This window comes from Methylobacterium endophyticum (assembly GCF_050591105.1).
Taxonomy (GTDB): Bacteria; Pseudomonadota; Alphaproteobacteria; order Rhizobiales; family Beijerinckiaceae; genus Methylobacterium.
The window spans coordinates 110240-153338 of record NZ_JBNHES010000012.1; the positions used below are offsets into that span (position 1 = coordinate 110240).

The following is a 43099-nucleotide window of genomic DNA, read 5'->3' on the forward strand; positions in this document are numbered from 1 at the left end:
CCTTGCCACCGTCCTGCCCGGCCGCCGTCTCGAAGCGCTTGCGCCAGGCGCCGACGCGGGAGCCGTCGAACAGGCTCTCGTCGGTGAGCGTGCTCACCGCGTCCTTCGGCTCGGACGAGGTGCGCCCGGTCTGCGAGCCGATCTTCACCGGGCGTCCGGCGGCGAGGTCGTCCATCAGCTTGCCGAGGCTCTCGGGCGTCAGGTCCTCGTAATAATCCTGGTTGATCTGCGCCATCGGCGCGTTGCAGCAGGCGCCGAGGCACTCGACCTCGAGCCAGGAGAAGTTGCCATCCGCCGAGACGTGGCCGGGCGGGCCGAGGCGCTCCTGGAGGTAGCCCTTCAACTCGCGCGCGCCGCAGGAATCGCAGGGCACCGTGCCGCAGAGCTGGATCCAGAACCGGCCCACCGGCTCCAGCGCGAACATCGTGTAGAAGGTCGCGACCTCGAGGACCCTGATATGCGGCATGCCGAGTTCGTCGGCGACCGCTTCGATCGCCTTCTGCGGCAGCCAGCCGCCGTTCTGCTCCTGCGCCTTCCACAGGAGCGGGATCACGGCGGAGGCCTGCCGGCCTTCCGGGTACTTTTCGATCTGCCCCTTGGCCCAGGCCGCGTTCTCCTCGCTGAACGCGAAGCTCGCGGGCTGCTCGGCGGCCGGGGCCAGTCTGCGGTTAGCCATCGGTGGTCAGCCTAAATCAACGGTCGACTTCGCCGAACACGATGTCGAGCGTGCCGAGCACGCAGGACACGTCGGCGAGCATGTGGCCACGGCACATCCAGTCCATGGCCTGGAGATGGGCGAAGCCCGGAGCGCGGATCTTGCAGCGATACGGCTTGTTGGTGCCGTCCGAGACCAGATAGACGCCGAACTCGCCCTTGGGCGCCTCGACCGCCGCGTAGACCTCGCCGGCCGGAACGTGGAAGCCCTCGGTGTAGAGCTTGAAGTGGTGGATGAGCGCCTCCATCGAGCGCTTCATCTCGCGGCGCGGCGGCGGCGCGACCTTGCCGTCGAGGGTCGCGATGGGCCCCTGGCCGGCAGGCTCGCGCAGCTTCACGCAGCACTGCTTCATGATACGCGCCGATTCGCGCATCTCCTCCATGCGGATGACCTGGCGATCGTAGGTGTCGCCGTTCTTCCCCACGGGGACGTCGAACTCCATCTCCTCGTAGCATTCGTAGGGCTGCGACTTGCGCAGGTCCCACGGGATGCCCGAGCCGCGCACCATCACGCCGGAAAAACCCCAGGCCATCGCCTCGTCCACGCTGACGATGCCGATATCGACGTTGCGCTGCTTGAAGATGCGGTTCGACATCACGAGGTCGTCGAGATCGTCGACCACCTGGAGGAAGGGATCGATGAAAGCCTCGATGTCGTCGATGAGCGCCGGCGGCAGGTCCTGGTGGACGCCGCCGGGGCGGAAGTAGTTGGCGTGGAGCCGGGCGCCGGACGCGCGCTCGTAGAAGATCATCAGCTTCTCGCGCTCCTCGAAGCCCCACAGGGGCGGCGTCAGCGCGCCGACATCCATCGCCTGCGTGGTGACGTTGAGGAGGTGGGAGAGGATGCGACCGATCTCGCAGAACAGCACCCGGATGAGCTGGGCCCGGCGCGGCACCGCGATGCCCATCAGCTTCTCGATGCCGAGGCAGAAGGCGTGCTCCTGGTTCATCGGCGAGACGTAGTCGAGCCGGTCGAAATAGGGCGTCGCCTGAACGTAGGTCTTGTGCTCGATCAGCTTCTCGGTGCCGCGATGGAGCAGGCCGATATGCGGATCGACCCGCTCGACGATCTCGCCGTCGAGTTCCAGCACGAGGCGCAGCACGCCGTGCGCCGCCGGATGCTGGGGGCCGAAATTGATCGCGAAATTGCGGATGTTGTGCTCGGTCATGGTGAGCCCTCCGCCTCAGGCCGACTTCTTCTCATCCCCCGGCAGCACGTAATCCGTGCCTTCCCAGGGGGAGAGGAAATCGAAGTTCCGGAACTCCTGCTGGAGCTTCACCGGCTCGTAGACCACGCGCGCCTCGTCCTGATCGTAGCGGACCTCGACGAAGCCGGTGAGCGGGAAATCCTTGCGCAGCGGATGCCCCTCGAATCCGTAATCGGTCAGCAGCCGCCGCAGGTCGGGATGGCCCGAGAACAGGATGCCGTAGAGGTCGTAGGTCTCGCGCTCGAACCAGTTGGCGGACGGAAACACCTCGATCACGGAAGGGACCGGCGTCGCCTCGTCGGTGCGCACCTTCACCCGGATGCGAGCGTTATGGCGCAGCGAGAGCAGGTGGTAGACCACGTCGAAGCGCTTCTCGCGCTGCGGGTAGTCGGCGCCGCAGATGTCGATGAAGCAGCGGAAGGCGCAGGCCGGATCGTCGCGCAGATAGGTCAGCGCGTAGACGATGTCCGAGCCCTGCACCACGACGGTCAGCTCGCCGAAGGCGACCGTGCGCTCGACCACCGCCGGCCCCAGGGCGCCGGCGATTTTGTCGGAGAGAGCCCGCAAGGCATCGTCGCCGGAGGCGGGCTGCGTGTGGGGAAGGATGCTGATGCCGTTGCTCATGCCGGGACCTCAGCGCTCGATGGTGCCGAGGCGGCGGATCTTCTTCTGAAGAAGAAGCACGCCGTAGAGCAGCGCCTCGGCAGTCGGCGGGCAGCCCGGCACGTAGATGTCGACGGGCACCACCCGGTCGCAGCCGCGCACCACCGAATACGAATAGTGGTAATAGCCGCCGCCGTTGGCGCAGGAGCCCATGGAGATCACGTAGCGCGGCTCCGGCATCTGGTCGTAGACCTTGCGCAGCGCCGGGGCCATCTTGTTGGTGAGCGTGCCGGCGACGATCATCACGTCCGACTGGCGCGGCGAGCCGCGCGGGGCGAAGCCGAAGCGCTCGCAATCGTAGCGCGGCATCGACATCTGCATCATCTCGACGGCGCAGCAGGCGAGCCCGAAGGTCATCCACATCAGCGAGCCGGTGCGGGCCCAGTTGATGAGCTCGTCGGCCGACGTGACGAGGAAGCCGCGATCGGCCAGTTCGCTGTTGATGGACAGGAAGGTCGGATCGTCCGCGCCGATTGGCCGGCCCGTGTTCGGGTCGATGATTCCCTTGGGCTGCGGCGCCACGGCCGGTGCGCGGGAGGGGATGTCGGTGAAGGCCGAGTTGGTGGCCATGGCTGCCTCGATGTCGCGGACGGGCGATTTACGGGTGTCGAATCGGGCTCAGTCCCATTCGAGGGCGCCCTTGCGCCACTCGTAGACGAAGCCCACGGTCAACACGCCGAGGAAGACCATCATCGACCAGAAGCCGAACCAGCCGAGGTCCCCGAAGGTGATCGCCCAGGGAAACAGGAAGGCGACCTCCAGATCGAAGATGATGAACAGGATCGCCACCAGGTAGAAACGCACGTCGAACTTCATGCGCGCGTCGTCGAAGGCGTTGAAGCCGCACTCGTAGGCCGACAGCTTCTCGGGATCGGGGGCGCTGTAGGCCACCAGGAACGGCGCCACCAGCAGGGCCACCGCGATGAACAGCGACACGCCGATGAAGACGATGAGGGGCAGGTAGTCCGCCAGCAGGCCGGTCATCCGATACCTCGCGCCTTCGAACCTCAGGGACCGTCGCGCACGTCCCGCGTCGGGGAGGCACTGGAATTCCTCCAATGCCAGTGTGCGCTCGGGCGGAGGCTTAGACGAGCGCCCCGAGTGGCACAAGGGCGTTGCGCGACGCACAAATCGCCCGTCGCGACAGAGATGGGCCACCGTTGCATGAAGTCGACCAGGACACGTCGGCGCGGATGGCCGCGGACCTCAGGCGAGCAGCGCCGCGACGCCCCCCGGATCGTCCGCCAGCACGGCGATCTTGGAGTCCGGGAAGCCCTCCGCCGAAAGCCGCTCTCCCTCGGCCCGCGTCGGCGCGAGCACGGCGTCGATGGCATGCTCGAAGGCGAGCACGATCCGATGGCCGGGCTGGCCGGGCGCCAGGGGCACGAGGGTCCGCGTCCCCTGCGCGCGCAAGCCCGCCAGCAGCGGGAACAGCCGGGGCGCGGCGCAGACGAGGAGATCGTGGCCCGCCAACGCCCCGCGAACCCCGCTCCATGCCTCGTCCTCGGCGGAGGGCAGCTCGAAGCCCTGTCCGAAATAGCGGAAGGGCGACGGCTGCGGCTCGGGAATGTCCACGAGATCGATGCCGGCTGCCGCGCGGAACGGCTCCAGGGCGTCCGGTCCGGCCTCCCCTCCGACGAGCGCGAGGTGGAAGGGCAGGCCGCGCCCGGCGCAGAACGCGGCGAACGGCGCCGCCTGCGCCAAGGCGGCGGCGTCGGCCGCCAGGCAGAGCGAGCGCCCTCCCGCCGGCCGCGCGACATTGGACAGAGGACCGCCCCGGACCTCCCGGCGCAGGTAGGCGACGAGACCGGCGGCGTCCGGCAGCGTCACCGTCTGCCAGTGCCAGCGCTCCGGCCGCTCCCAGTCGCGGGTCTCCTCGCGGCAGAGATCGAGCGCTTCGGAGAGCGCGAGCCCGGCGCTCCCCGTCGGCGGCGGCAGCGCCGTCCAGGCAGAAGGAACGGTGAGGCCGATCCGGGACGGTTCGGAGAGGAAGGCGTCGGCGGGCTGCGGAGCGGCGACGGCCTCGGCGAAAGCCTGGGTGGAGACCAGGACGAGCCCGGCCTCCCCCTCCCCCGCAGCACCGGCCGAGAGGACGGCGCCGCCGGCCAGGACGAGGCCGGCACGGCCCCCGTGAGCATCGCAGGCCGCCTCCAGGCGCCGGAGCGCGCCCTGCGCCAGCCCGGCGGAGCGCAAGGCCGCGAAGGCGGCCGGGTCGGCGAAGAGCAGGTAGGGCGGCAGCAGGGTCCGCTCGGGCTCGCAGAGCGTCCGCCAGAGGAGGCCGGCGAAATCGTCGCGGGGCAGCGTGGAGGCGGGCCCGGCGGGATCGGTGAAACACGTGATCCGGCGCGCCTCCGGCATGGCGTAGCGGGGGTGGTGCGCCTGCTCGACGGCGCGCAGCGCGGGCGCCGCGTAGAGCGAGCGATGGCGGCGGCGCAGGGCGTCGAGCAGGAGCGGGCGCTGGCGAGCGGACCCGCGCACCATGCTCTCCGGCCGGTAGCGGTAGTCGAGCCCCATGGCCGGCACGCAGACACCGCGGAACCCGGCGGCCGCGACCTGGATCCAGAACTCCCAGTCCTCGTAGCCGTCGCGCATGGTCTCGTCGTAGCGCAGGCCGGCCTCGAAGACGCGCCGGTGGATCAGCGAGCTCGCCTCGATGAAGTTGCCCTGGGCCAGGACGTGCAGGTCCGAGACGGGCACGTCGACATGGCCCGACCAGGTGATGCCGAACTTGCTGAGCTGCGGATAGGCGAAGCTCAGGGCCGGATCGGCCGCCAGCGCCGCGAGGCCGGCGGCCAGGGTGTGCGGGGTCATCCGGTTGTCGGCGTCGAGCATGTAGAGCGCGCCGCAGGCGGGCCATTCGGCGAGCACATGCGCGATGCCGAGGTTGCGCGCCCCGCTGAGCCCCCGGTTGGCGGTGCGCAGATAGCGGATGCGCGGATCGGCCAGCGCGAAGGACAGGCCGAGCTCGCCCGTCTCGGGCGACGGGCAGCCGTCGTCGACGATGACGAGGCGCCAGTCGATCCCCTCCGGCTGGTCCAGCACGGAGGCCACCGATTCGCTCAGGAAATGCGGCTGGCCGTGCGCCGGGATCACCACCGCCACCGCCGGCCCGGCGGGGACGGCGGGGACGGCGGGCGCGGGCCCGGCCTTCGCCCCGCGCTGGGTCCGGGCCTTGGGCGGGGCGGGGGCGCTCACGTATAGATCCGCAGGTCCCGGAAGACGACCCAGGCGCCTTCTGCGGCGCCGTCGACCGCCTCGGCGGAGAGGAGGATGTCGCGGGCCTCCCGCAGGGGCTCGGGGAACAGCAGCGACACCTCCTCGACACCGCCGCTGCTCACCGGAACGCGCTGGAGCGCGGGCTCGGCCGCTCCCGCGTCGACGCCGAGGACGCCCACCGCCGCGCTCGGCGTGTCCGCATGGACGCCGACGCTCGCCATCAGGCCGCGCGCCCCGGCGGGACAGGCCGCCCGGATGCGCCCGCCCGCTCCGGGCCGGCACAGGATCGCGGCGACGTCGGCCACGAACAGCAGGTTCGGGCCGCCGGTCCCCGGATCCGTTTCGGCCACCCGCGCGAGGTCCTCCGCCGGCAGAGCCTGGAGCGCGTAAGGCACGGGCTTCGCCTTCCGCGCCGCGACGGGCATCAGCGTGTCGGCGGAATGGGGGGGCGTCGTTCCCGGCACGGCCGCGTAGAGGCGGAAGGCCAGCGAATGGGGCGCGATGGGCAGGCCGGTGCGCGCATCCCCGAGCTGCGCGGCCGGCAGCGGCTGATGGGCGCCGAGGGCGAGATTGGCGCAAGGGGACTTCTCGGAGGCCGGCTCGACCACGAGGCAGAGGGTACGCAGCAGGCCGGCATGGGCGACGGGCAGCCCGAGCCGGACCCAGCCGTCCTGAGCCGGCGTCGGCACGCGCCATTCCGCCAGCACCTCGCCGTCCTCCAGCAGTGTCAGCCGGGCGACGAAGGAGCCGCGCCGCTTGCCGCCCGTGCAGGCGAGGTCGATGGCCGCGAAGCCCGTGCCGGCCACCGGCAGCACCTGCCGCAGGGGCGCGCCGTGCACGAGCTCGATCTGCGTCTCGAAATCCGGCGTCGCGGTGGAGAAGACGCGTTTGAGCTGGGCGAGTCCGGTCTCGCCGACGAAGCGGTCGAGGCCGGCCCGGACGGCACCGAGCATCTCGACCTCGGCGCGCAGCCGCGCCACCCGCCGCGCCTGCCGCAGCGCCGATCCGGCAAGCGCGGCGTTGGCCGCGGCGAGATTCTCGAGGAGCGTGCGCTCCACGAAGGCGGGGGGCGACTTCCTGTCGAGGAGGACGACGTCCGGCACCGGCGCGGCGGCCTGCGCGGCGATCCAGGCGCGCGCCTCGCGCATCAGCGGCAGGGTCTTGGGCGTGGCGAAGAGCGCGAGGCAGGGCAGCGGTGCGAGGCCGGTCGCGCGCGGCTCGCCGTCCCCCTCGCGCAGCAGGTGCAGGCCGGCGGCGTCGAGCGCGACCACCTCGGACACGCGGAACGCCTGCGGAACGGATTGCCGGGCGGTCGGCTCGACTCCCGCGACGAGAACGTGGAAGCCCTGCATGATCCCCGACTTGACGCCCCCGCCGCCGATCGGCCGGCCGGACCGGAACCCTGCCCGGTCGCCGGAGCCTAATCAACGCGGCCGTGCCTGCAATTCACAGTCGCCGGGAAAACCGAGAGCAGGAACGAGCGCAGGAGGACCGAGCCGCGTCCGTCACGCCGGACCGGGCGGCGGCGGTGTCTCCTGGAGCACGTCCATGATCCGGCGCCAGAGCGCGAGGCATTCCTTGTTGGTCGCTCCGCCCCAGTCGGACTCGCTCGGCACCCGCCCGTCGGCGAGGTCGTAGCTGATCGCCCGGCGGTCGGTGATCTGGCCCTCCCAGAGCACGTCGTCGAAATCGGCGAGGTCGTGGCGCAGACGGCGCAGGTCGGACGCCTCGATGCCGAGGCGCCTGGCCGGCACCTCCGTGGGGACGATGAGGAACGGCTTGCCCGTGACCTCCACCGCTTCGACCGTGGTGCCCACCGCCCAGCGGTCGGCCACGTCGCATTTCGTCGGGATGACGACGATGTCCGCCGCGAGGACGGCCGCGTCGGTGACGGGCGCCGCGCCCGCCGGCGTGTCGATGATGCAGAAATCCGCCTGCTCGGCCCGCGCCCGCGCGACGGCGCGTTCGAGCTCGGCGGCGTCCTCGACGGCGACGACCTGCGGCGGCGCGCCGTTGCGCTGAGAGGCCCAGACATGGGCGGTGTACTGGCCGACATCGCAGTCGATCAGCACGGCGCGCAGGTTCGCATGCGCGAACATCGCGGAGAGCAGGATGCTGAGCGTGCTCTTGCCGGCCCCTCCCTTCCGGGAGGCCATGGTCACGACATACATGCCGGCCGGCTCCCGACAGGAGGAGCCCCGCGAGAGGGCCGGCGAAGGGTCGCGGACATGATCGCGCCGTTCCCTAGCGCGGCTGCGCCGAGGCGCGGCGGGCCTCGATACGGTGATCGAGGGAGCGCATCGCGTTGTCGGCGATGGCGACGTCGACGGAACTCAAGCCTTCGCAGGCGGTGGCCGCCCTGGCGCGGTCATCGGCGCGGTCTCCGCCGCTCCTGACGACGATCCGCCACCAGGCGCAGGAGATGATCTGCGACTGCGGCAGCGGCGGGCAGCCATCCGCGTAGCAGGCCGCGAGCTTCCGCTGGCTCGTGATCTCGCCGGAGATGGCGTTCGCGGTGAGCGCGGAGGCGTCGTCCTCCTCCTGCCGGGCCTGGAGGGCGTGGTGCACGATGTAGACGAAGCCCGCGAGCGAGAGCAGCGCCGCCAAGACGGCCAGAGTATTGATGAGGACGTCCGTGATCTTCCGTCCGGCTGTCATGTCTCGGGCACCGTCGCTCCACTGACTTCGGCCGTCGTCGCCGCCGCGCCTGCCCGCGACGGCAAGCACGGCCCTTCGAGGCTGTCAACGGCACCGGCCTCCCGCGCCGGGGAACGGACCTGTCCGGCAAGGCCGCCATCGCCTCCCGGACCCCGCATCGCGGCCGGCCGGAGCGCGCGATCCGGTAACATCCGATTCAGCGAAAACGACCGGTAAATGCAACGATCGGCTAACTTAACAAAACCACAAGCTAATTTCGAGGATTAACAAAGCATATCCTCAGAAATACTTAGAGTTAATTGCCTCGTAAATTTTGCTTTTGTTGTCCATTGCCAGGGTTGCTGTTCTTTAACTACACAAATCAACTCAAACAATAGGGTCTGGATCCATTCTGCTCCTACGAATTCTGGAGCAGACCGATGGCCGCCGACTGGAACACCATCTCCACCCTGATCGCCGCTCGCAGCAGCAGCGTCGCCACCGCCAGCCTGTGGAACCTCCAGCACGGCACCGCCGCGGCCCCCGGCCTCAACGTCACCAGCGCCTGGCAGGAAGCCACCGGCCAGGGCGTCAACGTGGCGGTGTTCGACGACGGCGACATGCACGCCACCGCCGTGTCCGGCATCATCGCCGCGCGCCCCTCGTCGCAGGCGCCGATCGGCGTCGCCTACAACGCGAACCTCTCCGCCTACACGGTCGTCGGCCAGACCATGGCCCAGATCACCGCGACCATGGCCCAGGCCGTGAACTACGACGTGACCAACAACTCCTGGGGCTGGAACTACGCGTTCTACGCCAACCGGCTGTCCTCGACCTTCTCGGGCTTCTTCAACGACATCGTCTACGCCGCCGACCACGGTCGCGGCGGCCTCGGCACCGTGCAGGTGGTCGCCGGCGGCAACTCCCGCGTCTCGGGCGGCGACACCAACCTGTCGAACCTCTCGAACGACCGCCCCGTCATCGCCGTCGGCGCCGTGACCTCCGAGGGCGGGGTCTCGTACTACTCGAACCCCGGCGCCTCGCTGCTGGTCTCGGCTCCCTCGAACGGCGGCACGCTCGGCATCACCACCACCGACCTGCCCGGCACGGCCGGCTACTCGGCGACGAACGTCACCAACACCTTCGGCGGCACCTCGGCGGCGGCCCCCCAGGTCTCCGGCGTCGTCGCCCTGATGCTCGAGGCGAACCCCCATCTCGGCTGGCGCGACGTGCGCACCATCCTGGCGATGACGGCCGAGCAGCCGAGCGGCATCACCACCACGACCAACGGCGCCGAGAACTGGAACGGCGGCGGCATGCGCTTCTCCAACGACACCGGCTTCGGCGTCGTCGACGCCCATGCGGCGGTGCGCCTCGCCGAGACCTGGACGGCCCAGAGCACCTCGGCCAACGAGCTCAACCTGAGCGTCACCGCCACGCAGACCCAGGTCCTGCGCGCCAACACCGCAATCACCTACCGCTTCAACGTGACCAGCGCGATCGACCTCGAGAACGCCGAGATCACCCTCGCCGGCAATCACGGCCGCACCAGCGACCTCGTGGTGCAGCTGATCTCGCCCGAGGGCACCGTGAGCACGCTGCTCAACCATGTCGGCGGCAGCGTCGCCTTCACCACCTTCACCCTGGAATCGAACGCCTTCCTCGGCGAATCCGGCGCCGGCACCTGGACCCTGCGGGTCAGCGAAGGCACGGGCGCCGTCGCCGGCACCTTCACCGGCGCGACCCTGTCGCTGCACGGCTCCGATCCGGCCGCCAACGACGAGACCTACGTTTATACCGACGCCTTCGGCAGCCTCGGCGACGGCAGCCGCGGCGTCCTCCAGAGCACCTCGGGCCACGGCGTCATCAACGCCTCGGCGACGACGGGCGACGCGCTCATCGACCTGCATGCCGGGGCCACCTCGGTGATCGCCGGGCGCGGCCTCTACCTTTCCAGCGACTCGAACGTGAACACCGCCATCGCCGGCGACGGCAACGTCAAGCTCGTCGCCAACGACCACGGCAACGTGCTCATCGGCGGCCATGGCAACGACATCTTCGTCGGCGGCGCCGGCAACGACACCTTCTTCAGCGGCACCGGCCACCACAACGTCATGGACGGCGGCGCCGGCACCGACACCGTGGTCGAGAGCGGCCTCCTCAGCGCCTGGAGCGTGGCCCGCGAGTCGAGCGGCGCCTGGCTCCTGACCAACACCGCCACCGGCCAGACGGACGAGATGATCAACGTCGAGCGCGTGCACTTCGCCGACCAGACCATCCTGCTCAATCTCGACGGCAACACGGGCGATGCCTTCCGCCTCTACGGCGCGGCCTTCGACCGGGCGCCCGACGCCACCGGCCTCGACTTCTGGGTGGCCCATCTCGGCCAGGGCTATTCGCTTCACGACGTGGCGACCGACTTCATCAACTCGCCGGAATTCGCCGCCCGCTACGGCACCAACGTCGACAACCACGCCTTCGTGGAGAGCCTGTACAACAACGCCCTGCATCGCGGCTCCGACGCCGTGGGCCTGGCCTGCTGGACCAGCCTCCTCGACCAGCACCTGCTCGACCGCGCCGAAGTGCTGCTCCAGTTCAGCGAGAGCCCCGAGAACCTCTCGAACCACATGTCCGCCACGCAGCACGGCGCGCTGCTCGCCTGAGACGACACGACACCGCCCGCCGCGCGCGGGCGAGCCGGGCCGCTTCCGTTGACACGGGAGCGGCCCGCGGCGTTTGCTGACGACCGCCGAAAGATCCACGACGGACCCGCCGTGCCCCCTGCCGCGACACCGCCGCGCGCTCATCCGGTCGCCGCGTGACCGTCCTCGTCGTCGGGGCGGGCGTGGTCGGCCTCGCCACGGCGCGGGCCCTCGCGCTCGGGGGACGCGAGGTCGTCGTCGCGGAGGCCGCAGAGGCCGTCGGGACCGGCGTGTCCTCGCGCAATTCCGAGGTGATCCATGCCGGGCTCTACTATCCGGCGGGCTCCCTGCGGGCCCGGCACTGCGTGGCCGGCCGGCGGCTCCTCTACGCCTATTGCGAGGCCCACGGCGTGCCCCATGCCCGCCCCGGCAAGCTCGTGGTGGCGACCTCGGCGGACGAGCTCGCCACCATCGAGGCGCTGCACGCGCGCGGGACCGACAACGGCGTCGAGGGCCTGGAACTCGTCGGCGCGGGTGCCGCCATGGCGATGGAGCCCGCCCTCGCCTGCGCCGGGGCGCTCCTCTCCCGCGAGACCGGCATCGTCGACAGTCACGCCCTGATGCAGGCGCTCCTCGGCGACCTCGAAGCGGCCGGCGGCGCCGTCGCCCTCGGCACGCCGGTCGAGGGGGTGACGCGGGACGGGACCGGCTGGACCGCGCATTTCGGCGGGCGCGAGCCGGGCGCCCTGCCCTGCGAGGCCCTGGTCAATTGCGCCGGGCTCGGCGCGCAGGCGCTCGCGGCGCGGATCGAGGGCTATCCGGCGGACCGGGTGCCGCGCCGCGTCCTCGCCAAGGGCAGCTATTTCGGCTTCGCCGGCAGGCCGGCCTTCACCCGGCTGATCTATCCGGCCCCCGTCGAGGGAGGGCTCGGCACCCATCTCACCCTCGATCTCGCCGGTCGGATGCGGTTCGGCCCCGATGTCGAGTGGATCGAGGACGAGGATTACACGGTCAATCCCGCCCGCGCCCGGCGCTTCGAGGAGGCGGTCCGGCGCTACTGGCCCGGCCTGCCGCAAGGGTCGCTGGTGCCGGACTATGCCGGCATCCGGCCCAAGCTCAGCGGACCGGGCGAGCCGGCCGCCGACTTCCTCATCGACGGCCCGGCCGAGCACGGCCTGCCGGGGCTGGTGCAGCTCTTCGGCATCGAGAGTCCGGGCCTGACGTCGAGCCTGTCGCTGGCCGAGGACGTGGCCCGGCGCCTCGAAGGTTGACGGCCGGACACGCCGGAGGTTTTTCCGAGATTGTGACCGGGGCCGCTCTGGCGCGCGGCCCGGCGGATGCTAAGCCCTCTCCCGGGCATCGAATTCCCCCGCCGCCGCGCCCCGGCGCGCCGTTTTCAGAGACCGGGCGGAGAACCACCTCGGATGGAGTCCCGTTACAGCTCCGCGCTCGGGCAGGCCCCGCCGTCGCGCCGGGTCCGGCGCGGTCTCGACGGCCTGCCGAGGACGGCGGCGGCGGCGCTTGTCACCTCGATCGTGCTCGTCACCGACCTGATGGCCTATGTCCAGCTCGTCTTCGCCGGGCCCCTGGCCGGGGCGATCGCAGACGGGCTCTCGGCCATGCTGATGGCCTATGTGGCGGGCAGCCTCCTCCTGTCGGCGATCCGCCGGGGCGTGCCGATCACCCTGTCCTTCATCGGCGCGGCCGCCATCGTGCAGGCCGCCATCGCGGCCTCGGTCGCCGCGCATCTGGCCGCGACCGGCGTCACCGACGCGCGCGCCATCGGGCATGCGGCGATCCTCGTCTGCGGCATCGCGACCGGCGTCACCGGCATCGCGTTCCTCGCGCTCGGCTTCTGCCGGATGTCGCTGCTGGCGCAGCTCCTGCCCTATCCGGTGCTGACGGGCTATCTCGGCGGCATCGGCCTGCTGTTCATCTCCGGCGGCCTCCATGTCGGCGCCGGTCTCGACGGCGCCGTCCGCTCCCTCGGCGAGGGGGTGAGGCCCGCGAGCGTCGAGCAGGCGCTGGCGACAGTGACCATCGGCGTCGGCGCCTTCTATCTGCCGCGCCGGATCCGGCACTGGAGCGTCTACCCGGCGCTGATCCTCGGCAGCGCGCTCGCCGTGCATGCGGCGCGGCTGGCGCTGGGCATCGACATCCCCACGGCCCAGGCCGAGGGCTGGCTCATCGGCCCGCTGCCGCACGGGTCGCTGCTGCGCATGCCGCAGATCCTCGACGGGACCGGGCTCGACGCGGGGAGCCTGCTCCCCCTGGCGCCGAAGCTCGCGACTCTCGTGCTCGTCGCGGTGATCGTGCAGGTCCTCTACGTGCTCAGCATCGAGCTCGACCTGAAGCGCGACCTGCATGTCGACCGCATCTTCGTCGCGACGGGCGCGGCCAACCTGCTCGGGGGGCTCGCCGGCGGCCTGACCCTGGGCGTCGGACGCACCTCGACCCTGACGCTCCATTCCAACGGCGGCGGCAACCGGCTCGGCTACGCCCTGGTGGTGGCCGGGCAGGCGGCGCTCCTCCTCGGCGGCGCCGGACTGCTCGAGCTGATGCCGCGCCCCATCGGCGGCGGCACCCTGGTCGCCATCGGCCTCGGGCTGGTCGGCCGGCTCGTCGGCGAATGCCGCACGCTGCCGCGCTGGGAGGCCGGGACCGCCCTCGTCGTCTGCTTCGGCGCCGCCATCCTCGGGACGGTGGACGGGTTCCTGATCGGCCTCGCCCTGGCGATCCTGATCTTCGCGCTCCAGTACGGGCGCATCCCGGCGGTGCGGGTGGTGCTCGACGGGGCCGAGCGCCCGAGCAGCGTGATCCGCTCGCCCGAGGCCGCGCGGCTGCTGATGGCGGCCGGTCGCCGGACGCTGGTTTTCAAGCTCCAGGGCTACCTGTTCTTCCTCAACGCCCAGACCGTCCGGCGGCGGATCAAGGCGGCGGCCACCGCCGCCCCGGACCTGCGCACGGTGGTCCTCGATTTCGAGGAATGCGTCGCCCTCGACAGCTCGGCCCTCGTCGCCTTCCGCGCCATCGCCCAGATCGCCGACGAGCACCGCTTCGACCTGCTCCTCGTGCATGTGCCGGCGAGCGTGCGTGGGCAGATCGCGGCGACGGCGCCGAGGGCCCGCGCCGTCGACACCCTCGACCACGCGCTCCAGCGGGCGGAGGCCGCCCTCCTCGCGGAAGCGGGCGGGCATGCCGGGGAGAGCGAGGAGACCCTCGCCCGCCAGATCGGCCGCGCCCTCGGCTGCACGATCCCCGAGAGCGAGCTCGGCCCCTACCTCACGCCGATGAGCCTCGACCCCGGCGCGCGCCTGATCCGCCAGGGCGACGAGGCGGAGGCGATGTATTTCGTCGAGGCCGGCACGGTCTCCATCGAGCTCGAACGGCCGGGCCGGCCGAACCTGCGCCTGCGCACCACCACCGCCGGCACGCTGATCGGCGAGATCGCCCTGGTGCGCGGGGGCGCCCGCACCGCCTCGGCGCTCGCCGAGAGCCCCTGCCGCGTGGTGGCCCTCGACCGGGCGGCGCTCGCACGGATGGAGCACGAGCGGCCCGACCTCGCCTCGCGGGTGCAGCGCTTCCTGATCCTCCAGCTCGCCGGCAAGCTCGCCGACACCAACCGGCTGCTCGACGCGGTGATGCGGTAGGGGCCGTGCAGGAGAGACGGATCCCGGTTCCGGCGCCCTTCTCTCCCTCTCTCCTTTGCGGGAGAGGGTGGCCCGCGAAGCGGGTCGGGAGAGGGGAGCGACGGTGCCGGAGAGCGCGCTCCCCTCTCCCGACCCTCGCTCACGCGAGGCCCACCCTCCCCCGCAGAGCGGGGGAGGGAGACGCGCGCGGCCGAACGCATCGACCGAAAACCAGAAGCGGCTACTTCGTCAGCGCGACATAGACCCCCGTCCAGTCCTCCGGCGGCGGCTCGGCCTCGAAGGCGGCGATGCGGGCGGCGTAGAGGTCGTAGAGGCCCGACAGCCCCGCCGCCGCCTCGCAGGCCCGGCAGGCCGCGATCCCCGCGCGCGCGCCGGCCCAGTCGCGGCCGCGATAGGCCGCGAGCATGGCGGCATGCCCGGCGGCCAGGGCCGCGAAGGCGTCGGAGGCGCGCAGGTCCGCGTCGCCCAGCAGCGTCGAGACGGTCTCGGCCTGGGTCTTCCCCTTCACCTGGATCAGGTCGATCTCGAGGACGGCGAAACGATCGGCCACGGCGCGGGCCGTCGCCGCGCCGAGGATGATCTTCACGCCGTAGAATTTCGACTGGCCTTCGAGGCGCGAGGCGAGGTTCACGGTGTCGCCGAGCACGGAATAGTCGAAGCGCAGGTCCGAGCCCATGTTGCCGACGACGCAGCGCCCGGTGTTGACGCCGATGCCGATATCGATGGGCAGCACCGGGAAGCCGCCCGATTCCGCCTCCGTCTTGCGCAGGGCGTTGAGCGCGCTCATGCGCGCGATCATCTCGAGCGCCGCCGCGCAGGCATTGGCCTCCTGGTCGGGGTCGTCCAGCGGCGCGTTCCAGAACGCCATGATGGCGTCGCCCATGTACTTGTCGATGGTGCCGCGCTTTCCGATGATCGCGTTGGTGAGCGGCGTCAGGAAGCGGTTCATCAGGGCGGTGAGCCCGGCGGGATCGGTCTTGTAGAACTCCGAGATCGCCGTGAAGCCGCGCACGTCGCTGAACATGATGGTCAGCCAGCGCTCCTCGCCGCCGAGGCGCAGCTTCTCCGGGTGCGAGGCGAGCTGCTCGACCAGCGCCGGCGACAGGTACTGCCCGAAGGCGGAGCGGATGCGTTGCCGCCCCATCTGCTCGCGCGTGTAGTTCGTGAAGACCAGCACCGTGTAGACGCTGAAGCTCGCCATCAGCGGAAAGGTCGGGTCGATCAGGATGCCGAGCTGGGTGAAGCGCGACCAGGCGATGGCCGCGATGAAGCTCGCCACCACGGCGCCGAGCACCATGAGCCAGGCCGCCCCGAGCACGGGCGCGAACACGACGATGCCCAGCGCGACGCCGACGGTGAGCAGCAGCTCCACCACGGTCGAATAGCTCGGGTAGGAGAGCGTCGCCTTGGTGAGCACGCTCTCCAGCACCTGCGCATGCACCTCCACGCCGGGGATGGTGCGGTCGACGGGCGTGGTCTTGTTGTCGAGAAGCCCGATGGCCGAGGTGCCGACGAGGACGATGCGCTGGGCCACCTTCGCCGGATCGAGGCTGCCGTCGAGCACGGACTTGGCCGAGACGAAGCGGGCCGGATCGTGGTGGTTGAAGTGCAGCCAGACGGAGGCGGCGGCGTCGGTGGGGATCTCGAAGCCCGGCAGCGCCACGGCGCCGACGCCGGCCGCGTCGGCGCGCACCAGCACCGCGCCGCCCCCCGTGAGCACGCGCAGGACCTCGAGGCTCAGCGCCGGGACCATGCGGTCTTCCGCCATCATCACCAGCGGCACCCGGCGCACGATGCCGTCGCGCTCGGGCACGATGGTGAAGAGCCCTCGGCCCGCCGCCGCCCGCTCCAGCTCGGGCACGTTGCGCAGCAGGCCGGGAAAGCGGGAGAGGAAGGCCGAGGGGTCGGGGCCGAGCGTGGCGAACCCCGTCTGCGGCAGGGCGGATTCGTTGTCCGTCGCCTGCTCCAGGGCGGTCTGGCCGAGCACGACGCGGGAGGCGGCGACGGCCTGGGCGAAGGCCGCGTCGTTGCTCGGGAGCTTTCCCAGCGCCTCCCGCGTCGCCGGGTCGAGATCGGGGAGCGAGGCGGCCACCAGCCCCGGAGAGAGCCGGTCCGGCTCGGGGAAGACCGCGTCGAAGGCGATGGCCGCCGCCCCCGCCTCCGTCAGCCGGCGCACCAGATCGGCGACGCGGGTGCGCGCCCAGGGCCACTGCCCGAAGGCGCGGATGCTGTCCTCGTCGATGTCGACGATGGTCACGGGCCGCAGGGTCGTCGGGCGGGGATGGAGCGACTGGAAGGCGTCGAAGGTGCGCAGCCGCAGGGTCTCCACCGGCGCCGGATCCCACAGGCGGACCGGAACCAGGGCGGCGAGGAGCGCGAGCGCCAGCCAGCGGTCGAGGCCGATGCGGGGCCGCCGCCATCCCCGGCCGGGGTGGGGTGGGCCGTCCTGCGGAGCGCGCACCCGGAAGAACCTGAGCCACCGCGCGGGCCCGCCCGTAGCGGCGGCGGCGGCCTCGTCGCCGTCGCGGCGCTGGAGAACGGCCGGCGGCATGGCGCGCCCGCTCAGACGACGTGGATGTCGCGCAGGTGCAGGTCGCTCACCTGGACGTTGCGCAGGGTCAGCACGGTATGCTCGTTCTCCGAGTCCCAGGCGATCTGCACGTCCGCGCCCGCCTGGACCGCATGGCCGAGCGCCGCCTCGGCCGTGGCGAAGAGGGTATGGTCGAACTGGAGCACGTCGGCGCCCGGCGTGAAGTCGGTGATCGTCGGCGCGTTGGTCGCGGCGTGGGTCAGGCCGTCGTTCCCGTGCGGGATGAAGACGAAGGTGTCGCTGCCGGTGCCCCCGGTCAGGATGTCGTCGCCGCCGAGCCCGATGACGATGTCGTCGCCACCCTTCCCGTCGATGACGTCGGCGCCGGCGGTGCCGATGATGAGGTCGTTGGCGCCCGAGCGGTTGTTCAGGGTGGTGTAGAAGGTGCGCGTCACGCTCTGGCCGGGGGCGAGGTCGCCGAAATCCATGTCCATGGCGATGCCGATATCGGAATGGGTCCCGTTCGGGTCCGCCGGACTGTCGTAGACGCCGGGCAGGTAGGCGTCGTGGTTGAAGAACTGGTCGCTCGACGCGCGCGCCCCGCCGTCGAAGGAGACGAGGTTCACCGAGGTGCCGGAATGCGTGCCGAGCGCCTGCACGATGGCCGCCCCGCCCCCGCCGGTGGGGTTGGCCAGCACGTCGTTGTCGGTGGCGTAGTCGCCGTAGAAGACCGCGTCCTGGTCGGGGTCGAAGCTGCGCATGTAGCGCGCGTCGTGCAGGGTATCCGTGGCCGAGGTGTTGGTGAGCGTCACCGTGGTGGAGAAGTAGCTCGCGTTGGGGTCGAGATCGATGACCTGGGTCATCTGCAACCCGTTCACCGCGGTGAGCCCGACGGTCGTGGCCTGGAGATGCGAGCCCGACGAGGTGTCGAGGGTCTTGGCGGCGAACTGGGTGAGGCCGGTCCGCTCCGAATTGGCGAAGCTCTGGCCGTCATGGCCGAGGACGATCGCGTCCTCGGGGGTGCCGGGCAGCGTCACGTCGTTCGAGGTCGGCGTGGTGCCCGAGCCCCAGCCGTTGGTGTCGATCACGAAGGAGATCTGCGACGAGCCCTGCGGGTGGAAGCCGCTCGGCGCATCGGCGGCGGAGCCGAGCGAGCCGCTGCCGGATACGCCGATCTCCATATAGGCGCCCTGGAGGAAGACGTCGGTTCCCACCGCCTTGTGGGCCGAATAGCCGACCACGATGTCCACAGTCGCCTGCGCGGTCAGCCCGGACGGGTCGGTGGCGAGATAGGTGAAGCGGTCCGGCCCGGCGAAGCCCTCGACCGGCGTATAGGTGATCGTGCCGTCGTCGTTGAGGGTGACGCTGCCATGCTCGGCCGTCCCGACCGAGGCGACGGACACCGCGTCGCCGTCGGGATCGGTGTCGTTGGCGAGCACCGCCAGCGTCACGGAGGAGCCGGCCGAGACGAAGGCGTTGTCGTCATGCGGGGTCGGCGCGTCGTTGACCGGCACCACGGCGACCTCGCGCGAGACGATCCCGCTCTGCGCCCCGGCATCGTCCGTCACCGAGAAGGCGAGCGTGCGCGTGTCGCCGGAGGGCGCCTCGCTGGTGTTGGCGTAGGTCACGGAGGTCAGCGCCGCGATATAGGCGGCGAGCGTCGCGGCCCCCGTCAGCGTCAGGACGCCGGTCTGCGCGTCGTAGCTCCCGGAGATGCCGCTCGCGTTGGCGAGGGAGACCGCGAGCACGTCCTGCCCGGCGTGGAAGCCGGCGGCGATGCGCACGCTCGCGCCGGAGAGCAGGGTGCTGTCGATGTCCCGGACGCTCAGGTCCGTCGCCACCGCGAGCGCGGGGTCGTCCTCGGTATAGGTCTGCCCGCCGGAGCCCAGCGTCACCACCGGCGCGTCGTTCACGGGAGCGAGGGTGAACCCCGCGGACCGGGCGACGCTGCCGCCATGGCCGTCCGAGACGGAGTAGCCGAGCGTCACGGGACCGTTGGCGTTCGGAGACGGGTCGTAGCGGTAGTTCCCCCCGCCGAGATCGGTGAGCGTCCCGCCGCCGCTCGTCACATGCAGCCCCGTGACCGACAGGGCGTCCCCGTCCACATCGCTCGCGCCCGAGAGAAGCTGTGCCGCCGTGATCGTGAGCGGCGTGTCCTCCGTCCCGTCCGGCAGCGCCGCCGGACCGGTGACGGTGGGTGGGTGGTTTCCCGGCGCCTGCGTGAAGCGCGCGGTCTGGTCGACGCTGCCGCCGTGGCCGTCCGAGACGGCATAGCCCAGCACGACCGGGCCGGCGGCGTCCCTGGCGGACAGGTAGCGGTAGGTTCCGTCCCCGTTGTCGGTGAGCGTGCCGCCGCCGCTGACGACATGCAGGCCCGTCACGGCCAGCGCGTCCCCGTCGACATCCGCGGCCCCGGCGAGAAGCTGGGCGAGGGTGATCCCGCGCGGCATGCCGGCGACGCCGTCCGACAGCGCGACGGGGCCCGATACGGTCGGCGCGTCGTTGACCGGCGTCAGCGTGAAATGCGCGCTCTGGGCGACGCTGCCGCCATAGCCGTCCGATACGGTGTAGCCGAGCGTCACCGGACCGTTGGCGTTCGGCGACGGGTCGTAGCGGTAGCTGCCGCTGCCGAGGTCGGTGAGCGTCCCGCCGCCGCTCGTCACATGCAGGCCCGAGACCGACAGCGTGTCGCCGTCCGCGTCGGTGGCACCCGCGAGAAGCTGCGCCGCCGTGACGATCCGGCTCGTATCCTCGGCACTGTCGGCGAGCGTCACGGGCGCCGAGGCCGTGGGGGCGGCGTTCGCGAAGGGCACCGTGAGCTGCGCCGTCTGCGCGACCGTCCCGCCCTGGCCGTCGGACACCGTATAGGCGAGCACCACGGGGTCGGAGGAGCCGTGCGCGGAGGCGGGGGCGTAGCGGTAGCGTCCGTCGCCGAGCTCGGCGAGGGTGCCCTGCCCCTGCGCGATGTGCAGGCCGGAGACGCTCAAGGCGTCGCCGTCCACGTCCGAGGCGTTGGCGAGGAGTTCCGCCGTGGTGATGACGCGCGCCGCCGGGCCGCCCGCCGTCGCCAGATGGACAGGCGCGGAGACCACGGGCGCGTCGTTGACGCCGACCACGTCGATGGTGAGCGTCGCGCTGGCGGTGGCGCCGCCCTGCCCCTGCGCCCGGAAGCTGAACACGTCGGCCCCGTGCTGGCCGGCGGCCAGGGCGGCGGCATGGTCCGCGAGATAGATGTAGGTCCCGTCCGCGTGCAGCAGCAGGATGCCGTAGCGCCCTTGCAGCATCACGGCATCGCCCGTGAGCGGCACCTCGGCCGTGGTCGCATCGGTGCCGGCATGGGCGGCGACCACGCGGGTGGTCGGCAGGGCCGCAGCGCCGAGCAGCCCCTGGCCGACGCTCGTCGCGATCAGGGCCGCGTCCTGCCTCACGGTCCCGCTCCGCGCGTCGAGCGCGAGGGGCGGCACCGGATCCTGGCCGGACGGCGGCGGCACACCGCCGGAGGGATCGGGCGGGCTCTCGCCACGGTTCGAACCGCCCGACCCGCCGGTGCCGCCTTGCGGCTGGGTCGGGCCTGTCGGCGCGGTCGGGGTGGTGGGCAGCACCGGCGTCTGGATGTCCGGCTGCGGCAGGATCAGGTTCGGGGCGGTGCCCGACCCCGATCCCCCGCCGGTCGACGGCCCCTGGAAGACCGGCAGGCGCGGTGCCTCGGCGATGGTGCGGAAGAGCTGCTGGACGATGCCGAGCTCCGTCTGCACGTCGACGGGGGGCTTCGGGAGCTGCTCGAAAGTGACCTGATAGGGGCCGTCCGGGCGCACGATGGCGATCATGCCGGGATCGGACACCGTGAACAGGAGCTTGGTCGGGTCCTTGCGGTCGTAGACGTCGAAGCGGCCGGTATGGCCGTCCGGCTCGGTCATCACCGAGAAGGTCGTGGTGCCGTTGTCGGCCTCGATGGTGACGTGCACGGCGGTGCCGCGGATGCCCATCGTCGCGACCGGGGTGCCGACCTTCATGTCGCCGGTCTTGGCGACCTGCCCGGCGACGAAGGTGATCGAGCCCTGGACGAGGTTGAACAGCGCGGAGTTGCCCGTGCCCGACGCCTGGTAGACGAGGTCGCTCAGGAGCATCCGCGCGTCGGCGGAGAGGTTGAACAGCGTCCCGTCGAGGAAGGAGATCGCCAGCGACGACCCGGCCCCCGTCTGCACGGCGTCGCCCTTGTAGACGAGATCGCCCACATGCAGCGCCACGGCGACGCCGTTGCGCATGACGGTCGCGGAGCCGGTGAGCTTCTGCACCCGGCCGATGGCGGCCGTCGCGTCCGTGGTCGGAGCGGCGCCGGCCTGGGCAGTGACATCCCCCGTCGCCGCGCGGACAAGGCCCGCGACCACGGACTCGTCGAGGGAGGCTCCGTTCGGCGCGACCAGCCGGGGACGGTGCTCCAGGGCGAAATAGTCGTGGACGACGAGCCGGTGCCCGTCCCCGCTGATCACGAGATCCGTGCCGGAGCGCGCGTAATCGCCCCGGAACAGGAGCGCGGCGTCGTCCACATGGATTGTGCCGCCGGGAGCGGCCGCGACCTCGCGCAGGGTCTCCAGCCCGAAGGCCGGCCCCGAGGCGCGAATCGCGATGTCGCCGACCGTATTCACGAAACCCGTACCGCCGTCGTTCCGGCGCCCCGCAGCGCCCCGTCCTCATCCGCGCGAAACGCCCGTCGGACGATCCGCGCCTGCTGGCTCTTCCACGCCGCGCGAGCGGCGATGTCCCGTGTTCGCCGAAGCCTCCGGCCGCGCCCCGCCCCGGCCGTGCGTCCGTCGCCTTCCGTTAAGACCGTCGTCCCTTCGGCCTTATTCCCGAGCCACCCGCCCGTTCGTGCGCGCGAGCACTTATCGTGCGATACCCGACCAAACAAAGGCGCCGCTCTCACCACACAGCCGGACTGAAGATATCTCCGTTCTTGAAATACCCGCTCGCGGACATGCGTGACGGCGCCCGCTCTCCCGCAAGAGCTTCAGCCGAAAAGAGCGCGCTCTTCAAGTGCGCGCGGAACACGCTCCCATATTTCGAACGGGCTTTCACCGGCGGCATCCATCGCGATACTGCCCGGACGAAGTCCTCGCCTGGAACGAAGACTCGTTTATCCGGCTCGGCGCTCAGGACAGCCAGCGCAGCACGAGCGGCACGAGGACAGCCGTCAGGAACGCGTTCAAGCCCATGGCGATGCCGGCGAAGGTGCCGGCCACCTCGCTGACCTGGAAGGCGCGGGCGGTGCCCACCCCATGCGCGGCGAGCCCCGCCGCGAAGCCCCGCGCCCGCCTGTCGCGGATGCGCATGAGATCGAGGAGCGGCGAGACCAGGATTCCCCCTGTCACGCCGGTGAGCATCACCATGACGGCAGTGAGCGTCGGATCGCCGCCGAGCGATTCGGAGACGCCCATGGCGACGCCCGTGGTCACGGATTTCGGCGCGATCGAGACGATCACCGGCCGGGGCAGGCCGAGCACCTCCGCGAAGACGACGGCGGAGATCATCGCCGCCAGGCAGCCCGCCACCAGCGCGGCCAGCATCGGCAGCAGCGAGCGCATCACCGTGGCGCGGTACTCGTAGAGCGGCAGCGCCAGCACCACCGTCGCCGGGCCGAGCAGGAAATGCACGAACTGCGCGCCCTCGAAATAATCGGCGAAGGGCGTCCCCGTCGCGACGAGGATCGTCCCCGTGATCGCGATGGCGATGAGCACCGGGTTGGCCACCGGATGCCGCCGGCTCGCGAGCGCGATGCGGTCGGCGACGAGATAGGCGGCGAGCGTCACCGTCAGCCAGAGCAGCGGCGTGCGCGAGAGATAGACCCAGACCGCGAACTCCCCGCTCACGGCCGCTCCCCGGACGCCGCGTCCCCGCCCCGGTCGAGCAACCGCGCCACCACGAGGAAGGTCACCGCCGTCACGGCGATGGCGACGACGGTGGAGGCCACGAGCACGACGGCGAGCTTCGGCCCCTGCGCCCGCACCACGTCGAGCCGTCCGACGATCCCCGTGCCCGCCGGCACGAACATCAGCGACAGGTTGGCGAGCAGCCCCCGCCCCGTGCGCTCCAGGGTGCCGTCGGTCAGGGGCGCCGGCAGCAGGCGCCCGGCGCCGCGCCCGGCCCGGTCGCGCAGGACGAGGAAACCGAGCATCAGAGCCATGCCGAGCACCGGACCGGGAACCGGAAGGCCGGCAGAGCGGGCGGCGACCTCCCCCGCGAGCTGGGCGAGGAGGATGAGCGTCAGGCTCGCGATCATCTCCGGGCGGCCCGGATCGTCAGGCGATCGGCGCCGGGCCGGTCTCGCGCCCGGTCAACCCCTGCGCCCGCGCGAAGGCGATGGCCGGCTCGTCGAGACCGAGCAGGCGGCCGAGACGCCAGACCAGCGCCTCCTCGAACTCGTCCACATGGCCGTCCGCGCCGGCGATGGACCAGGCCATGGCGAGGAGGCCCGCCCGCGCCGTCTCGTCCGTCTCGCGGCCGATCATCTCGACGAGCTGCGCCACGTCGCGGGTGGCGGCGTCCATGGCCGAGGCCCGCGCGATCAGGGCCCGCGACTCGGCCTCGGTCGCCGCGTATCGCCCGCGCACCAGCCGCGCCAGCCGCTCGGCCTCCGAGGGCGCCAGGGTCCCGTCCACGCGGGCGACATGGACGAGAAGCGCGGTGGCGGCGAGATGCTGGTCGTCGACCGCCACCTCCTCGGTGGCGGCCAGGCCGAAGGCGTCCGCGGCATAGGCGCGAAGGCGGGCGATCAGCGACATGCAGGCAACCTCCGGTCGTTACCGCAGACTTCGGGCCGGCATCCCGAACGGTCAAGCCGGCCGCCGCCGCCGGGGCGTTTCCGGGCCGGCCGTGGCAGGCTTGCATCGGCCCGGCCTGGCCGAGCCCTCCCGGACCGGGAGGGGCGAGCATCCCGGCGTCGGCAGCCTAGCATCAGCCTTGCCAATCCGGGCGCGGGCCGATAAAGCCTGCCCCCGACGATCCGGCGGCGTAGCACCGCTCCCCGACGTCGCGCCGCTTTAGCTCAGCTGGTAGAGCACCTCATTCGTAATGAGGGGGTCGGGGGTTCGAATCCCTCAAGCGGCACCATTTCTTTCAATGACTTAGTTGCACCGCTGGTGGGTGCTTTCAGGTTCTTCCGAACCTCTGAGCGCGCGGCCTTACCGCTTCAGGTTCGCGCGTGGCCCTCCGACCTCCAACGCTTGCGCGCTGCCGCGCAGGTAGCTCGGGCTGAACCGCGCGTAGACCCGCTGCGTAATGATGTCGTCCGAATGCCCCAAGAAGGCGGCGACCTCGCCCATCGGACGGCCCGCCTCGGCCATCCAAACCGCCGCACTGTGCCTGATCATGTGGGGCGTGACCTTGGAGAGATCGGCGCGCCGCGTTGCCCCCGCGAGCGCTGTGCGCACGCTCCGAACCGGCTCGCCGGCCCACTCGATGACGCGATCGGTTCGGCGATAGGCGTGAGCATTCGACAGGGCGGCGCGAAGAGCGCTGGTCATCGGCACCGTCGCCCTACCCTTCTGGGGGCGAAGGATATGGCGCGGGCCGAGGAACACGAGTCCGCGATCGAAATCGACACGATCCCATGTGAGTTCGAGGAGCGCCGCGTTCCGACCCGCCGTCGAGATGGCGAGCAGGAGGTAGAGACGCAGATGCGGTGTCTCGGCTGCCGCGAGCAGCCGGTCGAATTCCTCGCGCGTCAGGTGACGGTCTTGTGCCTGGCCCGCGCCGGGCATCTCGATCGCCGGCGCCTTCACGATCAGCCCGACGCTCTCGGCCCACAGAAGCGCGGTCCGAAGCTGGTTCAGCTCTGTCCGAATCGTGCTGTCCGACACCCCGACCGGCACGGGTCGCCCGCTCGCCTCGTACCGAACCTGCTGCGCGGCGGACCCGCGCTTGGCTTTCCGCCGCAGCGCCGCATAGGCCCGGCAGAGCTTCTGTGTGACGTCCTGCGGCTTGAGATCCCCGAAAAATGGCAGGACGGCCGCGCCGGACCACGTCATGTTTTGAGCGATTCGTCGCCCCTCACGATCCGCGACATAGGCGTTCCAGATCGTGCGGAGGTCCGGATCTACGGGTCGCGTCGCATCCGCGACGACCCTGGCGAACTCTGCCGACGCTCCCGCCGCATCGCGTGCTCCAAGCTGACGACGGCTGAGGCGCTTCCCTCCTTCGTAGAGGGCGACGGCCCATCCTCCACGGAAACGTTGGAGCTTGTACTCTGGCATCGCTCGTAATCCGTGAGGGCTGCGTCGGTCACGCGCAGCAGCTTGCCTCCGACCCGGAACGCCGACAACTCTCCATTGTCGATCAGGCGGCGGACGAACGAGGCCGAGCACTTCCACCGCTCGGCGACCTGCTGAGGCGTGTAACAGATCATCCGCGCTCCTCCCTCCACCGCCTCGCCAACTCCCACTGATCGTCGTCCGTCACGCCGGCCATATCGTTCCGGCGCATCCGCCACCCATGCTCGTAGGCGATGGAGGCGAGATCGGGCTTAGGGCCTCCTCCTCCGGCCGCGAGGTAGCCGGCCGTCATGTCGTCCTGCTGTTCCGGCGTCGGGTGCAGCGGGTCGAACGGGGGTGCGTTGGTGCTCATCCCCGCCCCTCCCCATCCTTGGCGAGCGCGGTGCGGCCGGCGGCCATGTCCTTGTGGCCGCAGAAGCCGTGATACAGCCCCTCTCGATAGGCGAGCCGCACCATCTGATCGACTTGGGCCGCCACACGTTCGCGGAATGGCACGGGCGCCATCCGCGCGATAAGGGTTATCGACACCCGCATCTCGGTGTTCTCGGCCATCCACCCGTCCGTCAGAGAGTCGAGCGCGGCCTCAGCACGATCCAGCGCGTGTTCCTCCTCCTCCGTCATCTCACGCGCCATTACCGCCTCCGTCGCTTTCGAGGAGGGCGCGGCGGCCGGATCTGCCGCGAGCATAGGGCTTAGCGGCCCGGTCGAGCGCGTCGATGACGAGGGCCCACTCCTCGACCGTCAGATGCAGCGGCGTGCGGGGGCGCCCGGGAGGCGTGGCCCCTAAGGCGTTCCGAAGGCCGTCCGCAAGGGCGCGGTAGGGATCACGTCGAGGCATCACCACCTCCGGGTCCGGTCGAGAGGGCGCGGTACTTCGCCAACAGTGCCTCGACGCGCTCCTCGCTGAACTCGGTTCCGGCCCATTGCTCCAAGGCGTGCATGACCTCGTGCATCATGCTCTCGGCGATGAAGTACGGCAGGTCGGTCGGCGGCACGTCACCGGTCTCGACGGTGCCGAGAATGCTGCCGAGGTTCAGCACACAGAAGGCTCGGCTGTCGGGCCCGGGCGTGGTCGCGCCGGGTGCGAAGGCCGCAAAGCCGGGGATCCAATCGTGCTGGTGGAACTCCACGCGAGGAGGCTTAAGCCCATCCTCCGCCGGCCGCGCGCCTTCGGGGATCGGGAGGGCTCGGATTGCGTCTTCGGCCCTTGCAACCGCCAGACTGCACTCGCCGTCGACCCCCGTCCGCTCCTCGGGGGTTCCGATGCGGTTGGCGTATGTGGTTGAAATCAGTTCGCACACCCGCATCGCCCGCTCCCGCATCTCCTCCACCGCCCGGACCCGCTCCGCCTCGCGGTCGTCGGGGGTGGCGGGCGCGTGGAGGGCATCCAGCGCCACTCTGGTCATCAGGTGGGCGACCGCCTTCGCCGTGCACATCTCCTGGGCGGTCATCTCGCCACAGGCCAGCAACAGGGCACTCGGCTGCGCTGCTTCGTCCATCGCACGAGATACCGCCAGCACCCGGCGGTCCTGCGCATCGTCAGCCGGCATGGCGGGCCTCCGAAGGGCTATCGATTGTCATCGTGTAGCCGCAGCACTTCGGCCAGCCGGAGCGCAGGCAGGTGGCGCTATTCACCAATTCGGTGTGGCCGCAGGTTCGGCACCAGACTTGCCCACGGCGCAGCTTCGGGTGGCTGTCGGCCATCTTGTCGTGAAGGTCGCGGCTGCGTTCCAGCAGCCCCGCCAGATCATCAGCCCGCGACATCGGTATTCTCCCTGGGAAGGTAAAGCTGCACCAGCGGGTCCAGCAGAGCGCAGAGGCGGCTCCACGCGTCTGTCGCGGCCTGATCCATCTCGACAGAGACGCTGATACCCTCGTGGGTGCTTACATCTGCGCCGGGAGCGGTACGCCGCCCGCTCCGAAGCTCATGTTCGGGCCACCCTTTTCTCCGTCCGAGGCTCTCGCCGTGCTCCACAGCGAGCCACCACAGTCTTTGCCGTTGGTGAGGCGCGTCGACGGCGCAAGTCGGGACATCGACCGCCCGGACGGCGTATGCCTCGTCTTCCAAATCAGCGCAGACTCGGTCGAGCCAATGAGTGCCAGCCGCTCGCGCAACCTGCTCTCCCATGACGACAGCGGGCCTTCCGGCACGGATGAGCCGAAATAGGTCCGGCCACAGATGCCTTGGGTCATCGGCTCCGAGGCGCAGTCCCGCGACGCTTTCGCCCTGGCACGGGCAGGAGCCGGTCCAAAGAGGTCTGCTGTCGGGCCAGCCGGCGAGCCGGGCCGCGACGGACCAGAGGCCTCCTCCGGCAAAGAAATGGCACTGCGTGTAGCCGCGAAGGTCATCGGCGCTGACGTCCTTGATGGAGCGGGGATCGACGTCGCCGGGCGCGATCACGTCATCGGCGATCAGCTCGCGCAGGATGGCAGCGGCGTCAGGGTCGATCTCGTTGTAGTAAGCACGAGGCGCCATCACGCATCCCCCGCCGGCTGATCGCCTTGGGTGGCGGAGAGGGTGAGCAACCGTTCTGATACAGCGGTGAAAAACCGCGAAAGCTCTGGATCCAGCATCTCGCGCGACTGCATTCGACACTGCGCTGCGAGATCGTTTGTGGTCCAGTGAGAGAACGTTGAGACCTCAGGCTTTTCCGATTGATCGCCTTGGGCGGCGGAGAGGGCGCGGGCCGCACCGCGTTCTTCCGCAGCCACGATATCGGGCCATTCCTTCGGATCGGCGACGAGCACGCGCAGGATCTCAACGACCTTCGTGTGCTGCTGGCTAACGCGCTCGTAGGCGAGATCGAGCCGGTCCTGCGCCTCCTCCGGCACGTCCTCGTCTTCGCCAACGGACAGGTTCGTCATGGCTGTGCTGAGCGCTTGGAGACAGGCAGCCACGTCCTGCCGCCGCCGCTCGCGCTCGGTCGGGGACGAAGGCCCCCAGCCTCGCCGCATCCGGTCGAGTTCCTGGCGCTCGGTTGGCGTCGCCGGGTCCCAAGACCTGATGAGTTCGCCGTTCCGAGCGTGTGCCTTGGTGAGCTGCCGCCGGAGGTCCTGGACGAAGGACAGCGGAATGCCCGGCATCTCGATGCAGCCGAGTTCGCGACAGATTGCCGAGCGCTCCTCCCTCAGCCTCTCGACCTCCACCGGGCGCGGAGTGGGCTCAGGGCGGGGCGTGGGGGCGAACGTAGCTACTGATATGGCAGATATTAATGCGTCGCGAGCCTCTATTTTTCGCTCTAATGCAGCTTCCTGCGAACCTAAGCTATAGTTCCGGTAAGTCTCTTCGAGAGAAGTCGAAGCGCAAAGCAACGCGTCAACAAGGGTCTCGATTTCCGCAAGCTTGTCTCGCGCCCCCGCATCGGGCTCGGCAGCCAGGGCTGCGGGGGCTACGTCGAACAGGCCGACCAAGGCGGCGGCCGTGGCCTCGAAATCCCGATGCAGGATCGCGACGCCGCCGGCTTTCTCCCACGCCTCCGTATTCCGGTCCCAGTCGTCGATCAGCACATCACCGGGCTCCTGCATGAAGAGCGGCTTGTTCCGGCCGCCGAGAACCGGGAGCACGGTGACGTGCTCCGACAGGTGCTCGCGGACCCAGGCGCGCTTCTGGCGCGCGACGTGGGGGTAGTTCGTCCTCGGGCAGGCCGTCAGGATGATCGGCCGCAGGTGCTCGATGGACCGGAAGAACGCGATGGCGCCGGCGCAGGGCGGCATGTCACGGAAATAGGACGGGTGCGCGTTGATCGTCTTCCACATCGCGTCGTCGGCCATGCCGCGATGGTCGAGACCGAAGACCGCCGGGAAATGGGCGTCGAAATCGGCCATGACGCCGTCGAGGTCGAGATAGAGGCGACGGGTCGGTTCCGGCCCCGTGCTCGCGGCCGAAGCACCGGCGCCGAGCGCTGCGGTCAGGTAGCGGCACGCCTTGTCTCGGAACCCCGTTTTCCAGACCGCATCGCTGGCGTGCCAGTCGTATTCGGCGAGGGCGTCGTTCTGCTCGACGTGTTCCAGGGCGAGATGGCGAGCCAGGGCCTCTACCGAGGATGCGGGGGTGGCGTCATTCTTCGTCATCACGAGCACCCCGTGGTCGTGCCGCAAGCATCGCAGGTCATGCAGGTGCCGGAGCGGCGCATGGAAAAGGACAGGCAGCGGTCACAGGCATCGCCGGTGTAGCCCTGCGCCTGCGCGATCTCGCGCTGCGTGCGAGCGCTGGGCTCCGGCGGCAGGGCGGTGCCGGTGCGTTCGAAGCCGCTCCGGGCCGGCGGCGCAGGGACGGGAGTCGGAACGAGCGCGTCGCCCAAGTTCTCGCGGATCTGCTCGCGCACGATGTGCGTGATCGCGCGGGCGCGGTTCTCCGTGAAGGACGCCAGCGGCAGAGGGGCCATGCCGGAGCCATCCGCGACCATGACGATGATCGCGAGGGGTGCAGTGCGATCAACCATCGGCCCGCTCTCCCGCCGACGAGACCCACTCGAAGCGCGGCGGCCGCCCTCGGCCGTGAAGCGGAAGAAGTGCTCGTGGCTCCAGAGGCAGGCGCGAATTTCGTGCTCGCCCTCCTCGTAGTCGAATGAGCGCATGTTCCGGACGAGATCCGGGACGCCGTCGCCGGACATCTCGGTATCGCCGTAGACCCACACGAAGGCGTCGGCCGGGAACCACTGGCTCGCGCTGAAAGAGCCGTCCTTCAGCGGGGTCAGCGTCGCGCGTCCGAGGAAGTCGCGGCAGCAGAAGGACAGGATCTCGCCCTCGGCGATGCCGACCGGCTTCCACGCGTCGTCTTCCTCAAGGCTATCGTCCCCCCAAGCGTGCGCGCCGTCGCCCAGGCGGCAGAGCCACGCGCTCGGCGACGGCCTGCCTTCCGGCATGATCTCGTCCAGGTAGGAGGTCGGATACCAGACGCGATCGTTCAGCAGGATCGGCGGGGCTTGCATCAGGAACGTTCCGGCTTGAGGAAAGGCAGAAGCGGCGTCGCCGCCTTGTCGCGGTGGGCGATGGCCATGCTCTCGCGCACAGCCTCGCCGAAGGTGATGCTGGTGCCAGGCGCGACGGTGTTCGCCAGGAACTCGTCCTCGAACACCACGATGCCGACCTCGACGGCTTCGAGCTTCGCCTTGATGACCAGGGCGAGCGCCCGCCAGCGGGAGCGGCACGCCTGCTCCCACGCGGCCTCGGCGACGGACACGGACCGCGCCTTGCCGCGCTCGGTCTGCGTGAAGGCCCGGTCGGTCGGGTCCGGCATCGCGAGCCGGAACATGATCCGGCGCCCGTGCATCGTGAAGGTGATCGCGGCCTGCGCGTCGCTCTCCATGTGAGCGAATTCGCTGGCGCCGTAGCGGCGGACCGTCGCGCGGATCTCGGCGATGCTGCGGTCGGTGGAGACCGACGTGTCGGCGGCGAAACGGCGGTTCATGCGGCACCTGCTGGGTGGGACGGGGTGCGGATGGCGCGCAGCCGCTCGTCGCTGACGTATTCGATGAAGACAGCCGAGCACCGATTGCAGCGCCACTCGAGGGGGATGATCCGGCTTGACCATCCGCAACCCCAATCGAAGAGCGTGCCGCCGCACTCGCAGGGGCGATGGGCGCGACGATCTTGATCCTCCCCAATCTCGCACCGGATCGGGCCTCTGCTGTCGGGCTGGCGGATCAGGGTGTTCATCACCGGATCGCGATGCTTGCCGGCGTCGAACTCCTCGATCACACGCAGCGCACGGTGCGGATAATCGCTCCACGAGCCCCATACGCGCTTCGACGCCGTGATGGAGAGACCGCCGTCCTCCATGCGGGCGCGGGCCCACCGCTCGGCGTACGCCCAGACGTAGCGGACGCCCGTCGAGTTCTGCCCGCGACCGACCCGATAGACCTCGCCGCGCACATGGAGGCGCCGACCCGCACCAAAGCGGGGAACAAAGCCTCCTCGCGGATGAGCCGCGCACAATTCTAAGCCTCGCGCCACCATCGCGGCGTGGATCGGCCTGTGCCGGCTGCTCCGGTAGCGGCCGAGGTCGTTGAGCGCCGCCTGAAAGGCGCTCTCGATCTCCGCAGGCGTCGACGCGCTGGCGAGCGCCGCGACGTGTTGGGCGGTCGCGGCCTTGATGCCGGTCGATCGACCCTCGCGCCAGTTGCTCGGCATGTCAGACATCGGCCATAGCCTCCACCGGCGCCGTCCATTTCCAGAAGCCCTGCGCGCCCTTCGCCGGGATCGGCGGCATGAAGATCTGGATGTCGGCGAGCGGCCACGCGAAGTTCGCATGGTCATCCCGGTCCGAGTCGTTGACGAAGCGCCCGGCATAGGCGGGGATCTCGTGCGCCTTCACCGGCTCGCCCATGACGGCGGTGCCAAGCACGGACGCGAGCGGCAGGGTCGATGGATCTTGCGTCCAGCGCTCCAGGAGCGGCAGCGCGATCTCAGCGTCGAGGCCGGTGGCGTTGTCGCCTCGGAGTTGGAGGCGCAGCGCACGCAGCTCCGACAGCCGAACCGGGCGAGCGCCGGCATGGATCGCGATGCGCCTGCCGCGAACATGCCTCGGTGCGGCCCATCCGCGAAATTCGTGAGGTTTCGCGCCGGCCATGATGAGCGTGGCCCACGGCTGCCAGATCGTGAGGGCGGGAAAGGACGTCATGGCGCTCACGCTGCTGCGAAGAGGGGCATGGGAGCGGCCTCGCGGATCGCGAGAATCGCGTTGCCGATCATCTCCGGGATTTGCGGGACGACGGCGTTGCCGAGGGCGGCAAGGCGGTGTGCCCGATCGGCAGGCCCATCAGCCATTCTCGGAATGTCGGCGACCTCACGAGGTCCGGGCGGCCAATATCCACGAGTTGATCGCAGAGGTTCGCGACATGCAGCTTGCCATTCCGGCCGCGCCTGGTGCGATTGCCCAGCCCAGATTGGCCCTTGGCGTCCCTCGTGGTTGGCGTCTGCCAGTACCCAGACGCGCTCACGATGCTGGGACGCGCCGATCTGGTCGGGGCCCACACAATCCCATTCCGCATCATACCCGTCCTCGGCCAAGTCCCCGAGAACGGTTCCCAATCCCCTATCAAGCAGCGCTGCCACGTTCTCCATGACCGCGAAGCGGGGTCGAACCATGCGAATGGCTCGAACCAGATGCCGGTAGAGACCAGAACGGGAGCCGGTAATGCCGGCGCCACGGCCAGCGAAGCTGATGTCTTGGCAGGGGAAGCCTCCGACGATGACATCGGCCTCCCCTGCGACGAAGTCTCGGGTTTCGACGTCATGGTGGCAGGGCACCTTGGGCCAATGCTTCGCCAGCACTCGCCGGCAGAAAGGGTCGATTTCGCAGAAGGCGACGGTCTCGAAGCCGCCGGTGCGTTCCAGGCCGAGGCCGAAGCCTCCGATGCCGGAGAAAAGGTCGAGGACGCGGAGCTTAACGATGCCCTCGGACGCGCCGCCGCCGCCCGCGAAGCTGTCGATTACGAGGGGAGCGCTCACGCCGCGATCCTCCCGTCGACCATCATGCCGCCGATCCGCAAGAGGCTGGCGCGCTGGTCCTTGTCCATGCAGCGGAAGGCGCCGATGAGCTCGGCTTCCTCCGCGCTGACGGCCATCAGGTCCGGCGGCAGCAGGCTCGCCGGGTCGAGGCCGAACAGCTCGGCCAGCTGCGGGCGCCGCGCAGCCGGGAGACGCTCGCCACCGCGCTCCCACAGGCCGATGAGGTTGCCGTGCACGCCGATCGCGGCACCGACCTCGGCACAGGTGAGGCCCTTGCGGCGGCGGGCCTCGCGCAGGACAGTGCCGACCGTGACGTCGGCGGGGAGCGTGGCGCGAGGCATCAGAAAGCCTCCTCGCGCACGTCGAAGAAGCGCTCCACCGGCACGCACAGCCGGATCGCGAGCGCATGGAGGTTGCCGGCACTGATCCGGTTCTGCCCCTTCTCGTACTTCTGGAACTGCTGGAAGCTGATGCCGAGCGCGGCGGCGGCGTCCTTCTGCGTCACTCCGGCGGCCTGCCGGTAATGGACGATCCGCTGACCGATCTGGCGGTCGATGTCGGTGGGGGAACGGCCGGCCATCACCGCGCCCTCGCCCGACGAGCGAGCTCCTGCTCGACGGTGAAGGCGACGTCCTCGTCCATCTTCTGGCCGGCGCACCAGCGCAGGTAGTCGGACGGGACCTCGCTCCAGGGCGTACCGCGGTGCTTGCCGAAATTGCAGCGGATCAAGAGCGCGGGCTGCGCCGACCACGCGACGAGCTCTTCGAGCGTCGCCTCCTTCAGCATCTCCCGGAGAAGGTGCGCGGTGACGTAGGCGTCGGGGCCGGCACGGTGCGCGGGATCGGCGCGGGTCCGGTCGAGGCCCTGCGGCCTCAGCCAGTAGCGCAGCGTCCCGTTGTTGTGCGCCGGCGCCTCCGGCCAGATGCGCAGGGCGCACTTGTAGGTGCAGACCCACTCGACCGGGCCGGTCACCTCCGGCGTCAGAAACTGACGCTCGAACTTCGCGTTGTGGGCGACGAGAACGACGCGCAGCGCTTGGTAGCGCTCCTCGTCGTAGAAGACTGCCCGCGCGGCCTCCTCGAATCCCGGTGCCTCGCGCACGTCGAAGTCGATGATATGGTGGACCGCCGAGGTCTCCGGCGGGATCGGCCTTCCTGGGTTCACGAGCAGGTGCGCGGGCAGGCCCACGAGCCAAGCGTCGTCGTCGCGGACGAGATCGCAGAAACCGATCTCGCAGACGGCGGCCTCGGGCGGCTCGAAGCCGGTGGTTTCTAAATCGACAACTCTGATCAGCACGGCTCAGTCCTCCTTCTCGGACTGCGCCACGCCGGCCGCGTGCCCGGCCTCGTAGTTCGCCAGCCGCACCGGGTCGGCCTTGATCTGGGCGGTCAGGCCCTTCCGCATGCCCTGGATGCCGCCCTCATAGCCGAGCGCGTAATCGGGGCTCTTGGCGTCGATCTGCGGAGCGGTGGCCTGGTCGTCCGCCGGTGCCTGCTCGCCCCGCGCCTCGTCGACCTGGTCCTCCGCCTGCGCGGCGGTCGTCATGTCGACGAAGTCGTCGACGGGGGCACGCTCCGCCGGCTTCGGCTTCGCGGCGAGAGCGTCGAGCTTGGCGTCGAGCCCCTTCGGCGGGCTGACGTCGCGGGCCTGCGCCGGATCGCGCCCGGCATCTTCGAGCTCGTCCTTGGCGTAGACGCCGAGCAGAACGTCCGGGAAATGGCGCCGGCAGAGCGCGCGGCCGGAATAATAGAACTGCTGCTGGTCCGGGTCGGTCTTCCAGAGCGGCGAGTTTTTCGGCTGGATCTTGCCGAACTCGGGCGACTCGTAACTGACGGTTTCGCCCGAACCGTCGTTGAGCGCCGCCGTCACCCGGCACTTCCGCCGGTCGCCCTCGCCGAAATACTCGACCTTGAAGCGGCCCTTGATCGGAGCGCGCTGGAGGATCACCGCCTGGACGAGCTGCGACTCGTAGGCGAGCCGGTCGTTCACGCTGTAGCTCTTGTTCGCCACGGCGTAGGGCGACATCCGCCACTCGACGGCCTGCATGACGACCGCGACGCAGGCGCCGGGGTTGCCGCGCAGGTGCTTCGGCACCGCCACGGCGGACACCGCCATGAGCTTCGCGAACTCCATGACCTGGGCCATGTCGACGAAGGACAGGCCGCCGGCCGCATCGGAGACGGCGAGGCGCCGCGTGGTCTCGGGATCGATGCGCTCGGCGATGCGGCGCTCGGTGTCGGAAATGGACAGGGCGTTGCCGGCGCTCATGTTGCGGCCTTTCTGGGCTGGCGGATGCGGAGGACGGGGAAGCTCGACGCCTTCACCGTGAATTCGGCGCGGCGCTGGATGGCGCGGACGACCTCGCGGCCGTCGCCGAGACGGGCGAGCGTGGCGCCACCGAGCTTCTCGACGATCTCGGCCTTGATCTCGTCGAGGCGTTTCTCTTCGGCCTTCACGCGCTCCTTGATCTCGGCCCGCTCGTCGAGGAGCGCCGGCATCCGGTTGTCGGCGGACAGATCGAGCGCCTCGACGTCGGCGTCCGGCGGCCACAGGTCGGCAATGGTGTCGCCGTCGCGGGCATAGTCGGCGGCCGGCGGCTCGCCGGTCGCGACGCGCTCCCAGAATGCGGCCGTCTCCTCGACGAGCCGATCCCAGATCCCGGCATGGAGCGGAATGTCGATGACGTGGATGTCGAGCCCGTGCCCGACGACGAGCACCGCCACGCAGGCCCACGACGCGCCGGTGAGCCGGGCCTCGACGATGGCCTGGACCGCGATCCAGACCGGCAGGTTGATCGCGCCGGCCTCGTCCTTCCACTTCTTGCGGAAGACGAGGTCGGACGTGGTCTTCACCTGGACGACGCCGCGCCCGGCCCGCGTCGGATCGGTGGCGAAAGCGTCGGGCGTCGCGCCGATGCGCCTCGACTACGAGACCAACCCCGAGGGCGATTATGTCGAGGATCGGGTAAACCCGCTCGAGATGTTCTGGGACGCCTCGGCCCGGAAGCGGAACCTCGCCGATGCCCGCCGGCTGTGGCGCGCGAAGTCGATGGACCGCGAGGAGGCCGAGCAGCTCTTCCCCGACATCGATCCGGCCGATCTCGACGCGGCCTGGGCCGACGACCGCGAGGACGGGCAACACCACCAGATCCAGCCCGGCGAGCGCCGCAGCGACCGCGCCGCCCAGCCGGATTCGGAGCGCAAGGTCACCGTCGTCGAGTGCCAGTGGTGGGAGCGCAAGCGCGTCGTCGCCGTCGTCGATCCGACCTCGGGCCAGACCGTGGAGATGGAGGAGGCGCAGGCCGCAGCGCTTCAGGCGCGCGCCGAGGCGATGGGCCTGCCGCTCCAGGCGATGCGCATCACGAAGCGGGTCTTCCGGCGCGCCTTTCTTGGCGGCATCCTGCTCGACGAGTCCCCCTCGCCCGGCGGCGAGCGCTTCTCCTACGCCTGCGTGACCGGAGATCGCGACCACAATCGCGGCACCTGGTTCGGCATCGTGCGCCCGATGCGCGATCCCCAGCGCTTCGCGAACAAGTGGCTGTCCCAGACCATCGACATGCTGAACCGGCAGTCGAAGGGCGGCCTGTTGATGGAGAAAACTGCGGTTCCCGACCAGCGCGAGTTCGAGCGCTCCTATGCGAAGCCGGGCGCGGTGTCGTGGGTCGCCGACGGCACGCTGGTGCAGGGCCGCATGAAGGAGAAGCCCCTGCCGGTCATGCCGTCGGGGCACTACCAGCTCATGGAGTTCGCGATCATGTCGATCCGCGATTCCTCGGGTGTGAACCTCGAGCTGCTCGGGCAGCAGAACCAGCAGCAGGCCGGGGTGCTGGAGTACCAGCGCAAGCAGGCCGCGATGACGATCCTCGCGCAGCTCTTCGACAGCCTGCGCCGCGCCCGCAAGCATATCGGCCGCGTCCGCCTGTTCCTGATCCAGAACTTCCTCTCCGACGGCCGCCTGATCCGTATCACGGGCCAGCAGGGCCAGAAGGTCGTCCCGCTCATCCGCGACCACACGGCGGGCGACTACGACGTCATCATCGACGACGCGCCGTCCTCGCCGAACCAGCAGCAGGTCGTGTGGGCGACCTTCACGGCGGTGCTGCCGATCATCAAGGACATGATCACCCCGCAGGTGCTCCTCGAGATCCTGCCCTACTCGCCGTTCCCGGACAGCTTCGTCGCGAAGATGCGCGAGTTGCTCGCCCAGCAGGGCGACAACCCGGAGCAGGCCCAGCAGAAGCAGATCGCGGTGCAGACGGCGGTCGCGAGGATCCAGGACCTCACCGCCGGTGCCGCGCTGAAGCAGGCCAAGGCCGGGCGCGAGCAGGCGCTCACCCACCACGACCACATCGACGGCTTCGCGAAGGTGGCGGCTCTGGCCGCGCCTCCGCAGCCGCAACAGGCCCTCGCGGTCTAGCACAGGAAGCTCTCCATGGCAGTCGACAAGAACGCGGTCCGCGAGGGCACGCGATGGGATCTCCTTGGCCGTCTTGTTGTGGTCGAGGAGGTGACAAGCAGATCGGTCATCTTCCGTGAGGATGACAGCTTCGCCCCCGAAGCTATGAAGCTCAAAGGCTTCCTTGAGCGCGCCCGCGACCCCCTCCGCGCCGAGCACGGTCGCCTCATCACGGGGCTGCGTCGCGCCCGCCGGCCCCATGAGATGGACCCGACGAGCAAGTTGCTGTGCCTCCTGCGGGACGCTGCGATCTATCAGTTAGAGCGCACCTATCCGGCGTGCGCTCCGTACGCCGAGCCGGTTCTGCCAGAGCCGACCGTCGAGCCCGCGCCGCACTTCGCTTCGGCGCCCGAGCCGCATTGGCCCGACGAGCCCGACGAGCCCAGCGTCGCCGTCGAGGATGGCATGACGGTTTCCGATTGCGCCGTCGCGATGCCGGCGCTGGATCCGCTCCCCGAAGATGAGCCGCGCGGACTGAAGCGCCGCCGCCCCTGATCCCCATCGCCCAGCCGGCGCGTCAGACCGGCTTCCGTCTCCTTCACGTCATGAGGACCACATGAACGACTTCGCCACCAGCGAGGGCGACGACGCCTTCACGCCCGAAGAGCAGGCCGCCTTCGACGCCTACGCATCCGGGCAGGATGCCCCGCAGGAGGCAGCAGGCAGCGCCGAGGGTCCGTCCGGCGCCGACGCCGCCCCCGAGGCTGCCGCGCCCGCCCCCGAGGCCGCTGCGGCCCCCGGCGAGGTCGTCGACCCGGATGCCGAGGCGGACGGTTCCGCCGAGGAGAACAAGGGCAAGTTCGTGCGCCACGGCGCGTTCCACCAGGAGCGCGAGCGTCGCAAGGCCCTGGAGCGCGAAGTCACCGAGCTGCGCGAGAAGCATGCGCGTGGCGACGAGCGCCTCCGCCTGCTGACGGAAGCCGCGCAGCGTTCCGCCGCCCCTGCGGCCGCGCCTGCCGCCTCCGCCGAGCCCGAGAAGGCGCCGGACCCGGACGACGACATCTTCGGCTACGCCAGGTATCTCGAGAAGCAGATCGCGGACATCCGCACCGGCCAGACCCAGCTCACCGAGGCGCAGAAGCACGCGCAGGAATCCCGCGCCGCCGAGACCCAGCGGAACGAGACGCTCAACACCTATCGCGCCGACGTTCAGCGCGTCATGGCGGCCGAGCCGGCCTTCGCCGAAGCCTACAACCACCTCTTCGCCGGCCGCGTCGCCGAGATGAAGCTCTTCGGCATGTCGGACACCGATGCCCTGAAGGCGGCGCACGACGACGAGTTCGCCCTCGTCCAGTCGGCCATCCAGGGCGGACGCTCCCCGGCCGAGATCGTCTTTCAGATGGCCAAGGCGCGCGGCTTCGCCCCGAAGGCCGCCGAGCCGGCCCCGGAGGCCCAGCCGGCAGCGCCCACCGAGACCCCGGCCGAGCGCGCCACGCGCATCGAGGCCGGCCAGCGCATCGGCAAGTCGCTGTCCTCGGCCGGCGGCGCCCCGGCCGGCGAACTCACCTTCGAGATGCTGGCGAGCATGAGCGAGGCCGAGTTCGAGAAGGCGATGAAGAGCAACCCGGCGCGGGTCCGAAAGCTGATGGGCGCCGAGAGCTGACCTGACGGCCGCCCTTCGGCGCGCTCCATCGCCGCGCCGGCCCGGCTCCGGCCCGCTCGCGGCCGCTTCCCTTCCATCAGAACAGCGAGGACACCATGGCCGGCTCCAGCGGCAAGCTCAACGCATTCGACATCCCCGTCTACAGCGCCAGCGACCCGACGACGGTCGTGCAGGTTCTCCCCGCCGCTACCGCGCGCTCGCGCTGGCGCATCCTGAACACCGGCGGCAGCCTCCTGCATTACGGCTTCGACCCCTCCACTCTGAGGCCGGGGTACGGCTGGCCGATGGAGGTGCCCGCGACCCCGAACGGCCAGGGCGGCGGCGACGATTCCGATCAGGCCGCGCTCGGCCCGGTCTACGTCGTCGCGAGCTCCGCCGGTGGGCGCGTGGTCGTCCAGGACTTCGCATAGCCGCCGCGCCCCGCCCCTTCGCCGCCCTGCCCGACCCGCCCTCCGAGGCGGGTTTTTTCATGCCCGCGAGCCCAGACCATGCCGATCATCCCGCCCGCCGTCGCGGCGCCGTTCGTGGCGCGCCCGCGTCTGCCGCTCAACCGCCGGGTGGCCGTGGTCGGCGACAGCCGGTCGGCCAACAACCTCTCCATGGCGCTGCCCAGCATCACCCGCCGCGTCGCCGGCTGGCAGACATGGCTCGGCATCCTGAGCGGCGCGCGGTGCGAGTTCGTTCCGGGCTACAACTTCGCCACGGCAGGATACCGGACGGATCAGGTTCTGCCCTACGCGCAGGCCGCCGCCGCGACCGACGCGAGCATCGTGATCGTGTTCGCCGGCACCAACGATCGGTCGGGCGGCTATGGCTGGGACTGGACGCTCTCCTACCTGTCCCAGATCCGCGACTGCCTCCTCGCGGCCGGCAAGATCGTCGTCTTCGTCGCGGAGACCCCGCGCGGCGGCTCCAGCGGGTCCAGGCTCTCCGGCCAGCAGCTCGCGTGGCACCTGCGCACGCACCAATGGCTGCTCGACCAGGACCGCGCGTTCGCGGACGTCTACACGGCCGATCCGTGGCCCGCGCTGGCGCTGGTCGGCTCCGCGTCCGGCGACTGCATCGACGCCTACTTCCAAGATTCGATACACCCGAACCCCGAGGGCGGCTTCCGCATCGCGCAGGCGCTCCAGCCCATCATCGAGCGCTTGCTGCCCCTCCCGAGCTTCCTGTCGACCAGCAACGCCGATGCCTGGTCGACGGACAATCCGGGCGGCAACCCGGTCTCCAATCCCACCATGTCCGGCACGAGCGGGGCCAAGGTGGGAACCGCGACCGGCACGGTGGCGACCGCGCTCCAGGCTGGCGGCTCGACCGGCGCCGCGCCCGTCTTCGACATCTACACCGATCCGAACGACGGCACGCCGTGGCAGCGGCTGACCCTCGGAGGAACGCCCTCGGTCTCCACGCCCGCCGCGAACGCGGTCTGGTCGATCCCTGCCGCGAACGTCTCCAACGGCGACGTCCTTCAGGGCGCGATCGAGATCGCGGTCGACACGCCGCTCGCGAACGCGGTGTCCATCGAGGTGACCGTTGCGGCGACCGTAGCCGGAACGTTCGTCGCCGGGAAGGAATGCTCGACGTCCGGCGTCGCGGCCGACAGAGTGCCGGCGAAGACGTTCTCCGGCGTGTTCCGCACCCCCAAGCTCGTCATCCCCGCGAACGGGGCGATCACGAGCCCGTCCTTCTACATCAGCGTCGGGCTCGTCAACGGCGCGGCGGCGAGCGGCGTGGTCCGGTTCCGGCGCCCGACGGTGCGCAAGGTCTCCGCTTGACCCGACGGGCAATCCTCGCGCAATAGGAAGCGTCGCGAGACGCATGGCCGACATCGGTCGCCCCGCGCCATCCCAGAGCTTTCCGGACCTGCTGACCGCGCCTGAGCCCTGCTCCCGGCGCGCATCCGCATGTCCGTCCGCCCGATCGCACGTCACGCGATCCGCACGGCCGCGTCAGAGCCTTCGTCCGCGCCACGCACGGCGCCCGTCCGAACACCGTCCCCAACGGTCAGCAGGGGCCCGGCCTTCGTCCGCCCGCGACGCACGCGCGCACGAACCCTTCCCTCGATTTTCCTGATCCACGAAGGACCATTCCGATGGCCGTGACCACCTATGGGCTGAACGACGCCATGGCGGCGAAGATCTGGTCAAAGAAGCTCGCCACCGAAGCCCCTAAGTCGCTCGATATCGCCCCGCTCTTCGGCGAATCCGCCAAGTCCATCATCCATGTGAAGACGGAGACCCAGAAGGGCACCGGCGACAAGGTGACGTTCGGGCTGCGCATGCAGCTCTCCGGCAACGGCTTCACCTCGTCCGACCGTGCCGAGGGCAACGGCGAGCAGCTCACCACCAACAGCGACGCGATCACGATCGACGAGCTCGGCAACGTGGTCGGCATCCGCTCGAAGAACACCATCGATTCCCAGCGCGTGCCGTTCAACCTGCGCGACGAGGCCCATGACGGCCTGGTCGACTGGTTCCAGCTCCGCACGTCGGTGACGTTCTTCAACCACGTCTGCGGCTTCACCGCCGCCAACGTGATCGCGGTCGACGGCTCCGGCGGCGTGAAATTCACCGGCAACAACGTGGTCAGTGCCGCAACGCGCATCCTGCGCCCCAACGCGCGCGCCAACGACGGCCTGCTCGTCGCCGGCGACATCATGACCCTCGATCTCATCGACAAGGCGGTCGAGATCGCGAAGACCGGCGGCAACGCCGGCGACGTGAAGATGCGACCGGCCGATACCGGCGGCATGGGCGAGATGTGGGTGATGTACCTGCACCCGACGCAGGTCACGCAGCTTCGGACCAACACCTCCGCCGGTCAGTGGCTCGATATCCAGAAGGCCGCGATGCAGGGCGGCGAGGTCACCAAGAACCCGATCTTCTCGGGTGCGCTCGGCGTCTACAACAACGTCATCCTGCGCGAGTCCCAGCAGGTCACCAACGGCGTCGGAACCGACGGCAAGACGATCCTGCCGACCGTGCGCCGTGCCGTGCTTCTCGGTGCTCAGGCCGCGACGGCCGCCTTCGGCAAGGGCGGCGGCGAGAACAAGTATCGCTGGAACGAGGAGCTCTACGACCACAAGCGCGAACTCGAGGTCTCGGCCTGGGCGATCTGGGGCTTGAAGAAGACGACCTACAACGGCCGCGACTTCGCTGCGATCGTGATCCCGACCTACGCCGTCAACGCCGGCTGATCGCCCAACTCCACCTGAAAAACCTGTTCGCGGTCGGCTCTCGGGCCGCCTGCGGGCTCGTCGTCGCCCCGAATGGAGAGTGAGCCCCGATGGCCACCAACACCACCCCGACCAAGCCGCCCGTTCGCACGCCCATGCACTCGCAGGTCGGCGAAGTCGCCATGCGCGTCATGTTCTCCGACGCCAACCTCGCCTCCGGTCTGCCCTTCAAGAACGGTATTCCGGCGGGCGCCATCATCACGCGCACCACGGTCGTGATCTCGCAGCCCTTCAACGCCGGCACCACCAACCCGCTGGTCGTCGGGTCGACCCCCGGCGGCAGCGACCTCGTCCTGGCCACGGATTCCGTGGCCCAGACCCTGGGCGTGAAGCGTCCCGATACCGCCACCGCGCTTGCCAAGCTCGCGGCCGACACGGTGCCGTACGTCTCCTACGCGCCGACCGGGGCCGCCCCGACCGCAGGTATCGCGGACATCGTCTTCGAGTTCATCGCGCCGCGTCCCTGATGCTGCCGTCGCTCTGGCTGCATTTCGCGGCCGCCAATCTCCTGACGGCGGAGCCCAGCGCCCCGCCGTCCTCTCCGCCTCCGCTGGAAGACACCGATGGCATCGACGCTCGGCGACCTCCTGAGCGAGGTCATGGACGATCTCGACCGACCCGATCTCGATCCGCAGATCCGGCGCGCCGTCGCGGCGGCCGTGCGGCGCTACCAGCCTGAGCGCCTCGCCTTCAACGAGCGGATGTCAAAAAGCGTTGGAACGGGACCCCGGATCGGCGTGCAATGGGGACCCCTTCGCAAGCTCGGCACGGTGCGGCTGAGCTGATCCGAAGCCCAGCTTTGGCGTCGTAGGTTCTGGCCTCAGGCG

The 43099-nt window shown here is 70.3% G+C and carries 41 protein-coding genes, 1 tRNA gene and 2 pseudogenes (1 of these 44 only partly in view); 12 read left to right on the forward strand and 32 right to left on the reverse strand.

All coding sequences use genetic code 11. The features are described 5' to 3' along the window. The 9 genes and pseudogenes from nuoE to ACP56T_RS14545 all read right to left on the reverse strand — a co-directional run. A pseudogene (gene nuoE / locus ACP56T_RS14505) lies at positions 1-676 on the reverse strand (NADH-quinone oxidoreductase subunit NuoE) (its annotated part extends 149 nt beyond the left edge of the window); the annotation flags it as partial. A 16-nt stretch (positions 677-692) separates the two neighbouring features. Next, the gene (locus ACP56T_RS14510) at positions 693-1883 is read right to left on the reverse strand and encodes an NADH-quinone oxidoreductase subunit D (RefSeq protein ID WP_430912840.1); all 1191 of its coding nucleotides are present in this window, start codon (positions 1881-1883) and stop codon (positions 693-695) included. Positions 1884-1898: 15 nt separating this feature from the next. Next, a complete protein-coding gene (locus ACP56T_RS14515) occupies positions 1899-2546 on the reverse strand; it encodes an NADH-quinone oxidoreductase subunit C (protein ID WP_430912841.1) in 648 nt (215 codons plus the stop codon). Between the two features lie 9 nt (positions 2547-2555). Next, complete coding sequence (locus tag ACP56T_RS14520; protein WP_430912842.1) at positions 2556-3155, reverse strand: NuoB/complex I 20 kDa subunit family protein; 600 nt, start codon at positions 3153-3155, stop codon at positions 2556-2558. Between the two features lie 48 nt (positions 3156-3203). Next, entirely contained in the window at positions 3204-3569 is a 366-nt protein-coding gene (locus ACP56T_RS14525; RefSeq protein ID WP_430912843.1) for an NADH-quinone oxidoreductase subunit A, read from the reverse strand. A 222-nt stretch (positions 3570-3791) separates the two neighbouring features. Further along, the gene (locus ACP56T_RS14530) at positions 3792-5780 is read right to left on the reverse strand and encodes a glycosyltransferase family 2 protein (protein WP_430912844.1); all 1989 of its coding nucleotides are present in this window, start codon (positions 5778-5780) and stop codon (positions 3792-3794) included. Then, complete coding sequence (locus ACP56T_RS14535; RefSeq protein ID WP_430912845.1) at positions 5777-7153, reverse strand: DUF6212 domain-containing protein; 1377 nt, start codon at positions 7151-7153, stop codon at positions 5777-5779. The genes ACP56T_RS14530 and ACP56T_RS14535 overlap by 4 nt, the downstream gene beginning before the upstream one ends. A gap of 153 nt (positions 7154-7306) precedes the next feature. Next, positions 7307-7972: a ParA family protein gene (locus tag ACP56T_RS14540; protein ID WP_430912846.1), complete on the reverse strand. Its 666-nt coding sequence runs from the start codon at positions 7970-7972 to the stop codon at positions 7307-7309. Positions 7973-8045: 73 nt separating this feature from the next. Then, positions 8046-8459 carry a hypothetical protein gene (locus tag ACP56T_RS14545; protein WP_430912847.1) on the reverse strand — a complete coding sequence of 138 codons (414 nt, stop codon included), beginning with the start codon at positions 8457-8459 and terminating at the stop codon, positions 8046-8048. A 419-nt stretch (positions 8460-8878) separates the two neighbouring features. Between ACP56T_RS14545 and ACP56T_RS14550 the strand changes: the two genes are divergently transcribed. The 3 genes from ACP56T_RS14550 to ACP56T_RS14560 all read left to right on the forward strand — a co-directional run bounded on the left by ACP56T_RS14550 (position 8879) and on the right by ACP56T_RS14560 (position 14730). Continuing rightward, positions 8879-11101, forward strand: a complete 2223-nt coding sequence (locus tag ACP56T_RS14550) for a DUF4214 domain-containing protein (RefSeq protein ID WP_430912848.1) — start codon at positions 8879-8881, stop codon at positions 11099-11101. Positions 11102-11256: 155 nt separating this feature from the next. Next, positions 11257-12351 carry an NAD(P)/FAD-dependent oxidoreductase gene (locus ACP56T_RS14555; RefSeq protein ID WP_430912849.1) on the forward strand — a complete coding sequence of 365 codons (1095 nt, stop codon included), beginning with the start codon at positions 11257-11259 and terminating at the stop codon, positions 12349-12351. Positions 12352-12504: 153 nt separating this feature from the next. After that, positions 12505-14730 carry a cyclic nucleotide-binding domain-containing protein gene (locus ACP56T_RS14560; RefSeq protein ID WP_430912850.1) on the forward strand — a complete coding sequence of 742 codons (2226 nt, stop codon included), beginning with the start codon at positions 12505-12507 and terminating at the stop codon, positions 14728-14730. A 220-nt stretch (positions 14731-14950) separates the two neighbouring features. On the opposite strand, the gene ACP56T_RS14565 is transcribed toward ACP56T_RS14560, so the two are convergent. The 5 genes from ACP56T_RS14565 to ACP56T_RS14585 form a co-directional block, all read right to left on the reverse strand. Continuing rightward, positions 14951-17281, reverse strand: a complete 2331-nt coding sequence (locus tag ACP56T_RS14565; protein ID WP_430912851.1) for a CHASE2 domain-containing protein — start codon at positions 17279-17281, stop codon at positions 14951-14953. Positions 17282-17292: 11 nt separating this feature from the next. Beyond that, positions 17293-21906, reverse strand: a complete 4614-nt coding sequence (locus ACP56T_RS14570; RefSeq protein WP_430912852.1) for a cadherin-like domain-containing protein — start codon at positions 21904-21906, stop codon at positions 17293-17295. Between the two features lie 504 nt (positions 21907-22410). Further along, a complete protein-coding gene (locus tag ACP56T_RS14575) occupies positions 22411-23127 on the reverse strand; it encodes an LrgB family protein (RefSeq protein WP_430912853.1) in 717 nt (238 codons plus the stop codon). Beyond that, entirely contained in the window at positions 23124-23537 is a 414-nt protein-coding gene (locus ACP56T_RS14580; protein WP_430912854.1) for a CidA/LrgA family protein, read from the reverse strand. The genes ACP56T_RS14575 and ACP56T_RS14580 overlap by 4 nt, the downstream gene beginning before the upstream one ends. 19 nt (positions 23538-23556) lie before the next feature. Further along, positions 23557-24039, reverse strand: a complete 483-nt coding sequence (locus tag ACP56T_RS14585; RefSeq protein WP_430912855.1) for a tellurite resistance TerB family protein — start codon at positions 24037-24039, stop codon at positions 23557-23559. A gap of 252 nt (positions 24040-24291) precedes the next feature. Here ACP56T_RS14585 and ACP56T_RS14590 point away from each other — a divergent pair. After that, positions 24292-24367: transfer RNA gene (locus tag ACP56T_RS14590), tRNA-Thr, on the forward strand. A gap of 71 nt (positions 24368-24438) precedes the next feature. On the opposite strand, the gene ACP56T_RS14595 is transcribed toward ACP56T_RS14590, so the two are convergent. The 18 genes and pseudogenes from ACP56T_RS14595 to ACP56T_RS14680 all read right to left on the reverse strand — a co-directional run bounded on the left by ACP56T_RS14595 (position 24439) and on the right by ACP56T_RS14680 (position 35831). After that, positions 24439-25509 carry a tyrosine-type recombinase/integrase gene (locus tag ACP56T_RS14595; protein ID WP_430912856.1) on the reverse strand — a complete coding sequence of 357 codons (1071 nt, stop codon included), beginning with the start codon at positions 25507-25509 and terminating at the stop codon, positions 24439-24441. Between the two features lie 17 nt (positions 25510-25526). Continuing rightward, positions 25527-25661, reverse strand: a pseudogene (locus tag ACP56T_RS14600) (helix-turn-helix domain-containing protein); the annotation flags it as partial. Then, entirely contained in the window at positions 25658-25879 is a 222-nt protein-coding gene (locus ACP56T_RS14605; protein ID WP_430912857.1) for a hypothetical protein, read from the reverse strand. The gene ACP56T_RS14605 and the pseudogene ACP56T_RS14600, both read right to left, overlap by 4 nt. Beyond that, entirely contained in the window at positions 25876-26160 is a 285-nt protein-coding gene (locus tag ACP56T_RS14610; protein ID WP_430912858.1) for a hypothetical protein, read from the reverse strand. The genes ACP56T_RS14605 and ACP56T_RS14610 overlap by 4 nt, the downstream gene beginning before the upstream one ends. A 191-nt stretch (positions 26161-26351) precedes the next feature. Continuing rightward, on the reverse strand, positions 26352-27077 hold the full coding sequence (locus tag ACP56T_RS14615) for a hypothetical protein (RefSeq protein WP_430912859.1): 726 nt from the start codon (positions 27075-27077) through the stop codon (positions 26352-26354). Continuing rightward, a complete protein-coding gene (locus ACP56T_RS14620; RefSeq protein WP_430912860.1) occupies positions 27067-27291 on the reverse strand; it encodes a hypothetical protein in 225 nt (74 codons plus the stop codon). The genes ACP56T_RS14615 and ACP56T_RS14620 overlap by 11 nt, the downstream gene beginning before the upstream one ends. After that, on the reverse strand, positions 27278-28003 hold the full coding sequence (locus ACP56T_RS14625) for a DNA cytosine methyltransferase (protein WP_430912861.1): 726 nt from the start codon (positions 28001-28003) through the stop codon (positions 27278-27280). The genes ACP56T_RS14620 and ACP56T_RS14625 overlap by 14 nt, the downstream gene beginning before the upstream one ends. Then, positions 28003-29598, reverse strand: a complete 1596-nt coding sequence (locus ACP56T_RS14630; protein WP_430912862.1) for a 5' nucleotidase, NT5C type — start codon at positions 29596-29598, stop codon at positions 28003-28005. The genes ACP56T_RS14625 and ACP56T_RS14630 overlap by 1 nt, the downstream gene beginning before the upstream one ends. Then, complete coding sequence (locus tag ACP56T_RS14635) at positions 29598-30458, reverse strand: hypothetical protein (protein WP_430912863.1); 861 nt, start codon at positions 30456-30458, stop codon at positions 29598-29600. Before ACP56T_RS14635 ends, ACP56T_RS14630 begins: the two co-directional genes overlap by 1 nt. Continuing rightward, positions 30458-30937, reverse strand: a complete 480-nt coding sequence (locus ACP56T_RS14640; protein ID WP_430912864.1) for a hypothetical protein — start codon at positions 30935-30937, stop codon at positions 30458-30460. The genes ACP56T_RS14635 and ACP56T_RS14640 overlap by 1 nt, the downstream gene beginning before the upstream one ends. Next, positions 30934-31659, reverse strand: a complete 726-nt coding sequence (locus ACP56T_RS14645) for a hypothetical protein (RefSeq protein ID WP_430912865.1) — start codon at positions 31657-31659, stop codon at positions 30934-30936. Before ACP56T_RS14645 ends, ACP56T_RS14640 begins: the two co-directional genes overlap by 4 nt. Before the next feature lies 1 nt (position 31660). Next, on the reverse strand, positions 31661-32149 hold the full coding sequence (locus ACP56T_RS14650; RefSeq protein ID WP_430912866.1) for an ASCH domain-containing protein: 489 nt from the start codon (positions 32147-32149) through the stop codon (positions 31661-31663). Positions 32150-32154: 5 nt separating this feature from the next. After that, positions 32155-32979 (reverse strand): DNA cytosine methyltransferase, encoded by an 825-nt coding sequence (locus ACP56T_RS14655; RefSeq protein WP_430912867.1) that lies wholly within the window; start codon positions 32977-32979, stop codon positions 32155-32157. Beyond that, positions 32976-33320, reverse strand: a complete 345-nt coding sequence (locus ACP56T_RS14660) for a helix-turn-helix domain-containing protein (RefSeq protein ID WP_430912868.1) — start codon at positions 33318-33320, stop codon at positions 32976-32978. The genes ACP56T_RS14655 and ACP56T_RS14660 overlap by 4 nt, the downstream gene beginning before the upstream one ends. Further along, positions 33320-33559: a helix-turn-helix domain-containing protein gene (locus ACP56T_RS14665; protein ID WP_430912869.1), complete on the reverse strand. Its 240-nt coding sequence runs from the start codon at positions 33557-33559 to the stop codon at positions 33320-33322. The genes ACP56T_RS14660 and ACP56T_RS14665 overlap by 1 nt, the downstream gene beginning before the upstream one ends. Next, complete coding sequence (locus ACP56T_RS14670; protein WP_430912870.1) at positions 33559-34275, reverse strand: exonuclease domain-containing protein; 717 nt, start codon at positions 34273-34275, stop codon at positions 33559-33561. The genes ACP56T_RS14665 and ACP56T_RS14670 overlap by 1 nt, the downstream gene beginning before the upstream one ends. 3 nt (positions 34276-34278) lie before the next feature. Continuing rightward, on the reverse strand, positions 34279-35247 hold the full coding sequence (locus ACP56T_RS14675; RefSeq protein ID WP_430912871.1) for a recombinase RecT: 969 nt from the start codon (positions 35245-35247) through the stop codon (positions 34279-34281). Next, on the reverse strand, positions 35244-35831 hold the full coding sequence (locus ACP56T_RS14680; protein ID WP_430912872.1) for a hypothetical protein: 588 nt from the start codon (positions 35829-35831) through the stop codon (positions 35244-35246). Before ACP56T_RS14680 ends, ACP56T_RS14675 begins: the two co-directional genes overlap by 4 nt. Between ACP56T_RS14680 and ACP56T_RS14685 the strand changes: the two genes are divergently transcribed. The 8 genes from ACP56T_RS14685 to ACP56T_RS14720 all read left to right on the forward strand — a co-directional run bounded on the left by ACP56T_RS14685 (position 35821) and on the right by ACP56T_RS14720 (position 43057). Then, positions 35821-37395 carry a portal protein gene (locus ACP56T_RS14685; protein WP_430912873.1) on the forward strand — a complete coding sequence of 525 codons (1575 nt, stop codon included), beginning with the start codon at positions 35821-35823 and terminating at the stop codon, positions 37393-37395. The two genes, ACP56T_RS14680 and ACP56T_RS14685, sit on opposite strands and share 11 nt — an antisense overlap. A 15-nt stretch (positions 37396-37410) precedes the next feature. Next, on the forward strand, positions 37411-37929 hold the full coding sequence (locus ACP56T_RS14690) for a hypothetical protein (protein ID WP_430912875.1): 519 nt from the start codon (positions 37411-37413) through the stop codon (positions 37927-37929). A gap of 61 nt (positions 37930-37990) precedes the next feature. Then, the gene (locus ACP56T_RS14695) at positions 37991-39037 is read left to right on the forward strand and encodes a hypothetical protein (protein WP_430912876.1); all 1047 of its coding nucleotides are present in this window, start codon (positions 37991-37993) and stop codon (positions 39035-39037) included. Between the two features lie 95 nt (positions 39038-39132). Further along, positions 39133-39447 (forward strand): hypothetical protein, encoded by a 315-nt coding sequence (locus tag ACP56T_RS14700; RefSeq protein WP_430912877.1) that lies wholly within the window; start codon positions 39133-39135, stop codon positions 39445-39447. 78 nt (positions 39448-39525) lie between these two features. Next, positions 39526-40812 carry an SGNH/GDSL hydrolase family protein gene (locus tag ACP56T_RS14705; protein ID WP_430912878.1) on the forward strand — a complete coding sequence of 429 codons (1287 nt, stop codon included), beginning with the start codon at positions 39526-39528 and terminating at the stop codon, positions 40810-40812. 317 nt (positions 40813-41129) lie between these two features. Continuing rightward, positions 41130-42233: a N4-gp56 family major capsid protein gene (locus ACP56T_RS14710; protein WP_430912879.1), complete on the forward strand. Its 1104-nt coding sequence runs from the start codon at positions 41130-41132 to the stop codon at positions 42231-42233. Between the two features lie 89 nt (positions 42234-42322). Beyond that, complete coding sequence (locus ACP56T_RS14715; RefSeq protein WP_430912880.1) at positions 42323-42739, forward strand: hypothetical protein; 417 nt, start codon at positions 42323-42325, stop codon at positions 42737-42739. A 96-nt stretch (positions 42740-42835) separates the two neighbouring features. Next, on the forward strand, positions 42836-43057 hold the full coding sequence (locus ACP56T_RS14720; protein WP_430912881.1) for a hypothetical protein: 222 nt from the start codon (positions 42836-42838) through the stop codon (positions 43055-43057). The last annotated feature ends 42 nt before the right edge of the window (positions 43058-43099 follow it).

Bases quoted from the DNA above. Each gene is read 5' to 3' on its own strand.
- ACP56T_RS14510 (WP_430912840.1), bottom strand. From the start codon at position 1,883: ATGACCGAGCACAACATCCGCAATTTCGCGATCAATTTCGGCCCCCAG.
- ACP56T_RS14515 (WP_430912841.1), bottom strand. From the start codon at position 2,546: ATGAGCAACGGCATCAGCATCCTTCCCCACACGCAGCCCGCCTCCGGC.
- ACP56T_RS14520 (WP_430912842.1), bottom strand. From the start codon at position 3,155: ATGGCCACCAACTCGGCCTTCACCGACATCCCCTCCCGCGCACCGGCC.
- ACP56T_RS14525 (WP_430912843.1), bottom strand. From the start codon at position 3,569: ATGACCGGCCTGCTGGCGGACTACCTGCCCCTCATCGTCTTCATCGGC.
- ACP56T_RS14535 (WP_430912845.1), bottom strand. From the start codon at position 7,153: ATGCAGGGCTTCCACGTTCTCGTCGCGGGAGTCGAGCCGACCGCCCGG.
- ACP56T_RS14540 (WP_430912846.1), bottom strand. From the start codon at position 7,972: ATGTATGTCGTGACCATGGCCTCCCGGAAGGGAGGGGCCGGCAAGAGC.
- ACP56T_RS14545 (WP_430912847.1), bottom strand. From the start codon at position 8,459: ATGACAGCCGGACGGAAGATCACGGACGTCCTCATCAATACTCTGGCC.
- ACP56T_RS14550 (WP_430912848.1), top strand. From the start codon at position 8,879: ATGGCCGCCGACTGGAACACCATCTCCACCCTGATCGCCGCTCGCAGC.
- ACP56T_RS14560 (WP_430912850.1), top strand. From the start codon at position 12,505: ATGGAGTCCCGTTACAGCTCCGCGCTCGGGCAGGCCCCGCCGTCGCGC.
- ACP56T_RS14565 (WP_430912851.1), bottom strand. From the start codon at position 17,281: ATGCCGCCGGCCGTTCTCCAGCGCCGCGACGGCGACGAGGCCGCCGCC.
- ACP56T_RS14580 (WP_430912854.1), bottom strand. From the start codon at position 23,537: ATGATCGCGAGCCTGACGCTCATCCTCCTCGCCCAGCTCGCGGGGGAG.
- ACP56T_RS14585 (WP_430912855.1), bottom strand. From the start codon at position 24,039: ATGTCGCTGATCGCCCGCCTTCGCGCCTATGCCGCGGACGCCTTCGGC.
- ACP56T_RS14595 (WP_430912856.1), bottom strand. From the start codon at position 25,509: ATGCCAGAGTACAAGCTCCAACGTTTCCGTGGAGGATGGGCCGTCGCC.
- ACP56T_RS14605 (WP_430912857.1), bottom strand. From the start codon at position 25,879: ATGAGCACCAACGCACCCCCGTTCGACCCGCTGCACCCGACGCCGGAA.
- ACP56T_RS14610 (WP_430912858.1), bottom strand. From the start codon at position 26,160: ATGGCGCGTGAGATGACGGAGGAGGAGGAACACGCGCTGGATCGTGCT.
- ACP56T_RS14615 (WP_430912859.1), bottom strand. From the start codon at position 27,077: ATGCCGGCTGACGATGCGCAGGACCGCCGGGTGCTGGCGGTATCTCGT.
- ACP56T_RS14620 (WP_430912860.1), bottom strand. From the start codon at position 27,291: ATGTCGCGGGCTGATGATCTGGCGGGGCTGCTGGAACGCAGCCGCGAC.
- ACP56T_RS14625 (WP_430912861.1), bottom strand. From the start codon at position 28,003: ATGGCGCCTCGTGCTTACTACAACGAGATCGACCCTGACGCCGCTGCC.
- ACP56T_RS14630 (WP_430912862.1), bottom strand. From the start codon at position 29,598: ATGACGAAGAATGACGCCACCCCCGCATCCTCGGTAGAGGCCCTGGCT.
- ACP56T_RS14635 (WP_430912863.1), bottom strand. From the start codon at position 30,458: ATGCAAGCCCCGCCGATCCTGCTGAACGATCGCGTCTGGTATCCGACC.
- ACP56T_RS14640 (WP_430912864.1), bottom strand. From the start codon at position 30,937: ATGAACCGCCGTTTCGCCGCCGACACGTCGGTCTCCACCGACCGCAGC.
- ACP56T_RS14645 (WP_430912865.1), bottom strand. From the start codon at position 31,659: ATGCCGAGCAACTGGCGCGAGGGTCGATCGACCGGCATCAAGGCCGCG.
- ACP56T_RS14650 (WP_430912866.1), bottom strand. From the start codon at position 32,149: ATGACGTCCTTTCCCGCCCTCACGATCTGGCAGCCGTGGGCCACGCTC.
- ACP56T_RS14660 (WP_430912868.1), bottom strand. From the start codon at position 33,320: ATGCCTCGCGCCACGCTCCCCGCCGACGTCACGGTCGGCACTGTCCTG.
- ACP56T_RS14665 (WP_430912869.1), bottom strand. From the start codon at position 33,559: ATGGCCGGCCGTTCCCCCACCGACATCGACCGCCAGATCGGTCAGCGG.
- ACP56T_RS14675 (WP_430912871.1), bottom strand. From the start codon at position 35,247: ATGAGCGCCGGCAACGCCCTGTCCATTTCCGACACCGAGCGCCGCATC.
- ACP56T_RS14690 (WP_430912875.1), top strand. From the start codon at position 37,411: ATGGCAGTCGACAAGAACGCGGTCCGCGAGGGCACGCGATGGGATCTC.
- ACP56T_RS14695 (WP_430912876.1), top strand. From the start codon at position 37,991: ATGAACGACTTCGCCACCAGCGAGGGCGACGACGCCTTCACGCCCGAA.
- ACP56T_RS14700 (WP_430912877.1), top strand. From the start codon at position 39,133: ATGGCCGGCTCCAGCGGCAAGCTCAACGCATTCGACATCCCCGTCTAC.
- ACP56T_RS14705 (WP_430912878.1), top strand. From the start codon at position 39,526: ATGCCGATCATCCCGCCCGCCGTCGCGGCGCCGTTCGTGGCGCGCCCG.
- ACP56T_RS14710 (WP_430912879.1), top strand. From the start codon at position 41,130: ATGGCCGTGACCACCTATGGGCTGAACGACGCCATGGCGGCGAAGATC.
- ACP56T_RS14715 (WP_430912880.1), top strand. From the start codon at position 42,323: ATGGCCACCAACACCACCCCGACCAAGCCGCCCGTTCGCACGCCCATG.
- ACP56T_RS14720 (WP_430912881.1), top strand. From the start codon at position 42,836: ATGGCATCGACGCTCGGCGACCTCCTGAGCGAGGTCATGGACGATCTC.